Below are 57,671 nucleotides of genomic sequence, written 5' to 3'. Positions count from 1 at the left end.
CAAACGTTGAATTTTGAGGGTTTAAGCGTAACGACAGCAGCGCATTGTTGCGATAAGTGATACTCTAGACGGGTTAACTCTCAAGAGATTAAGTAAATGACCAAACTAACCGCAGATATCCAAGCAAACCTGATGCTTTTTGTCGAAGAAACCAAGCGTACTAACGTTGTTTGGGGTCTTCAGAATGAAGAAGAAGATTGGCTGGCAGTTGACTCTACCGAGTTCGAAAACAGTGAAGTTATGCCTTTTTGGTCTGCAAAAGAAGACGCTGAACGTCATAACGTGGAAGAGTGGGCAGAGTTCACGGTAACTGAAATCCCTCTTGATGTGTTTGTTGAAGATTGGCTGATCACCCTTGACGAAGACGGCGTGCTGGTTGGTACCAACTGGAATGCTGACTTGGAAGGCAAGGAAGTTGAGCCATCAGAACTGGCGAAGATGTACCTGTAATCTGGTTCAGTGAATTCTTTAAGCCGAGCTATTTAGTTCGGCTTTTTTGTTTGAACTGGCTTAACCAACTGTATGTTCAGCTTTACATGCATTAAATCGAACAGTGTTTTCTATTCAGGCTTTGTTCAGACTCTTGCTCTCATACTGTCGCACGTTTCTGGCGTTACACATTTAGCTTCCCCTTTTTGTCGCCAGCCCAAATTTTTCATCGACATAAAGAGCACACTATGAAAAACATGCGCGTTATCGCTGCGGCACTTCTCGCCCTTTCTACTCAAGCACACGCTGACAGTATCGATATCAAAGCCGGTGGCGGTTATATCGAAGGGTATAGAACCAACAGTGCAGACGATACGTTACTGAGTCTGCAGCTTAACTATTCACATTCGTTGTCTCAGCGCGTTGACCTTGAGGCCGGTATGATGGGAGCGGGTGCCTTCCCTGTTTTCTCTCAACTTTTCAGCGATAAGTCTGCCGATTTTGACAACTACTTTGTCGGCGTACGCGGCAACTATCCGGTCAATTCGTTTCTGAGCCTCTATGCGTCTGGCGGTGCGGGCTATGGCACTGTGTCTGAGTATGCTCGCGTAAAAGGTGAAGACGGCAGCTATCACGATGTGACAGCGCATAAATACTCAGGGCTGTCGCCATACATTTCAGCCGGCTTTGAAATGCGTCCGTTCAATGCGGTAGGCTTTACGGCTGACGTTCGTTACGACGACCTGCCTCACGGCTACTCAAGTACCAATGTGCTATTCGGAATGAAAATCTACGTTTAAACGACAGCGTATTGGGTAAAGCCAAAGCTTCTTAGACGTAGAAAAAGATTCGTAGAAGTACAAAAAGCTTCGTTGAGGCAGAAAAAAGGCGCACTGCAATGTGCGCCTTTTCGTTTATCTTCGTGCGTATTGATTACACGGCAACCGCGTCGTATAGCTTCACGCCGGTTAGTTCAGACACTTCGTCCAAGTACTGGCGCACGATGCCTGGGTAACGAAGACCTTTAATCACGGTGTAGTTACGCAGGAATGGGAACAGATTGATGTCGTCGTAGCTTAGGGTATTGCCACGCTGGGATGGCAGCACCAACCAGTCCAGCTTCAGAAGTTCAACGTTCAGCTTCGCGATATACTCTTCGCTGTTCGCGAAAGCCTCATCAAAGGTCATGTCGATCATGGCTGATTTTTTCTCGATGAACCACGCTCTTGCGTCATCACTTTGGAATTCAGGCAGTTCAATCATCATCCAACGCGGATAAATCAAACGAGAGCCATAGAAGCCCGCCACTTCCATCCATGCAGCAATACGCTGGCTGAACTCGCTGTCTTTCAGCACTGGTGCACCGTCGAATGCATCAAGGTAAGCCGCAATATCCAGACTTTCTGCCATGTACTCGCCATCTGGCTTTTGCAGAATAGGCACCAAGTTTGCGCCGACCTTCTCAATGCGTGCGTCGATATCATGGTTTTGCAGATAAACTCTTTCGACGTCCATCTTTTTCATGCCCGCGACCATCATGGCTTTTACACAGTATGGGCAGTGGTCAAATACAAACAATTTCATGAGACATCCTTATTGAAATAGGGCGAATACCCAGTCAACCTGAAGGTTAAGGCCTTAGATTGTTTGAGAATAACCCTCTCATCGGGCTACGAAAAAAGCCGATTTTAATCATAACCGCATCAAGGTAATACGGCGCAGGTAGCAAGATCAAGAAAAGCCCCGTTTTTTGGGGCTTTCCAGACATAAAACTTACATTGAACCGTGTCGCTTTGAGTACAAAGCACTCGGTTTGGGCTACTCCAATGGATCAGTTGGGATCCAGCAATCCTCGCTGCTGTCGTTTGCATCAGACAGCACCACCAGCAATCCCATATCGACCATCTCTTTTAAAGTGAGATCGTCCGCCAAATGCATTTTTTCGCCGTGTTCATTTTCGAGTTCCATAAACACTCCATCTTTGTCTGAGGTGGTTCAGTAAAGATAGCACCTCGACAAAAATGTGATGTGTGACCACTTCTGTTTACGCTTCCGCCTTCTTTGGCGTGCGGCTAAACAAGAACATGATGATGGGAACCAGACATACAAACGGCAACATAACGAGATTCAGGGTTTGCCAACCCAGCGTCACTTCTAAGTTACCCGCCATCAATGCCGTGATCGTCACACAGCCAAAGACTGAGAACTCGTTGATCGCCTGAGCCTTCGGTTTGTCTTGCTGTAAGTAGGTTTGTGTCAGCTCACTGGTGGCACCAATAAACATAAAGTTCCAACCCACGCCCAAGAGCACTAAGCAATTCTAAAGTGCCACTCTGAGACGCCATTAAGGTTGACCAAAATACAAGCGATAAACATCAACGCCCCCAGGAAGATGGTCTTGCGCGTGCCGATTTTTCCAATGATGGAACCGGTAAAAAATGAAGGCAGGAACATACCCAACACGTGCCATTCAATCACCACCGCAGCTTGTTCAAAGTGGAAGCCGTGTTTATGCATCGCAATTGGCGTGACCGTCATTAAAAGGTTCATCACGGCATACGCGACAACCGCAGAGAACACGGCAATGGCATAACCTGGCGCACGAATAATGTGACTGGCAGGGTTTTGCGCAGGTTGGCTACTGGCAGCTGGCGCAGGGGGCAAACCAATAAATTGCAGCACAACCAAGGACAGAATATAGAGTGCTGCAATACCGAGGAACGCGCCGCTGAAATTGGTGCCGGGCAACCAATGCTGACTGGCAATAGCGAGGTTTGGCCCTAGAATGGCCGCCAACACACCGCCAGCCATCGACAGGGAAATGGCTTTGTCTTTAGCATCTGGCGCGCTCACTTCAATAGCCGCGAAGCGGTACAAGGTGCCGAATCCAATACCGATACCGAGCAACAAGGTGCTAAAACAGAACAGCCAGAATTGAGATTGACCCAGCGCGTAAACACACAAAAATGCACCGAGGATCCCAATCACGTTGCCCAGCATAAAGCCGTTCTTTCTGCCGATTTTCGCCATGATGAGCGAGGCCGGAATGGTCGCCAACATGAGCCCTACAAACTGCGAGGAGACAGGTAATGTTACCCAAGTATCACTGGGAGAGAGTTGCTGGCCAATGAGCCCGTTGACCGATATTAAAACGATATTGCCGCTCATCAGCAGGGCTTGGCAAAGTGCCAAAAGCCATACGTTTTTATTCATCCTTGTCCTAGCCTTTTTGTTTCCTGATGCTCGAGTATCACGCAGTAACAAAATGACAACAAGGGCAGGATGTAAGACTTCACCCGCAAAGGTACAGATAGTCGTTACATAGTTTTGCTATCAAAGCGAGATAAAAACCTAGGGGGTCATCCCTTCCGTGGTAATTGGTGACACCCTAGGATTGCGCTTTCTGCTTAGGCCGCTTTTTTCTTTGGAAAGATTAACGCTTCGATTTCACGCCACAGTTTGTTGTAGAACATGGCAGCAGAGCTTGATTTACCAAAGTCTGTCAGTGGCGCGCGATTCACGCCCATGCGCTCTACATCTGTGGCAAACGGAATACTGGTACTCAACAATGCGGGGTAAAGGTTCGCGATGCGTTCCATGGTCTCTTTGTGCAGTGATTTGCTCTTTTGCACCATGCTGAAAAATGGCAGCAAGCGCGATTTGTCATAACCCTGGTCGTCAAAGAACTCGTAAAGTTGCTCGAGAGTCCGCTCAGTGAGCGTGGTTGGGATCACTGGCACCAAAATATTGTCAGCACACTCAAACACGTTCTCAGAAAGTAGCGACAAGGTTGGCGGGCAATCCAGCAATACGATGTCGTATTCCTTCTTCACGCCTTTCAGCACCTTGCGAAGACGTGACTGGCCTTTTTTCATTTCAGACAGGAATACATCGAAGCCGCGAAAATCCATGTTGGCAGGCAGTACATCGAGGTTTTCGTAATCACTGGCTTGGATGGATTTGTAGAACTTGTCGCCTCGGGTAAAGAAGCTGTCATTCGGAAGTTTCTTTGAGGGCTTAAGGCGATAATAGAACGAAGATGCGCCTTGCGGATCCAGGTCCACTAGCAGCACTTTGTAGCCAGATTTTGCCATTAAATGCGCGATGTTGACGGCACTCGCCGTCTTGCCAACGCCACCTTTATTGCTGTAACACGCCAATATTTTCATTGGGATTCTCCCTATTTTTTCCCGAATACGTGTTTAAAATTCGCCGCTGTTTCCGCAGCAACGAATACGTCGATTTGTAATAACGCCTCCGCTCTCGCGCGTGTCCTTTCCTGATCAAACAAGAGCATCATGCCACCAAATGTTTTAGCCAGTGTTGGTGTCATCTTGTTGCTGGCGTTCAGCTCCTGTTCTAACCCAGCCACAAAGTCTGCCTGAACGCAGTAATCATTGAACTCTCCGAGCACCCGCGTAAGGTCCACGAGCTGAGCGACAACGCTCACCGCCGTTTCGTTGATGTCATCATCAACAAAGAAATCACTCAGATATCGCAGCTTTTTGCATGCCAAGCGAAAGTCATGGACTTGTTCGTCGAGCGATGAATGGCTGAGCGAGGCACCAATAGCAGCCGTTTTAGCGTAATGTTTCAAAATCTCTTTATGCCCAAACGCGCGAACACGTTTCTCTGCCTTTGGCCCCTCGGCTAACGCTTTGCTTTGCAGCGAAGCCAACGTTTGGTGTGGTTTGTCCGAAGCAATAAGGGTTTGAAAGTCGTGTAATGCAGCCGCGCGTCGGCTTTCCAAAAGCTCAAACAATTCCGCAAGGCCATCATGAAACGTCACGGGCATCTTGGTGTAGAAATCTTGCTTGGACATCAAATACACGTCCAAATCGCGAAGCGCACCAGTATCAGCCATCAAACGCTTGGTTTGATGCTTTGCTTCCACCATCGCGTTTTTTTCAAACACGCCTTTGAACAAGCTCAACATAGAACGCGTTTTTCTAAGGTGCACGCGATACTGATGAAGGTAACGAATGTCGATATCTTGAAAAATACCTTCCAACTGGCTCGCGGCCGCTTGAAGGTGGCTGCTTACTCGCTTGTTCGCCCACGTGTGGATACTGACGTTATCTTTCGTGCCACCTTTGATAGCCTTTTGGGGTACGAGTGGATGTGATGCAAGCGCATGCTTCACTGTCCCTTGGGAAATACCCGTCACGTCGAGCCAATGCTGAAGAAGCTCTGCGGCGCGATCGAATCCGCGGAGAGGCTTGATGTGTGCCGTGACAAAGGGCGACAGCAGTGCGTCCGAAGTCATCACTAGCCAATGAAGCTGCACGGTAAGCTTCTGCTCGTCATCGCGAAAGCTAATGACCTCGTAATCTATTTCACCTTCAAACCATGCAATAAAGCGTCGCCTAACATCACTTTGACGTACGGCGTCAATCACCGACTCTGATAGTGCTTCAGCAGAAGAAAGCGAAAATGCCAATTCACTTGGCGTAAGGGGAAAGTCACGAGTGGAAGAAAACGATAACGAGTGACATGCATAGCCATTGTGGTCGATGGCTTTTGCCTGTCCGCCACGGCCAAGAAGCAACCAATACCCAGTTTTCTCTAACGCAAAGTTGGGCGTATCGACATATCGACTCGACGTGTTTAAGCGTGATTCCTTTTCTACTGAAAATGGCATCCCTGCAATGATTTTATTGAGGCGTCTTCAGCGCAATTCGCTTCCATATCCTGCCTTTACTCTGCGTTTTTACTCTTCTTGTTCGCTTTCTTTAAATACGCTTCGATGAGGTTTTCCATGATTGCCTGAACACTGGTTCCTTCTTCGATCGCTTTGATTTTGAGTGCCTTCAGGGTCTTCTCATCTAACCGCAATGACGTGTTTTTCTTTTTGCCCATCACACTTCCTTGCTGTCATGACGTCACATCAATCTATCGCAGTCACCGCTGAATAAATGTGACAGCAGAGCAATATGGGACGCAGGGTGCTTTTCTGAAATGTTGGAAATGTAAACTCAGTGTAACGATGCGATCGTACACCTCTCTATCTCCATCACGACAAATGGGAAAACCAAATAGCCGATCCAAGAATATGGCAACAACCAAAACCGAAGATCAACAGGGTTAGTTTCTGATGAAAACTATCCTCTTGATCGCTTTTGGTCGACAGTCGCTTATTGCAGAACTGGCGGGGGTCGAAGACAGGCCTTGGCCGCATAAAGCCGAACCGCTCAGACACTGCTTCAATAAAGAAGAAAATGAAACAGCTAACAAATTAATTCGACTCACTTCTCCTTATCACAAACAAACAGTGAAGCGAGTTGAGTTTTGTCACCGGATTGTTGTTTTCACCAAGATTGTCAATAAGATAGAACCAACTTAGTTGTCTCCGGAAACTTTTCCATTGTCTATCAAGCTCAGTCGCACTAACACCACCGCCGCAATTGTTAATGCCCTCTGGCAGTCGCCGGGCGTTTCGCGCATTGATATGGCGACAAAGTTGGGCCTTGATAAATCAACGGTTACGAAAGCAGTTAACCACTTGGTCAATATCGGCATGTTGTTCGAACAACCCCAACTGGTTGCGGGACGCGGTGGCAGACCCAAGATCTCCTTGGTGTTTAACCCTGAGTTTGGCGTTTTAGTGGGTGTCGAAGTGAATTCGGATGCACTCAAGGTGTCAGTGGTGAATCTCTTGGGGCAAGTCGTTTATCACGACATGCTGCCACTGAACCCGTCGGTGTCCATCGACAAAGCGCTGATTGAAGCACTCGTCCCAAGCATCAAAACCATTCAGTCGCTGTTTCCAAGGATCCTTGCCATTGGCATAGGTATGCCGGGCTTGATTGACCCAGAGCTTTGCCAACTGAAGATTTCACACGCGTTGAGCGTACGCTCTACCATCAATTTTGCACCGCTTTTCAAGCAGCACTTCCCCTACCCTGTGTTCATCGATAACGATGCTAACTGCGGCGCATGGGGAGAGCTGATGCAGCAACGCAGTTTGCCCTACGATCACTTCCTGTATGTGCTCCTCTCTACACACCATTCAAGAGAGCTTTATCACCGTTTGGGTATTGGTGTGGGTGTGGTGCTGAATCGCCAGCTTTTCTACGGCGAACAACACATGGCAGGGCAATTTAACAGCCAAGAGCTGATGCGAGGTGCAGAGCCTACGCCTAGTGTGATCATCGAAGAATTTTCTACCCTTGCCGTCAACATTTGCAGCTTGCTCAGTATCAAGCGCATCGTGATTGGCGGACAAGGCATGCAGTTTGGTCCTGAACTCGCGGCTGCACTGCGAAAAGAAAGTGAAAACCTCGCCGGCTCTATCATGGTGAGACCAATTATCGAGTTTTCTATTTTGGGTCCTCAAGCTGCGGCGATGGGAGCAGCCTGTATGGCTTGGCAAAAGCTGCTTACCCCAGATTTATTGCTCGCCGATAGCTTGGCGTTGCGCGAAAACGGCACCGTTTGTATTTAGCGCCGAAAAGGAGTTGTTTGGTATGATTTTCCCGGCACCTAAAAGATTTACCACTGGCTTTTCCGTTAAGACCGTTGATATTGGCGCGCTCATTTCTTATTGCCCTTCGCTGTTGGGTGCGCGCATTGACAGTGACAGCGTGATTTATCGTCACCAAAAAACCATTAACCCTCAGGGTTATCGTGTCAGCTTCAGCAACAATCGCGTGTTTGTTTACTATGCCGACGAACACGGCGTGCTTTATGCCCACAACGCGATTCAGCAGTTAATTGAAAACGGTACGCCGCTTAACAGTGACTTCGTGATCGAGGATTGGCCGGATTTTGAGAATCGTTCGATACTGCTCGACATCAGCCGTGATCGCGTGCCAACAATGGCATCATTAAAACAATTGATCGATTACTGGTCTCGCCTAAAATTCAACCAATTTCAGCTTTATACCGAACATACCTTTGCCTATCGCGATCATCAGACGGCCTGGAATAATTATTCCCCGATGACGGCTGAAGACATTCAAGAAATTGATGCGTACTGCAAAGAAAGAGGAATTGAGCTAATCCCCAATCAGGCCACCTTTGGTCACATGGAAAAATGGCTCAACCATGAGGAATACCACTATCTTGCCGAGCAAACGACCGGCTTTCATGATCAGCGCGGCGACTATCGAAAAGGGGCATTTGGTCTAAACCCTGTCAGCGACCAAACCATCGAGTTTGTTGATGGCTTGCTGACAGAGCTACTACCGAACTTTACCAGTAAAACGCTCAACCTTAATTTCGACGAAACCATGGATTTGGGCGTGGGCGCGAGCAAATCTGCATGTGAGATTTTTGGTCGTGGCAAAGTGTTTTTGGAATACTTAAACAAAGTCCTAGCGGTGGCCAATAAGCAAGGCATGAAATGCCAGATCTTCAGCGACATGCTGTTTCGTTTCCCGAACCTCATCAGCGAGCTACCCAAAGACCTTACGCTGCTGAATTGGGGCTACGAAGCCGATCACCCCTTCGATGCTGAGCACCGACAGCTTGTTGATTTTGGTCTGCCATTCCACGTCGCCGTATCAACTAATTGCTTTGCCTCTGTGGCTGGTCGCTGGCAAACCGCCACCACGCATATGCGCAGAGCGGCGAATTCCGCCAAACGCTATCACGCGCAAGGCTATATGGTGACCGAATGGGGCGACATGGGACACGGACAGCAGTTCTCTATGCCTATTCCCGCCTACGCGTTTGGTGCAGCGATGGCGTGGGGTGAAGCGCAGCAAAAGGACACGGATGTTTCAGCAGCATTGAATTGGTTTTTCCCAGGAGCTTCTGAGGTTGAATTGCAGGCACTTGTTGCGATTCAAAATATCTACACCTCACGGGGATCGAAACGCCAAATTGTGCGTTTTTTGGACCGTTCCTTTTTGACCAATCGTCACGCCGACACATCAAGCGTGCACAAGGTTTCGATACACACACATTGCCGTCAGCTTACCGCGCGTTAACCGCGCTCAAAGAACAACTTTCGACATTGCCTGCCAGCGACTTGGTGAACGATTTGCTGTGGACGATTGATGCGCTCACCCTTGCGTGCAACATTGCTCAAGGCTATGCCGAAGAAGGGCATCGAGAAGTAGAACGTTTCGCCGCAGATCGCAAAGCCGCGCTCACCCAATCCCTGATCCCGCTCATCACGCAGTACAAAGCACTATGGCAACAGCACTACCGCGACGGTGGCTGTCAGCAAAGCAGCCAACGCCTTGAGTACCTCTACGAACTTCTTCAGGTTCCTGAAGCAACAAAAGGACAGATAGCGTCATGAGCGATAACATGGAAACAGCGGTGCTAAAAGCGACCATTTCATCGCTGAAGCTGGAGAATAAAGTCGTTTATATCCATTGCGGCATGCGCTCTTTCTCGACACACAAACCTAACCCAGCATCACTGATTCAGTGTTTTCTTGAGGCAGGCTGTACTGTCGTGGTGCCGACGTTTAACTACGATACGCTTTGCCTTCCGCCTGAAGAAAACCGTTACCTGCAAAACGGTCATCGCGGGGAGTGGATGTTTGACAACATTCGCGCCTTTGACCCTGACGACAACGAGCTAGAGTCTTGCATGGGCAGCTTTGCTCGTGCCGTTTTGCATCACCCTGATCGTGTTCGTAGCAATCACCCAATCAGTAGCTTTGCCGCTGTCGGTCCCAAAGCGGCCACTGTGATAAAACGCCAAACTTACGAAAATGTTTACGGTCTCTACCAGGGCAAAGAAGCAAGAGACGCTGTGGTACTCGCGATTGGCGTATCACTCAACAGCATTACCCCAATCCATTATGCAGAGGAGCTTGCGGGCAGAACGTTATTTCGCCGTTGGGCGGCAACGAAAGAGACACCAACCGTTGAGGTTTGCGTCGGTGCTTGCTCCAACGGATTTGAAAACTTACATAGCATTCTTGAGCCATGCAGCGCGTATACCGAAGTGTTCGGCAGCCAATGGGTAGCTTACCCTTTGGAAAACCTTTTAGAAGAAAGCGCATTGGCCATTTTGGCAAAACCAGAAATCACACGTTGTGACGATAAAAACTGCGTTCGCTGTGAAGATATGGTCCTTGGCGGGTTGATTGCTTGTGACGTTCAAGAGAGCGTTTCAGTAGACCCAGAATTCTCAAGTGCGGCAGGCTAGAACCTTCTTTTATCCTCTCCTTTTCTGCCCTTCGCCCCGTTCGATCGACATCAAACGGGGCTTTTTTTCGTCACGAATTTTGTTCGGTTTATTTTTTGACGTATACCATTCCACTGCCTACCTTGTAATACACGTGTTACAAAAAGGAGAACATAAAATGAAAGGGTCACATAATAATATCAACTACTTAGTGAACGTCAGCAAGCGCGAAGATCTGGGCGGCTTCTCTGCCTCGTTTTCTTTCTCGAAATCCGATGTGGATGCCAGCGACCCAGCAAAAGCCTATGAACTGATGAACTCAGACAAGTCCCTTTCTATCTTCAAAAGTAAGGAAGATGCTGAGAGCGCAGCGGAGAATTGCGTTCGCATTTGTATCGACGATGGGTTTGTAAAATACGAATAAAAGAACACCAAACATGCTGAATATGCTCACGTTCAGTGTTTCGTTCGATATTAAGAAAAGGCAGCGTTAACGCTGCCTTTTTGATGGATAGCCAAACAACGCTAACATGTTTGCATTCAGGTTGATTGGGTAGATGAAAATCTGATTATCGATTCGGATGCCATTCTTCATAAGAAGGCATTTCAAGGTCGTCGCTCAGCCATGGCGTTTTATGAGACGTCCAAATTCTGAGTGCAGGCACCGCCAACGGATCTTCATCCAATGTTGCGACGCGCAGAATATGGAAAGGTGCTCCTTCGCGGATAGCCACAATCTGGCTACCACAGTTTGAGCAGAAATAACGTTTCTTCCCAGGAGACGATTCGTAATGCGAGAGTGTGTCTTCCCCTTTCACCCACTCGAAATCATCCGCTTGAACACCAGCACCAATTGCAAACGCACTGGAATGCGCTTTCTGGCACGTTTTGCATGAGCAATTCATGATGGGTGTACTTAGCTTTTTGACGTTGTATTCAATGGCCCCACACAAGCAACTTCCTTTCATAAATCATCCTTGTTTTTATGGTTAACCGCATCACTGTAACGCGATTTTTTTGTTAATAATCAGTTGCACCTATTTTCATTCAAAATTTTGAAATTTGCGCATAAAAAAAGCGGCTCTCTTGACGAGTGCCGCTTTTTATTTCGTTTTGCTGATTAAGCCGCTTCTGCAGTTTCCGCCGTTTGCGACTTATCGAAGAACAGTTTGAATGTCATGATGCCGATCACCAACGCCTTGATGATCATCATTTGCGGGTTGCCATAGTAAGCCGCCATACCGACAAAACCTGACAACAACATCAGTTTGCGATAGTTAGACAAGGTTGTCATGTACAGTGCCAGCAGAATAATACCCAGATCCGCAAATTGCAGTGCCACAGACAAGGTTGGCTCTGCAAGGAACGCCGTCACTGCCACATAAGCAATGTAAGAGATACCTGCTGCCATCACCGCACCCAAACCCACAATCACCGCTTTTGGCGCGTTAGTGAAGTCTTTTGCATAGCGGTAAGTGTTTAGCGAAGCCACAGAAAGGTTCAGGATCACTTTCGGCCACCAACCCATCAGGAAGGCCCAAATCGTATCGTTCGCCGCAGAGCCAAATGCTGCAAAGCGGGTGAATTTCATGGTGTTGAAGATAGTGATACCGATGTAAAAAGCAACGGATGTCCATCCAAGGATTTCTGTGATGAGGTCTAACGTCATTCAGGGTCTTCTCTATCAAAGGCGCAATTTGGCGCCAAAATGGGGTTTTCCTTAACGGGCCTTTTGCAGATGGCGAGATTGCTGGCTTGTTTCACATAAATGCGATCAATAACAAACCAGTGCCGGATAATACGGTTTTAGTAGCAGAAATATCAATAACAAAAGTGCGGAGAAATATGACAAAGAAACATGCCCCTAGTGGGGCATGATGTTATTGGCTGGCGCGTTTGTTGGTAAGGTACTGAATCCATGATTCAGTTTGTTCAGACGGTGCATACTCCTGAGCCCTTTTGGCATGTAGCAATGCTGTGTCGAAATCTTCTAACTTTTCGTAAGCTCTGACGCGAGCAAGTTCGACATCAACCTTTTTACTTGGGTCTTTGATTTGCTCAAGCGTTTTCAACGCATCGGCATAGTAGCCTTGTTGGATCTCAAGTTGAGCGACGACCCAGAGACGGGATGCATCCAGCGTCGACGCGCGTTTCCATGCTTTTATCGCTTTGTCCCACTCCCTCGCCTGTTGCCAGTACGACGCTTCCATCACCCATGATGTTTTATCAGACGAGGACTGATTAAGCGCACTTAAGATTGCAGCGGCTTTTTCAGGTACACCTGCGTTGGCATACAACTGCGCCATGAGGCGTTTCTCAGAGGCGTTTAGCGCAATGTTGCTGCGCTCGGCAAGTACAAGCGTACTCAGCATGCCCTCTTCGTTGTTTAGCTTTTGATGGCTGCTGACCATTTGCAGCCACCACGCTTTTTTGTTTGGTTCAAATGCAATGAGTTGCTTGAGAGTTGAAAGCGTGGATTTCCAACGCTTCAAACGCATCTCGGCCCCAAGCTTGAGCGACAATGAGCCAACGTTGGGCGACGCCAGTTTCAGGTGCGTGTTTATCGCATCTAACGCTTTATTGTTAATGTTCTGCTGGTAGTTAGCTTGCGCGATGCGTAGCCAGACTTGCGCGAGATCTTTCTGAGATAACGCCTTGTCCTTACTCAACGCGTAATACAGTGGCAACGCCTTACTATATTTCGCCTGCGTCATCAGTAAATCTGCCAACATACGTTTCGCCGCACGCTGCGCTTCCGGTTCAAGCGCATCTAGCTTTACTGCTTTGTCTAATGCGGCAATGGCTTTGGTCGGCTGGTTATCTTGCCAGTACATAACACCCAACATACGACTGATATAGGCCTTGTCGTAGTCCGTTGGCGTTCTTGCAGCCACCAAAACGCCTATCGCTTCCCGCCACGCTTCTTTGTCCTGATATTCAAACGCTTTCAGGGCACTGTTTGCAGTTGATTGGGATAGCTGAGCAGCATGCACCTGCCCTATAAAAAACAGGAGCGAAAGCGACAATACCAGTCGGGATAACAGCGGTTTCATCATCATTTGCTCAATGTAAACTCGTACTTAAAGGTTTGTCCTGGCTGCGCTTGAGCAACCCCATCGACAATCTTCGGCTGATAGCGAAAACGCTTAAGTGCGCGCAATGCATTACGCTCAAACATGCGCTTCGGCGACGCTTCGATCACCTTGATGTCTGTCGGGCGACCCTTGGTGTCGATGGTAAATTCCATCACCACGTACCCTTCAATACCACGTCGTAACGCTTTAGGTGGATAAACCGCTTCAACGCGCGAAATGGGCACGGCATTTTGATTGCCCGCAATCTCCACGGGACCAAGATCAACGGCTGGGCTTGGTTTAGAAACGGGGACATCAGCGATCTGAGGCGCAGCGATACTGATGCCACTCACGCTCAGGTCGAGCGAAATATCTGGAATCTCCATCTCTAGCGGCTCAGAGGCCGACTGCGTCACTTGCGGGGACACTGCCTTCATGGCCGCAGGCTCTTTCGGCGGCTCAGGCTTTGGCGGCGGCTTTCTGTCCTTGCGCTCGGTTTCCGTTTCAGGCTCAGAAAACACCAAGTTAAACGCTAACGTACTCTTATCGGTTTTATCCGACAGATCCGTTGGGCCAACCATGGTCGCCATCAGCAGGAATAACCCGACGACAAAAACGACGGCCACAGGGAGTGCTAACAGCCAACGCAGCATTATTTTTGCTCCGCTGCCAGCGCGATACTCTCAATACCTGCACTTTTCGCTGCATCAATCACAGCAACCACACTGCCGTTATACGCATGCTCATCAGCTTGAATCACCAAAGACGCGTCTGGTTGCTCTGATTTAAAACGTTCTAACGTCGCTTCAACACGCTCTTTATCAACCTTACGCTGATCGATGTAGATCTCGTTGGTCGCCGTGATTGCCACGTAAATGCTGACCGTTTTTTGTGGCGACGCGTTCGCTGCGGAAGGACGATTCACTTCGACCCCCGACTCGCGCACAAAAGAGCTGGTGACGATGAAGAAGATAAGCATGATAAACACGATATCCAGCATCGAGGTTAAATCGATCTGCGCATCTTCACGCACTTTCTGTTGGCGTTGAAATCTCATCCTCGAATCCTCATTGCTTTAGCCAAAGAGGCTTCACAGCGTTCACACGCCTTCGTCAATCGGGCATGGGCGAACAGCCCTGCCAAGGCAATCACCATGCCTGCAAGTGTTGGTAGTGTTGCCATTGAGATACCGGCAGCCATTGCGCGTGGCTCGTTAGAGCCTGCCGTTGCCATGACATCGAATACTGAAATCATGCCTGTTACGGTTCCCATTAATCCAAGCATCGGACAAATGGCGACTAAACCTTTAATGAAATTCAGATTGCTGAAAAGCTGCAAATGCGCTTCAAAAAGCCAGCCATCACGTAACGCCTTAGACGCCCATGATGCATGATCTTTTCTCGCATCCCAACGTGCAACCCAAGCTTGTTTTGCTCTCGGATAGGACACCAAAAGATACAAAACACGCTCGATGACCAGAATCCAACTGAGTGCAGCCACAACCAGTAACACCCAAAGAACAGGGCCACCTTGTGTCATGAATGCTTCTAGCGATGGCAACCAGAATAAAGGTTGGCTCGCTTCCAGATAGCTTATTTCTGTCATGCGACGCTCTTGGTGATCTTCACTGAGTCTGCTGCTTCAGACTGCTCTGCAACCAAACTGACACCGACTTTTTCTAACATGCCACGAAGGGTATCGGCCTGCGTGCTCAGGAGGTTATGCGCCAGCAGCAGCGGCATGGCAGTCACTAACCCCATAACGGTAGTAACCAGAGCCATGGAAATACCACCCGCCATGACAGTCGGATCGCCATTGCCGTATTGAGTGATCACTTGGAAGGTTTCAATCATGCCGGTTACCGTCCCCAAAAGCCCCAGCATAGGTGCAAGTGCTGCGAGCAGTTTCAGCATGGAGAGGCCTTTTTCAAAGCCTTGTTGTTCATCCAAAATCGTTTCCATCAGACGAAGCTCAAGGGTGTCCAAAGACCTGTCTGGCTCGGTGTGATAAACATTGAGAACGCGGCCGAGTGGGTTGTTGCCTGGCTGGTCAGGTTTTTTCATTTGGCTCGACATGGCGATACGAGTCTTAACCAACACAAGACCACGAACCAACGCGATGCCCAAACCAATCAGCAATATGGCCGTAATGATCTTGCCAACGATGCCGCCTTGTTCGAAGCGGTCATATAAGGTTGGGGTCAAAGATAACTGGTCAAGCAAGACACCGTAAGTAGGGTCAAGAATAACAAGTTCACCCGCTTTGGCGTTATCGATGGATGCACGGGTTAAGCCGCCTTCGGGCGTTTTTGCAAATTGGGTGGCTTGTTGCGTGGTCGAGTTCCAAGAGAGATAACCATTGTCGTCCACTAACGCGATGTTACCTAAACGCGTGGCGGGTGAATCACTCACTAAACCTTGGGTGTCACGTGTGTTGACCGTGATGTCAGCGATTTCTGCGCTTTTATTCAGTTCATCCACCGTGCCTTCCCAAAGCGCGGTGAGTGTTGCAAGCGAAGGCAGAGATTTGGCGTCCTCGACCTTTGATAAGGCATTATTTAACGCGTCATCACCAATAGATACCGGGCGATTTTCTCGGGAGAGATTAAGCTCACGCGCAGCTTGCCTGACAACGCCAAATACTTCACCCAAACTGCCCGTTTCCAAGCGCAGCGTTTCTTCCAATTCAGAAAGCGTTTGTTCGTTGTCCGTAAAGGTTTCGCTAAGCTCGGTCGTCTCGTTTTCCAGCTGTATTTGCTGCGCTTTGAGTGCAGCAAGTTTGGCTTCTAGCGATTGCTCTTTCGCATAAAACCCAGCTTCGCGCTCTGCATTGTGCTGCGCGGCAACCTTTTGTGCACTCTGCGTTTCTTTCACCAAATTGGCAGCAGATGCGCTTGGTGCAAGCACCATTGATGCAGCAAGCAAAGCCGCTAATTGAAGACGTTTCATTGGCTCGCCTCCACATTCAGCGTGGTAGAGAGAGGAAGTGTCAACAATTCTGGCGTCACTCGCTCTTTGGCTACAAGGAAGGCGCGTTCAAGCGTCGGATTTTGCTCAGGGTCTAGAGGCTCCCAGTTGTTGGTGTTTCGGTCAAAAAACCAGAATGTGTTGCCATCAAGGCTCCTTGCCACCAGCGACACACGCCCCAAATGAAGGATATCCACCACACGAGGGCCTTGTCCGAAATCTAGGGTGTCTTGGTAAAGGCCGAGGTTGGCACCGTAGTGGACCTCAATTTGGTAAGCTTCTAGAATTTGGCGAATTTTTTCCGCATCGCTCACATCGGCTCGACCCATCAAGGTTTGGAGTCCCGCGAGTCGCTCTTGGCGTGTCTTTTCTTTTAGCGGTAGGTCATTAGAGATCCAAGTATCCAGTCCATCCAACATTCGATACATCAACGGCACTAAACCTGCACGCGTTTGGCCTATCTCACTAAGTTGCATTTTGAGATTGTCAGCTTCTCGGTTTTGATCATCCACCAAACGTTGCAAGTGATCGCGGTAAACCGTCAGGTTGTCGACTTCCGCCTGTAACTGTGCAATTTCCGCCTTCATTTGCTGTGCCTGTGTGTCACTCTCATTGATTTTCTGCTGAGAAATTGCGCCAGCTTTTGTCGTACTGCTTTCAATAGCGGTAGCGTTATCAATGCTGGTGCCATGCACTGACAGGGGAAGGCCAATGAGCGCGACTGTGCCCATTATCGTGATGAAGTTTTTCAAGTTCCGAATCTCTGAAGCTATATCTGTATTTACAGTGTAAAAAATAGGCAGTTTATACATCAGCTACCCAAACCACTAAGTCAGTATCCAAGCAAAGTAAAGGTGCCTATGCAACACCCGTCAAATAGGCTATTCGCAAGGATATAATATCAAATCGAAGGGGATGACGTTCCTTACTTCACATCAAAGAGTTGCAGGAATTTAGAAGAAGCAAAATCAAAAGCCTAATAGCTGGCCATTTTGCTCGCCAAAGCAGTCTGCGCTTCTACCCATAACATTTCACGGGGAATCGCATCGCTAACCAGGCAATCTACACAGGTACCAACAACGGACGTTTCCTCTTTGTTGGCGATGTCGGGTAACAAAACCATCAGAGGTAAAACGGACAGGCTTTTCACTCTGTCTACATCACTCAAACAGGCTTGGGTATCTTCATAAGCGAGAACGAGAAGATCAAACTGAGTCTGGCGCATCGCTAACAAGGCTTGGTTAACATGCAACACTCTTGTGACTTTACACCCTTTGGCGGCAAACGCTTGTTTCACCCAACCACATGGTGCTTCCATTCGCTCTATGAGTAGTACTTCACACATAGTTTGAACACCTAATTGATATTGATTCTCATTCTACATAGCTTGAAGCACACTGTCTTTGTTCGCGGCATATTGCTGAGTTTTTTGTGATGAGGTTAGAAAAATTTCTTTTATTACTGATTAAATGCTCAAAAAACATGACAGATTTCTAGTTATTAATTAGTAATCGCTTTATTACTTGCATAATTTACGCCCAGAAGAGTAGACTCCTCTCCCTCCGAATAAAGACAGATTCTCAAGTTGTGGATGTTGAACGATATGTCGAAAAATAAAACGGTTGTTATCGCCTCGGCGGTGTTGTTCTTTGCAATGGTTGCGCTGACACTTTCTTCTATTACCTACTCAAGCAAAATTTACGCAATTCAAATCCAAAAGCAGCACGAAAAACTGCTGAAAGATCCTGAAGATGCAAAAGTATCTGACCTGATTGGCTTGGCAGATATCTGTGAAGACGTGCGCTTTACTGGCACCTTGTCTTTCCATATGAGTGATGAAGAAACGTTCAGCATTCAGCGTGCGTGTGAAGACATCAAAACACGCCTGCGCATGAACCAGTTTACCGAGCAAAGTTTATCGATGCGCTAATGGCGAATATCATCGCTATTGATACAGAAAAGGGAGCCTAAGGCTCCCTTTTATATTGATGCCTCTTGCACCTTGTGGCACAGTCGCCCTGAAATTCCTCATTGCTGAGCAGTATTATGAACGATCAACCTAACAACCCGCTTCATGGCGTCAAACTCGAACAAATCATCAACGAATTGGTTGATCATTACGGCTGGGAAACACTGGCAAGAGAAGTCGCCATCAACTGCTTTCGCAACGATCCTTCCGTGAAATCCAGCCTGAAGTTCCTGCGCAAAACACCTTGGGCGCGTGAAAAAGTAGAGCTGCTGTACATCGATACTTTCCACAGTGGCGCAGCACCGAAAGCCGCCGCAAACCCTTGGGATGCGGCGATGAAGAAACTTAACAACGATTAAGCATCAAAGCACGTCACGTTGAGAGCACTCATCGGATGAGATATATTGATTAAAACTCATCCGATGGAGTCGCCATGGAATCTGGCCAGGAGGCACTGACTTTACTCCTTCTCGCACCGCTATTTTTCATCTGTATGCTGGTTGAATACCGCATATTGAAAAAAGCGCGGCGACAGCGATTACTCGCTGAAAGAAATTGTCTGCAATTTCAGTTTGGCGGGATTTCATCAAGCAGCCGATCTTATCGCTACTTTGCTCTTAATGCCGTTTTTCCTTTGGCTCTATCAATTCCGCCTGCTCGACATTTCACTAACACCTTTGGCCTTTTTTGCTGTCTTTATCCTCCAAGACTTTTTCTACTATTGGTTCCACCGCGCATCGCACCATATCCACTGGCTGTGGGCATCTCACATCGCTCATCACAGCTCAGAACGGATGAATTTTACGACGGCGTTTCGCCAAAGTCTGACCTACCCCATCTCCGGTATGTGGCTGTTCTGGACACCGCTCATATTGATTGGGTTTCCTCCCGCCTTGGTCGTGTTAATTGTCGCGCTGAACCTTGGTTTTCAATTTTTTGTTCACACTCGTATCGTCAAAAAGCTGGGTTGGATTGAAAAAGTCTTCAATACCCCGTCACATCACCGGGTTCACCATGCGCGAAATCCAGAATACATAGACCGAAATTTTGCAGGTGTGCTGATCATTTGGGATAAATGCTTTGGCACGTTTGTGGAAGAGAAAGACGGGATAGCGATTGATTACGGAATTCCAAAACCTGTAAACAGTTGGAATCCCTTCGCAGCGACGTTTCATCAATGGCGTACCATGTTGGGGTTAGCGCTTTCCACCAAACCAACACCGATTCGCACACGACTTCGTTATCTTTTTGGCTCGCCCAAGTTTGCCGATGAGGCAGAAAAATCCTTAAAATCGCACTGAGGCTCCCATCAGGAAGCCTCAGTGATTATTAGTATTATCGGGACATATCGAGTTACTATCGGCGATCTTCGCGGTAACAAGTCACGTCAACTTCCACTTTCACATCCACCACCAAGTCTGCCACCAAGCAGATACGGGCTGGCGGGTGAGCACCAAAAAACTCTTTGAACACTTTGTTGAACGATTGGAAGTAACGAGAATCGGTCAGCACCACTTTCACGTGAACGACATCTTCCAGGCCGTAACCTGCTTCTTCCATGATATCGACACAGTTTTGGATCGCGAGGCGTGATTGGTCGACAATACCGCCTTCTACCACCTCACCATCCGTCATCGGTGTTTGCCCTGACACGTAAAGAAAACCGCCTGCCTCGACGGCACGCGCAAACGGTAAGTGTTGTCCACCGGTTCCTGTTCCGCCTTCTGTGCCGTATCGTTTAATGCTCATACCCCTTCTCCTTTGGTTGTTCGTTTAAGGAATCGCCCTTCACGACGTCCTGTATGTTGTCCTTGGTGCCACGCCAATGCGCCGTTCACCCAAACGCTTTCGATGCCCGTCGCTTTCTGTTTTGGTGCACTGAACGTGGCAGTGTCTTTGACCGTTTTAGGGTTAAACAGCACTAAATCGGCAAAGTGTCCTGCTTTTATAAATCCGCGATTCGCCAGTGCATAACGCGTCGCTGACATGCCCGTCATTTTGTGTACCGCCGTTTCTAAATCAAACAGCTCTTTCTCGCGACAATAATGTCCTAACACCCTTGGAAAGGCGCCCCACAAACGTGGATGAGGGTGCGGGTCATTCGGCAAGCCATCTGAACCAACCATGGACAATCTGTGGCTTAGCACAGCTTCCACATCGTCATCCGCCATACAGTGGTACACGGCACCTGCTGGTTGCAAACGGCTCGCGGCTTCGTGGAGCGACACGTTGAGCGTATTCGCAATGTCTTTGAGTGTTTTACCCGCCATATCAGGCAAGCCTTCCGACCACGTGATAAAGATGTCTATCTCATCAGTAACTTGATTCAAATCTAGGGTGGATGAGCTTGCGGTGTAGGGATAGCAATCGCAGGCTATATCTTGCTTTTTTACTGCGGTATCCAGATCAGCGAGCACGGAAGTCATTCGTCCCCAATTCCCTGCGCCCGCACATTTCAAATGCGAAATCACCAGAGGCACATCACCCGATTTGGCGGTTTCATAGGCTTCCTGCATGGCATGCAAGATGGCCTCAAATTCAGAGCGCAAATGCGTGGTGTAGATACCGTCATATGGGTGTAGTTCTGCCACCAGCGACATGAGTTCTTCTTTGGGCGCGTCAAACGCGGAAGCATACGCAAGGCCGCTGCTCAAACCGAGTGCCCCTTCTTCCAGTGCCTCAACCAATGTTTGTTTCATACTGCTGATTTCTTGCTCGAAGGCAGGGCGAAACAAATCATTCATTACATTGTTGCGAAGCGTCGTGTGACCAACGAGTGCCGCCACATTCACCGCTGGCTTCGCGCACTCCACGGCATCTACATAGGCGCGAAAAGTGGGATATTGGAAGTCTTGCCGACGACCAAGCAAGTTCATCGGATCAGGTGGTTCGCCATCCAATGTTGCTGGCGAGGCACTGATCCCACAATTACCTACGATCACTGTCGTGACGCCTTGGCTGATCTTTGGCTCGCACATTGGTTCACGAATCACGTTGGTATCATCATGGGTATGAACGTCGATAAAACCGGGAGCCAGCACCAAACCTGTGCCGTCGAATACCTGTCGTCCCGTTAAAGCAAGAGGCTTTTCTATCTCGGCAATCTTGTCATCGACAATGCCACATCGGCTAGAAAAGCAGGATTTCCCGAGCCATCGACGACGGAGACACTCTGAATGACGAAATCAAAGTCCATATTTCTTCTCGGCATATTGTCTGATTTTTATTCAACTCAGCAGGATGATAGAGATCGGAAACCTGACACGAATGGCTAGCGAGACCACATTCAACTACTTACACTCAAAAGTCATTTACTCAAATCATCACCAACATCGGATGTTAGGAGAATAAAGAATGGGTGAAGGGAAGCAACAAGCGGATGAAAGTTATCAGGTTTGGGTTCACGGAAATTGGCCGCTTGGTACCAAAGGTGTTTGGATTACACCGAAAGACGACGGTCAATACAGCCTGATTAATGAAGAGATCAGTCTGCCTGCCGCCGTTATCTACGAGAAAGCTCTGGATAACAACGCCGACTGGATGCAACGCTTTGCGACAGTGCATAACGTAGAGTTGTGCCCTCATGGTAAAACGTCCATGACACCCGCCTTGTTCCAGAAGCAATTGGCCGAAGGTGCTTGGGGAATTACGGTTGCGACACCGCCTCAAGCAGACGTTGCAGCAGAAGCGGGTGCTGAAAACATCATCATGGCGAATCAACTGGTGGGGCGCGCAAACATGGCGGCAGTTTCACACCTATTACGTCGAGCCTCGGTGAATTTCTATTGCAGCGTAGATTCTGCTTTGAACGCCAAACAACTTTCCGATTTCTTCGCGCCGCTCGGTCAGAAAATCAATGTACTGATAGAGCTTGGCGTCGAAGGTGGCCGCTGCGGAATTCGCGCCCTCCCCGATGCTCAAGAATTGGCAAGGTATATCCGTGGCTTACCCGGCATTGCGCTAGCAGGCGTTGAAGTTTACGAAGGCGTGATCCACGGAGAAAACGACGAGCAGCAGGTCAAAGACTTCATCCATCAATCCGCTGGCTTTTGCCGAACCTTAAAGGATATGGATCTTATCGAAAGCCAACGTGCCGTGCTCACTGGCGCGGGTTCCGCATGGTATGACGTTGTATCGGATATCTTTCAACAATACCAAGATCTGTTGGCGGTGATCCGCCCCGGCTGTTACCTCACCCACGACACGGGCATCTATCAAACCGCACAAGAAAAAGTCATGCACCGCTCAAAATCCGGTGCCAATGTCGCCAGCAGTTTAGGTGGCGATCTGATCAATGCGCTTGAAGTCTGGGCATATGTCGTCTCTTTGCCAGAAGAAGGTAAAGCGGTGATAGGTCTTGGCAAAAGGGACGCCTCTTACGATGCAGGACTGCCGATTGTGGAACGTGGATTTCGAAACGGAGAACCCATCTCGGTTAAAGGGTTAGCGGCAACTGCGATCATGGATCAGCACTTGTTCATGAATGTCCCTGACGATGTCGAACTCAAGGTCGGTGACGTGCTTGCTTTCTCCACCTCTCACCCTTGCCTGACCTTCGACAAGTGGCGTTATATCGCACTCGCAGACGACACTTTCATCGTCGAAAAATGGATGCCAACCCAATTTTAAACTTAGGTACATAAGTGCTTACTTTCATAGTAAGCACTTAATTTCTGGCATTTGCATCTAACCCTTCCCTTTCATCGTCACTCCCTAAATCGCTTACCAATATCAACGCAGAGAAAGCTGTCTACCTGTTCAAGCACCTAGGCTTTCTACGCACACGTTAAAAACACGCACTGTTGGCAAGGAGAAAGGGAATAGACATGAAAAATGATAATGAGCAAAAGGGAATTTACGAGATCTACCAATCGCAACCAGACACAGCGGATGAAAAGGTGTTTGGACGAAAAAGCCATTCTGACCGCCGAGGTTTCTTAAAAGGAGCAGGTCTTGCAACCATGGCAGCGGTGTTGGGTGGTGCGATTCCGTTTCATCGAAACATGCCCGCTGGCATGATCCCAGCAGCTTTTGCCGAAGGGTTAGATGATGTCGTGATTGCGGGTAAAGACGGCCTGATTGTCCTCAATGACAGACCTTTGAATGCAGAAACGCCGCCTCACCTTCTCAACGATGATATTACCCCTACAGATCGCCACTTTATCCGCAACAATGGCATTCCGCCTGTCAATGTTGACCCACAAAACTGGACGCTGGAAATTGGTGGCTTAGTTGATAACCCCATGACACTGTCCATTGAAGACCTCAAGAACAAGTTTGACGTTGTTGAGCAGCAGCTAGTCGTGGAATGTGGCGGCAACGGCCGCGCTTTCTTTGAACCCAAAGCCAAAGGCAACCAGTGGACCTATGGTGCTGTCGGCTGTTCAAACTGGACAGGTGTTCGTCTTGCCGATGTGCTCAAAGCGGCAGGCGTTAAAGAAAATGCCGTATATACCGCGCATTACAGTGCGGACATGCACCTTTCTGGCAAGGAAGGCAAACTGCCCATCTCCCGCGGTATTCCGATTGAAAAAGCCATGGGCGGCGAGAACCTCATCGCGTTTGAGCAAAACGGCAAGCCTATTCACCCAATGCACGGTGCGCCTTTGCGTCTTGTGGTTCCCGGCTGGCCGGGTTCATGCTCTCAAAAATGGCTGACGCGTATCGATGTTCGAGACCAAGTGCATGATGGCCCTAAGATGACGGGGACCTCTTATCGTGTGCCTAATCGTCCTGTCGCACCCGGCGAGAAAGTAGCGAAAGAAGATTTTGAAATCATCGAACGTATGCCCGTGAAGTCGCTCATCACGTCTCCCGCCACTAACACAGAAGTCGCAGGCAACAGCGTGACGGTGCGTGGTCACGCGTGGTCTGGCGACAGAACGGTGAAGACCGTTGAGGTTTCCTCCGACTTTGGTGCGACTTGGCAAAAAGCCAAGCTGGCTGAACCGGCCAATCCTGCCGCATGGCAGACCTTCACAGCGGATGTCGAATTTCCAAAACCTGGGTATTACGAGGTGTGGGCCAAAGCGACGGACGACCAAGGCGTGTCGCAACCTTTTGCGATTGCATGGAACCCTAAAGGCTATCTGAACAACACCTTCCATCGTGTTGCTGTCCTTGTGAAGGGGTAGCCACATGCAGGTGTCCAAACTACGTCTCGTCGTGGCGGGTGTCGCGGCGAGTATCTGCGCGTTTTCGATAAGCGCGAGTGAATCATTGGTTGAAACCGGTGAGCAACAAGCCGCCGTTTGCAAGGCCTGCCATCAGGTTACGCCAGATGGTATTGCGATTGTAGGACCGCCTTTGTGGGGAATTGCGGAGCGTAACATCGCCTCTTTCCCCGGCTTTGGTTACAGCGATGCACTAAAAGCGCAAAGCGGCAGTTGGGATGAGGCGTCGCTTGATGCCTTTCTCGCTTCGCCCAGCACCTTTGCTCCCGGCACAAACATGGTCTTTCCGGGCGTCGAAAACCCCGATGCGCGAAAAGCCATCATTGCTTGGCTGGCGACCAAAAACGACATTCCTGCCAACTGGTATGCTTCCGAATCGGCGGTTGAGGTAAAACCCCTTGGTGACGGAATTCTCGTGCCTGACGACAATATGGCACTGGTTGCCGCCTCTTGTTCGTCCTGCCATTCACTTCATTTGGTAGTGCAACAAGGCCTCAGCAAAGAGAGTTGGGATGAAACCCTAGAATGGATGGTGGACGAGCAAGGCATGGACCCACTCGAACCAGAAGATCATGAAAAAGTGCTGGTTTATTTAGCTACGCACTATGGTGATTAACCCACATTGAGAGGGGGAGTGACTGCACATTTCCGCATCACTTCCCTTTTCTCTTTGACCGTGTCTTGTAAGCTTTGCTCACCTGCCAACAATTCATACTCGACAATTCATGACAAGACTATCGGTCAAACAAGGTGCACTCGCGCTTTCCGTCGCTCTCGCTGTTGCGCCCGCTGTTTATGCGCAAGACATTGGCAGCACGCCGCTCATCGGTGCGGTGTATAACACCAGCCAACTCGCTTTCTCGAACCTTTTCCAGACAATGGAATTTAGTGCAGTGACTGCGCGAGATGCTGCCTTGTTTACGGTCGGTGGCGTAACCTTAGATGCATTGGTTCTCACCTTACCGCTCGAGGCCGATGTTAAAGCGCGTGTGATTGCACAGCTTTCAAACCCCGTGTACTCCATTCAGCTTGGTCATTTGCTTTACAGTTTCTATGACAAGTACACGGGTGAAATCGTTAACGAGGACATTTTTAAAGGCTATTTGCTCGATACCTTCTCCGAGTCTGAACTGAAAAACTGGCAACATACGCTCTTTTCATTGGAACAAAACAGCGATTCATTAAAGAAAAATAGCGAGACGGCCAGCGAAGACGCCGATACCGAAGCAGCGATCATCAACCGCCAATTCATCGCAATGCTTGTCACCCTTTATGACGCGTTGTTTGGCAAAGACAAGCTACTCTATGGCAACGAACTGCCCGACCAATATCAATACCTCACGGACAGCCCTGCGGACAAAGAAACCGTCGCGACGGTGCAAAACATCCTTATCCAGCTTCTCACCCAATACAGTGACAGCCTCGAAGAAGGCGACATCAAATACGCGATTTTACGGGTGATCGATGATGGCAAGCCGGAAAATCAGGATAAGGAGAACAACCAAGCGCAGGCCATTACTATAAGCCTAATCGATTTTGTTCGACTCAATGTGCTGAAAGGCTATCGACAATTTTTGCTCGATAAAGCCAAATCTGAAGCCGTTGGAAGTTGGCTCACAAAAACGTTGAAAGACGACCCAAGCCAAGTGCTCGAGTACCTTCGCTATCAAGACACTCGCCCCTTGGCAGTTCAAGTGGTGGTAGACGGCCTGCAACAAGGCTTGATGCAGGGTTTGGTGAGCAAGAAACCGTCTCCTTTCTTGCAACAGGTTAAAATCGACGAGCTGAGTGCAGAAAGCTTTGCCCCCTCGATCAACGAAACGACCACCACCAATGTCATGCCAGACAACCGCTTTTTGTACCAAGTCGCGGAGACGCCGTTTGATGACCCTCGCTATCTGCCCTTTTTCAGAAAGCTCTACGATACCGACCGCAACGGCGTTGTCGAATATGGCGTTTCTACCACGCCCACTATCAGCGTACGTAACCTTCCCATCGTAAAAACGGGCGCGAACGTGGCGGGTGAAGGCGGTACGGGCATTCCAAACTTCCATTTCGTCGACCGTAAGCAAGATCGTGCCTACTACTTCTTTGGAAACGATGCCTTGCAACTCGACCCATTGTTTGACGGCAATGGTGCCAAATCGCAGTTTGAACGCCTTGTTCCTATGGTCACGCTAAACTGCAACGCGCAATATGATTGGTACGCTCAGTCCAGTTATGATCCGCTGTTAAACCTTGGTCTTGGTGAAGCGATTCGCGATTTTGGTGAACAACGTTGCTTGAACGATCTCGACAGGCGCGGCAAAGAAGAGGCCGCCCTTCGAAAACAGCGCGAACAACTTGTTCAAGAGATCCAAAACTATCAAGACATTTCCGTCTGGTCTCCCGTTACCCGTTACACCAAGCGTTTAGCCATAGAAGATCAGCTAAAAGGGTATGCGGAGAAATCACAAAAAGGCTTGCCTGACTATGTGCTGGCTTACAATCCGTGGGCGGATCACTTTGCACATTTCACCGGTCCATTCGCCGATGAGATTCTTGCGCCAACCGGTGAGCTGAACCGTTTGGACTATTGGCTGGGACGCATGGAAAGCGTTTATCAAGATGCTGGCGTTTACGATCAGGTACTTTGGGGCATGGCAGGCGACCATGGTTTGACGCTATCCACTACATCGTCAGTCCCGAAAAAGAGGTGTTCGCTGGACTGAGCAAGGATTACGGCATCACGCCAATCGTGCGTAAAATTTCCTCGGATGAAGGGGAAGGCCCCAAAATCACCCATGCTTTCCGCTATCCGAGCAATCGCGGTATCGACATCATTGTCGCTTCCACCGCGGGCGGCAATTATATGATGGACTTGTTCAACTCGACGCGAGGATGGGCCACCCAGCCCCTATTCCATGAACTGACGTTCTGGAAGCCCTTGTCATCGAAAGCGGACGACCCTGCTATCGACATCGTGCATGAAACTGTAAATCGATTGGGTGACAGCCTGGACTATTTAGCCTTACGCGAGACAGATTGCAGCATTGAACAATGTACGCTGCGTTTGGTGGGTCAACGAGACGGAAAACGCGTGGATGAGTTTATTGAAAGAAAAGGCGAACACGCCCGTTATTTTGCCAAAGGAGGAGCACAACCTGTCCTTCTCGACCTTTACGAGCAAAATCCTTACGTCGCTCCTCAATCCGATTCACTGAAAGCAGAGAAGTTATCCTTGTTGGCTCGCTGTATGGACATTCCTGAAAGTGCCGCCTCTGACACTTGGTGTAACGAAGACCAATGGCGTCAGTTGACGCGGTTGACGCCAAGGCCTGACAGCGTCAATCAGTTAGCACACCTTTACGACGAAGACAGAGCGGGCACCATCAACCTCTTCCCTGCGCAAGGAATCGGGTACAACACCAAAGTACCTGGTCGTCACGCTGGTGAACACTTCCATGAGAAAGATGCGTTTATTGGATTTTGGGGAACGCCAGTCAATGCAACGAAACGGATTGATACAGCAGTTAACGGCTCGCTGTCACCCACAATCTATCAATATCTCACGGGTAACACTGTTGTTGTTGGCCTCGATGGGTGGGGATTCCCCTCTTTGCTGAACCAACTCACGGTTGAAAACCCGTAGCTGCTACATCTAACCTGATTGCGCACCGCACGCGCAATCAGGTTAATTTTTACTCACACCGTAAGCCACTTTGTAAATTCCGGCTTACAGACACTCTCACCTTGCAACCTAATTAACGTGTTACTATCTTGCGCATATCTCTATATTATGTGATATGCGTCCAATATTTTTGCAATTTGAAATGTAGTAAACCGCTATTTCAACCCTCGCTCAACTATTAGGACGTCGCCAGATTTCAGTGAATGAGACACAACGACTGTGTAATTCGTCTGAAACTGCAAGTAATACCCACAGATTGTTGCAGTAGTAAGAGCACCTCAGCTATGGAATATCACGCCCTAATCGTGACAGGCACACGCCCAGAAGTTATAAAAATGGCACCTGTCTACCACGCACTTAAAAATAACGACATTTCCGTACGTTGGTGCCACTCCGGTCAACACGACACGCTCGCAGACCAAGCCTTCAAGCACTTTGATATCACGCCTGATATCACGTTAAAGCGACCCGAGGCGGATGACCTCTCCTCCCTCTGCGCCGGCCTTCTCGCGCAGTTAAGCAAAGTCATCACACAAGACAAACCCAAATGTGTTCTCGTTCATGGAGACACAAGCTCAACCCTCGCCGCTGCCCAAGCCGCTTTTTACCAACAAATACCCGTCATTGCCCACGTCGAAGCCGGACTTCGCTCAGGCAATCTTTTCCACCCTTTCCCAGAAGAAGCGAACCGCAAGCAAGTCGCGACCATCGCCAGCCGTCATTATCCGCCTACGCCTCGCGCACTCTCGGCCTTGCTGTCAGAAGGCGTCAATCCCGACCAAATCCTCACTACGGGCAACACCGTCATTGATGCCCAGCACTACTTGATTCATCAAACAAAGTTGAACAATCAGAAGACAAAGAGCTAGTGCTGGTCACTGCTCACCGACGTGAGAATTGGCAAAACTTGGCTGTGATTTGTAACGCGGTCAATGCACTCGCTGAGCGACACCCTAATTTAACCTTCGTGTTTGCCACGCATCCCAATCCCGCCGTGTTGTCTCAGGTTAAGCAGCATCTCGCCTCTCGAGACAATATTGAGATCAGCGAACCGATGGGTTATCTCGAACTGCAGCAGACACTGGCAAATGCCGCATTGGTGCTGACCGACTCTGGCGGCATTCAAGAAGAGGCACCAACGTACCAAGTGCCTGTCGTGGTGCTAAGAGAAACAACGGAGCGTCCAGAGGCCTGCGACATTGGTATTGCGATTCTCGCAGGTGCCAACGACACAAACCGGATACTGGATGCCGCAGAAGAGTTGCTCGCCCGACAGTCTTCGTTTTTCACCAACCCATTTGGTGACGGTACGGCCGCAGAAGCCATCGCCCATGACATCAAGGAGCTTTTGAATGAGCTTCCTTGATGGCTTTTTGATTTATCTTTACGGCCTGAAATACATCACCTTGGTTTTGATGATCGGCCTGTTCATTTTCGGCTTGATGACTTGATGCTGGACGGCTATTACTGGTACGTCGTTTTTATCGCAAGCTCACCGTGTATCGTAAAAACGGACGCGTCGACCCTAACCAGCTTTTTGCCAAGAAAGAGCAGCCACTGGCGATCATGGTGCCGGCTTGGCAAGAGGTAGGGGTCATCGGAAAGATGGCCGAGTTAGCCGCGAAGACCCTCGACTACGAGAACTATCAGATTTTTGTTGGCACTTATCCCAACGATCCCCAGACACAAGCAGATGTGGATGCCGTTTGCGCGCAATACAGCAATGTTCACAAAGTGGTCTGTGCGCGTCCGGGGCCAACCAGTAAAGCCGATTGTCTCAATAACGTCGTGGCATCGATTGTCGCGTTTGAAGAGAAAGCGAAGATTACGTTCTCTGGCTTTATTCTTCATGATGCCGAAGACGTGCTTTCTCCGATGGAGCTGCGCCTTTTTAACTTTTTGCTGCCAAGCAAAGATTTGATCCAATTGCCCGTCTACCCCTATGCGCGCAAATGGTGTCAATTCACGCCAGCACACTATCTGGATGAATTTGCCGAAACACACGGCAAAGACGTTGTGGTTCGCGAAGCGCTCGCGGGACAAGTACCCAGTGCTGGGGTTGGCACCTGTTTCAGCCGAAAAGCCATCTTGAAGCTATTGAAAGAAGGTGACGGCTTGCCGTTCGATGTGCAATCCCTTACTGAAGACTACGATATTGGCTTTCGCCTCAAGCAGTGGGGACTCAACGAGATTTTCGTGCAGTTCCCTGCCATGCCAAAGGAAGCCATTTTAAAAGAGTCTGCGTTTGGCATCGGTGATCGCGCTTCGCGCTACATTTGTGTGCGCGAGTATTTCCCTGCAACCTTTTCAACCGCCGTGAGGCAAAAGAGCCGCTGGATCATCGGTATCGTGTTTCAGGGCATGAAAAACCACAGCTGGAGTAAAGACTGGAAGATAAATTACTTCCTGTGGCGTGACAGGCGTGGAGTCATCTCAAACACCATCGCATTTCTTGCGACGCTTATCTTCCTGCACCTTCTGATGATTGCTGGCTACCAGTTTTTCGTCAAAGACAGCTACCAGTTCCTGTCTATTTTTAACAACGATCCCGTTGTGAGATTCTTCATTTTTGCCAACGCGTTCTTTTTCCTCAACCGCATGACCCAGCGTTTTATCTTCGTGACACAGTACTACGGGCTGTTTCAGGGGCTGATGTCACTTCCCCGTGTTGTTTGGGGCAATGTCATCAATTTCGCTGCAAACATGCGCGCGGTAAAACAGGTGATTGCACAAGGCGACCCTCGCCGTGTGGCATGGGATAAAACCACCCATGACTTCCCTGTGATTGATGACAACCGTCGAACGCCATTGGGTCAGATCCTTATCGAGCAAGGTGCCATCAGCGAAACGCGTTTAGACGATGCATTGTTGCATCTGCCACCAAACATGCGCCTAGGTGCGTTTCTGGTGCGCGAAGGGTATGTTTCCAATGAGGCCGTCAGTCAGGCAATCGCACAACAAGCGGGTGCCAAGTTTGACACTTTTGATCCCTTTGCTGTTGACGCCGATTTGATCGCCAATTTTCCTTCAACGTTGGCATTGAAGTACATGGTATTTCCCCTCAGCAAAACCAAAGACAAGTTGGTTTTAGCTGCCGAATCTCAAGTATCACCCGTCGCCCTAGCCGCCATTCAACGCCAAACAGGCAAGTTCGTGTCTTATCGTATTGTCGAGCAGGGCTTAGTGACGCTGGGCATCCGCTATCACTACATGAATGATACCAATGCCGATTACCGACCAATGTTAGAACAAACAGAGAAGCAAGGTGTTACGAGTGAGCAGGTCAAACAACATTTGGATAAATACCTGGTCTCTCAACAGCCGCTTGGCATGTTGCTAGTAGCAGAAAAGCTGCTGGAGCCAGCCGTTCTCAATCAGGCTCTCATTAACTACGATTATTCTCCGGCCATGAAATTCGGTGAATTTCTCAAAGAACACGGCTATATCACCGAAGACCAACTGAATTGGGCATTGGCGCAGCAAGCGCAACAACAGCCTTTGGCTAACTTCCTTAACGTAGCGGTGAAAGCCTGATGAAGTATTCAAAAACAGCCATCGCCGCTCTGTTGGTGTCGGTCAATGCACACGCGACCAGCGAGATCATGCAGGGGCTCAGTGAGTTCGATGAATTTCGCACTTACCCCTACATCAACAAAGCGTATCAACTTGAGAGAGAGAAACAGTTCTCCGCAGCTGAAGATGAAGTTGAAAAAGCCCTGCATGTGGCGCCGGAGCATTTGCCTTTTCAACGCTTCCAATACAGCTTGTTGACCAAAGCGGGTGATTACAGCGAAGCCGCGCGTGTGTTGCAGAACATTCCCAAAGATGAAAGGGAAGGCATGTTGCTGTCGTTGCGTCAGCAACAAATCAGCAAGGCTGGCGTATTAACTCAAGCCGAGCTCACCCCTTTGCTGAAAGGTTTAACGCTGGAAGAACAACAAAAGCTGGTGCTTAGCTACCTGTATCACCTCGAAAAAATCGACGGGGAAGATGAAGCACTGGCTTGGGCAATGTCTTTGCCAACAAAGCTTAAATCCCTCGATGTGTTGACGTTTGAAGCTGAAACCGCATTTGAACTGAAGCGATATGATCATGTCACTGACACGCTCTCGAAAGTCGCGACACAGCAAGACTTGCCTGAGCACCAAACGGCATTGCTCGGCCTTAGCTATCTTGCAAAAGCCGATGTCGACAGCGCACTAGCCATCGCGAATGCGTCACCAAAAGCCAAAAGTAGCGAAGCGATTGTTCGCCAACACATCGAAAATCTGGTTAACGACAACAACGTTGCTGAAGCACGTGAACAGTATGCGTGGCTTGCCGAGCATCATCCTCTGTCAGATGCGGATTACAAAAAGAGCTTTGAGCTTGCCATCAAAGACAAAGACTTTGAGAAGGCACTGGATTACTCAGAGATGGCAGGTGTGGATTGTCTGTCGACGGCAGATTTATACCTGAAGCTAGACCAACGCGCGAAGGCAAAGAGCACGCTCGCAGGATGCAATGTCAGCGAGAATCCCAAGAATTGGCTGTTCCTTGCTGAGAAGATCAATATGGTCAGTGCCATTGAGTCACAGCGATTTAAGTCACCGGAGGCTGCATCACTTCGTCGTTCGATCCTTGCCAACCTCTACAACCGCAAGCATCAGTATCAAAAGCAGATTGCTTTGCTAAAGGGAACGCGCCAGCTTAAGGAAATTAAGCTTTTGGCCATTGCCTATCAGCGCACCAAAGCCTACCCGGAAGCAATTGATACCTGGTATCAGCTGTTTCTGAGAACAGGAGATACCGAGGCACTGAACACGGCGAGCACGCTTGCAATCGAGCACCTCGGTGCACAAAAAGCCATTCGTTTGGTGCGAGACTCTCTGCCAAAGCTTCGCAGCGAAAAAGAGCGTGAGATACAACTCGATCGTCTTCTAAACCTCTACTACCACCATCCTGAGTACTTTGTCGCGTCAGACATCACCATGTTCAAAGGCCACGATATCTCGTCGTTGGCATTGGCAGAGCTATGGGCAAAATACGACGCATGTGACGTTGTCACAAAAAATATCACTCATCCCACGACAAGCTTTGAATATCGAGTGTTGGGTTTCTGTATTTATGAGGACGAACCTGAACGGGGATTGGCGTATCTCAACAAAGCACACGCTCTAAAACCCAGTGAATTAGACACACTCTACTACGGCTACATATACAGTTATCTTGGCCAACAGGAAAAAGCCCTAAGTTACTGGCTGCTTATTCCAGAAAACCAACAGACGCCCAATATTAAATTGCAGATCGGACGCACCTACTATGCATTAGGTGGCTACGACAATGCCGAAAAGTATTGGAAAGCGGCAAAGCTTGAGGACAACTTGAACTGGTGGTTGCTCGGCATAGATACCGCTATTCGCTTGCACCATTTCGAAGCCGCTCGTCTGAGGTTGGATACGGCGAGTACGCTGTTTCATTCAGAGTATCTTGATGCTGAATACCCAATTCTTTATAAAACCTTGGGTGACACCAAAAGCCTGATCGCGTTTTATGAAAGCGAAATTCAGCAGCACCCAGAGATGGGTATTGTCAAAGCAGAGCTTGCCTACACACTCTTCGAACAAGACCCGAAGCGTGCGGTATCGCTGTTGGAGCAAGCCATGCCCGATTTGAATGCGGAGCAAAAAGTGCAAGCAGAACGTCAGTTGGCGTTGGGGTATTCGCGACTGGGTGAATCGTCAAAAGCCAAGGACATGTATGTGAAGGCGATTGACCATCTTGACGACAAAGATAGCCCTGAAACTCTGCATTACCTTCAAAGTGGTTTTAAGACAGCCGATCACGATTGGCAATTCAGCCTGAGTAGTACGTTAGGTAACGATACGCGAAATGCATCCAGTGCGCTGCGCCCAGAGAACCAAAGCTGGTTCCTGCTTGCAGAAGCATCCAAAGATATTCTCAGACACAGCAATGGAGAGAAGTCCCTGACCTTCAAGCTTGCTTGGCTATCTTCTGGTGAGAGCGACCCCTTCGATCAACGAGAATATGACATCGGTTTGTCTTGGCGGCCTTTCGAACAAACAGACTTTAATCTCGCGATGGGCTTTAGACAAACAGTAAAAGGCGGATTTGAAAGCGACGCCTACATCCGTGCATACGGCGATGTACTGGCTGGTTTCGACTACGGCAAAGGTTGGCGCGTCAACAGTGACTATTGGTGGTATCAAAGCCTCTATTTAGATGCCTTTAAATACCTTGATGAAAACCAAACCCTGCTATTTGGCCGCTACGAAGGCGGACCTGTGTTTCCTTGGATTGAGCAAAACCAACAACGCCTGCGCGCTTACGGTTTTGTTCAGCACGATCAAGACATGGATGACGACAACCCAGACGATACCCACCGCAAAGACTTGCGTGCCGGCCTGGGCGTGGGCTGGCTAAGTGCCTGGGATTACAATAAATACAGTGGCTATAACCATGACGTGGAGATTGATTTAGAGTGGCAGCACATTATCGACAGCGATTACTATCCAAACTCCAACAAAGACAATGCCTTTATGCTCCGCTTCTACTGGCACTACTAGCCTTAGTCAGGCGGCACATAGCGATGCCCTGTTTTATCAGCCACTGAACATGGACAAGGCGTTGAGTGAGGTTAAATGGAAAGCAAACACTCACTATCTTCATGAGCAAGGTGTGTCCTCTGCCGTTGTGCAGTGGACACAGTTCGGAGATGAAACCTTTGGCGGCGAGCACGGATGGCTTGCGTCTCGCTTAGATCTGTGGATGAAACAAAGCCCCGTATGGTTTGGCCTCTATTCCGACCCTGAATACTTTTCCGCCATTGATGTGCCTGCGGATGAGCAACGCCTCTACCTAGACGCTTTGCTTAGCAAAAACGAAGAGACCCTGTCAGCATGGACAACTTGGCTTGACACCAGACGCGAGCGAGTCGCTGGGCTTTACCTCCCGTTTGAGCTATCTGACTACTATTTCCAGACAACAGCCTCTCAACACCACCTGAATCACGCGCTGAGACGTTTTGCGGATAACACGACGCATCCGGTCGCGATCAGTGTGTTCATCAATGGTGTGATGCCACCAGAGACATTTGCAGCTTGGATTTCCTCCATTCAGCAAACAGGTGTAAAGGTTTGGCTTCAAAACGGCAGAGGCACAGGTGCGCTGCCCAAGGCAACGGTTCAACGTTACATCGAAGCATTGCCCTGTGATGTGGGCATTATCGATGAGATATTCCATCAAGAAAGTGCCTCTCCCTTTAAGGCGAGACCCATGACAGATGCAGAAAAACAGAAGGCGCAGATAGCAGCAGAAGCATGCCATCCGCACCTTACGTTTTCATTTAGATATTGGCGACCGATGCCGTTTCCGTTGCCAATTCCTTAACGCTTTTTCTAAAGCGGTGTACCGTTGACATCTGTCGCGATAAGCAACAGGTTGTCAACGTCATCGCTTTCATCAGCAATCCACGGTGACATACACGTGCGATCTTTCACACAAGGGTCAGTCAGGGCTTCTAGGAAAGCGACCAACTGCCAGCGTTCTTTCTCACTCAACCAAATATAAGGCAGCTTGGAGATCGCAAATGCCCTTTCAAGCTCTGTTTTCTCTACCGCAAGCTTGGTGTTTTCAACCGCGTGAGGATACGCATTCTCACAATCTGCCAGACCTTCAAATTGCGGTAGCGCACACCAACCGCCCTTCGCAAAGTAGGCTTTCACCGCTTCTGTCGGATTAACGTGATGGTCAACGACATCCTTAAGCGTTTGATACGCACCCGCATGGCCATAAGGCTTGGTTACTTCTACATTTAGCAATCCTGGCGTTCGGAAACGGTAACGCTCTTCGCTGTTGCCCGTTGCCATTTCTCTACCAAAGTCATCATCGTTAACCACACCCTTGCCTACACCGATTTGAGGAAAGCCAATCGCATGTGTTTCACCGTCGGTAAAGAAGGTGCCAGAGTGACAGTTTGCACACCCTGCCCCGCCCATTTCAGCACGGGTTAAAAAGAGTGTCGCGCCTGCAATCTCGTCCGCACTAAGCGCGTTGCGGTTGCCGTCAACATATTGCTGCCACGGCGAGTTCACAAACACCATTGAGCGTTCATATTCACCAATCGCCAGTGCAATATTTTCGTAAGTGATGAGGGTTTGTGCATCAGCAACCAGATTGAACGCTTTTTGAAATTCGGCCAGCCAGTTGTTTACCGCCAACTCGCCTTCACCAATGCCATAATCCCCTAAACGCGCCGCCAAATGCTGACGCACCGCTTCGTTTCGGCTTCCCGCCTCAAATGTGGTGTCACGCATTTCAGCCTGCGAAGTCACAGGAAAACGTGCTTGGGCTGTTGCGAGATTTGGCCCAGCCAGCGGATCGGCAACACCTAACCCGCTATCGGGTGTACTGATCGAGGAAGCAGCACCGTTTTGTCCGGGCTCTTGACCCATGCTTTCCAAACGAGAATCCCAGAAAAGCGTGGTGTCCCAAAGTCCCAAGTTAAACACTGTCGGACTGTTACGCGGGACATCGGGCAAACCGTCCTCGTCGACACGCCCAACACCCAATACTTCTGGGCGTTTCGCATTAACCCCGACAGGCAGACTCAGCTCGTCAGAGCCACCGAGCATAGGGTGGTGGCAACTCACACACGCCACATCTTTATCACCACTCAAGCCCTTAGTGAAAAACAGCTTCTTCCCTAATTGAGCCAGAGGGTCATTGATAGATGGAAGATCTCTCCCTTCCGCAGGGTTACCTCTCAACCCTTGTTCATCAATCAGTTTGTCCAGCGCGATATGGTCAGCAACGTCAATTGTTGAATGGTCAGTTTGGCTCCATGCCAATGTCGCGCTCGTACTAACACCGACGGTGATCAGCACCGTTGAGGCAAATTTTAATACTCGCATTGTCTTCCTTTACGTTGATATTGTTTAACCCGGCCACGGAATGACCAGAAAGCAAGACAATTAAATCAATATTGGAAGGAGCCCAAAAACTTGCACACGAGATCACGCGACTGACCTCATGCGCAAGCGCTGATGTTGCATGATTGTTAAATCCGTTATTTTAACTCCCCCGAAAACCGCTTCGAGCGTTTCGGGTTTCGTCGTTATAAGTTGACCCCATTTACATCCGTTGCGATCAAAACCTGATCATCGGGATTGTCAGCCACTGCATCGGCTATCCAAGGAAGCATACAATTTCTGTCCGTCACGCAAGGATCCGTCAAGGCATTCAAAAACGCTTCAAGCTGGTCTCTTTCTCTGCCATTCAAACCGACGTTTTCAAACAAGGAAGTGCCATCATCTTGTTCATCATCCAGTTTGTTCAAGGCGCGGAACGAGTTTTGGCGAGCATCGGGATACAAACTTGTACACCCAGACACGTTTTCGAACTGGTCGAGATCGCATAACTCGTCATCATCGAAAAAGTCATCCACCGTATTTCTCGGGTTGTTGTAGTGACGAAGTACGTCGTCCAAGGTGGCATAGGCACCTGCATGACCATAAGGTGCTGTTACGGCAATATTGAGTAGCGAGGGTGTGCGGAAGCGATAGCGATCATCTGTATCTCCCGTGATGAGCTCTCTGCCAAAATCATCATCATCGCCAACATCTTTTCCCGGCCCAATTTGTGGGAAGCCCACCGTGTGTTGCTGACCGTCACTGAACAGGCTACCGCTGTGACAATTTACACAACCACCGCCATCTTCAGCTGCCGAGGTGAAAAAGAGGATCGCCCCCTCAATTGCATCATCACTCAGCGCAGAGGTGTTACCATCCAGATAGTTTTGCCAAGGTGAGTTAACGAATACCATCGAACGCTGATATTCCGCCAACGCAAGCGCGATATTATCGAAGGTGATCAAGGTTGCTGCGTCAGCACTGCTGCTAAAGGCGGTTTGGAACGCTGTTAACCATTCGTTGGTCGCTAGCTCACCAGCACCTTCACCGAAATCACCGATACGGGCTGCTAAATGGTCTCGGATGGATTCATTGGTTTCGCCCGATTCGAAGGTGGTGTCTTTCATTTCCTCTTCTGAGGTTACAGGGAAGCGCGCCTGAGCGGTAACAAGGTTACCTCCAGCATTGGTATCGGCCACACCAAAGCCTGAATCCGGGGTACTGATGCCTGATGCGGCACCATTCTGCCCCGACTCTTTGCCCAAGCTTTCAACACGTGAATCCCAGAACAAACTGGTATCCCATAAAGCCACATTGAACACGGTTGGCGAGTTTCTCGGAACATCAGGCAAGTCATCACTATCAACGCGTCCTGCCCCCATCACCTCAGGCTGAACAGCATTGACACCCACTGGCAGACTTAACGCATCAGCACCACCGAGCATGGGGTGATGGCAGCTTGCACAAGCAACATCCAAATCGCCACTCAGGCTTTTGCTGAAAAAGAGCTTTTTGCCCAATTGTGGCAAGGGGTCGTTAATGTTCGGAATGGTTCGCCCTGACGTCGGGCTAATCGCAAGGTTGAGGTTACTGATAATCGCATCCAGTTGTGATTGCGAGGCGGTTTGCATCTGCACCGAATCATTGCCGTCGCCATCACCTCCTCCACCACCACAGCCTTGCAAGCTCAGCAGAATGACAACTGACATCCAAATCGTGTTCTTATTGTTTTTTAGTGAACTCAACATGCGCTTTCCCTAAATGTTGCTGTTTTCTTTAGCCTAAGCGGGAAAAGTGCAAGTCTTGCGTAAGAAATGTGGATCAATTGTGCAACTTATGAAACCAAGGTTCGCAACAACAGCACTCTACATATACTCTCTGTATACCCAAATAACCCGAAGATGCAGCATTCAGCGAGTTTAACGGGTGTTGTGATCGCGACGTCCCTTTGCAGGTGTAGTCACCTCCATCAAAAAGGGACAACAAAGAGCACGACGACCGTCAACTCGCCCACAGGGAAGGCTTCAATGAGCCCACTTCTTCGTTAAATTCCACGGAAATAGAATGACTATTCCACGCGAAATTTGCCTCGAATTAAGCACATTGATGACCTCTGAATTCGAGCATCTTCATGTTGTTTGGGTATAAGTCAACGACTTGGAGTTCACATGTCACTGTTTATCCGTTTATGGTTGAGCTTTATCGCTACCTTGGGGGCTATTTTGTTGCTCCTTTACGTTGCGATTCAATGGAGTTTTGATAACGGACTTATTCGCTACATCAACCAGCGGGAAGCGGCGACGTTTGAAACCCTCTCACAGAACCTTGTGGCTTTTCACACCCTGAATAACGGCTTGGAACTTCTAGAACAAACGCCGTTTTATTGGCGCAAGATATTGATGCTTTCAGAAGAGGGGGATCTTCTCGACGACGAACGCATGAACGATTGGATGATCGAAAGGCTATTCGAGCCGGAAAGACGTCCGCCACCACCAAGGCACAGGCCACCACCCAAGAGTGATACCGTCGGAGAAAGAATGCGAGAGCGCGCCGACAAGCAACGTCCGCCAGGTAGACCTCCGCACCCAAGAGACCACTTACCTGTCAGTTTGCTGAGCATTGATAACGTGTCGATCTTCGGCCCCTTCAAGCCAGATTTTAATGTCATTCCTGTCGAGGCTGATGGAACGGTGATAGCGAATCTTGCTTGGCCTTCCTCTCGTATTCCAGAAAGCTCGTATGACGTGGCGTTTGCAGAAAGCCAAAAGCACGGATTTCTCGCCTTGGCATCCATGGCACTGATTCTCGGCTCTATTCTCGCTCTGTTCTTTTCACGTCAATTCACTAAACCTTTGGGTCAGATTGCCCGCACCACCGAAAAACTGACGCAAGGCAACTATGACGCCAAGACTCACCTTGCAGGCAGTGACGAAATTGCCAACCTCGGGAATAACATCAACAAACTGGCGGCGACGTTAAAGCAAGCTGAGAGTGCCCGCAGAGACTGGTTGGCGAGCACTGCCCATGAATTAAGGACGCCGCTTTCCATCATCAAAGGGGAATTTGAGGCCATCATTGATGGTATAAGACCGGCGGACAAAACCACGCTCGCGTCGATAGAAGAAGAGGTCGCGCATCTCCAAACCTTGATTGAAGACTTGTATGAGCTAACGAACGCCGACATTGGTGCGATTCGCTACAACTTAGCCCCTCTGGATTTGTCCGCATCTGTCCAACAGATTTGCGACAAGCAATCTCCCTTGCTGCTTACCAAAGGGTTAACCCTGACATCTCATATCCCTTCGAGCGACATCATGGTCAATGCCGATGAAATGCGGATTCAGCAGCTTCTTGAAAACCTTTTTAGCAACAGTGACAAGTACACAGACAAACCCGGAAGCATTGCTGTATCGCTTACTACAGAGGCAGATTCCGCCATATTGACAGTGGAAGACAGTGCGCCAGGTGTTCCCGATGACGCGCTGCCACGCTTGTTTGAGAAACTCTTTCGCGTCGAGTCTTCACGCAATCGCTTAACAGGTGGCTCGGGATTAGGGCTCGCGGTCGCGAAGAAGATTGTCGAGGCGCACGATGGCACCATTGTCGCCAACCATTCCAGCTTAAAAGGACTAAAGCTGGTCATTACCATTCCATTGTTAAACGACTAATGTGGAGGAAGGATGCCACACATACTCATCGTCGAAGACGAACCTAAAATCTCCCAACTTTTGGCAGATTATTTAAAACAAGATAATCATGAGGTCAGCCAGTTGTATGACGGCGAACATGTCACTGAATGGGTGCTGGGAAACGCCCCAGATTTGATTCTCCTCGACCTGATGTTGCCCGTGAAAGATGGCCTAACTATTTGCCGCGAAATCAGGCAAAGCAGTGATGTCCCCATCATTATGATCACCGCTAAAATCGAAGAAATTGACCGTTTGCTTGGTTTGGAATTGGGTGCAGATGATTACATCTGTAAGCCTTTCTCGCCGCGCGAAGTTGTTGCCCGCGTCAAAACGGTGCTTCGCCGTATTATGCCTGCTAACGCACAGGAACAGGCTTCCTCAATACCTGTGCTGGAGCTGGATGAACAGCGCTACCTCGCCAAGTTCCATCAAGCCGATATCGAACTGACCGCCATCGAATTCAACCTTCTGAACCTGTTAGCCAGCGAGCCCGGTCGCGTGTTCTCCAGACAGCAGCTAATGGACAACATTTATCAGGATCATCGCGTCGTCAGTGAGCGAACCGTGGACAGCCATATCAAGAAACTCAGGAAGAAACTCTGCGCTGCGAATGCCGATGAGGATGTGGTGCATTCGGTTTATAGCGTGGGATATAAATTAGTTTTGTAAGAAAGTTGTACAAACTCTGTCTCCTCTATCGGCGACTTACGTGACAACTGTCGGTTTTTGCTAGTCTATATGTGTTGGCATGCCGTTCAACCGCAGTGATAACCCCGTTGTTTCGTTATCGCAGGTGCGTTGAGCCTGACCTTTGGGTTTCACGCAAAACATATTAAAACGAGGAATCGACAATGAGTGTCAACTTTCGGCTAGTAACGTTCGCAGCGGCTCTTTTCTCTCTATCTGCATTCGCGCATGAGGGCATGATACAGGTGCAAAGCCAGTACAGTGTTCCCATCACGGCAGATCGCTTAGTCGCTGCTGCGAAAGCAAAAGGTCTCACTGTGATGGCGCGAGTCAATCATGGTGAAGGTGCGAAGAAAGCTGGGCTAGATCTTCGACCAACGGAACTGGTGATATTTGGTAACCCGAAAGTCGGGACTCCCATGATGGTGTGCAATCAAACGGCCGGTATCGATTTACCGCAAAAGGCACTGATTTGGGAAGACAAGGACGGTAGCGTTTGGTTGGGATACAACAATCCAAACTACCTTGTTGAAAGGCACCACTTAGAAGACTGTGGCCTGTCGGTAAACAAAGTGGAAAAAGCACTGGTGTCGCTGGCAAAACTCGCCACCCAGCCCTCTCCGAATTAACCCTGTCTATCGTTCACAAAGAAAAAGCCCCGAAGCTTTCGCTTCGGGGCTTTTTTGAACTTCAGAGTTCACGTTAAGAATTACTTCTTAGCGTTTTTCTCTTTTTGCTCAGCGATTACTTTATCAGCAACGTTCGCTGGACATGGTGCGTAGTGTGAGAACTCCATAGAGAACTGACCACGACCAGAAGTCATAGTACGCAGGGTACCGATGTAACCGAACATCTCTGACAGAGGTACGTCACCCTTGATACGAACACCAGTAGTACCAGCTTGCTGGTCTTTGATCATACCACGACGACGGTTCAGGTCACCGATTACGTCACCAACGTGGTCTTCTGGAGTGAACACGTCAACGTTCATGATTGGCTCAAGAAGCTGAGGACCCGCTTTAGGCATAGACTGACGGAATGCGCCTTTCGCTGCGATTTCAAACGCGATTGCAGATGAGTCAACTGCGTGGAAGCCACCGTCGAACAGCTCAACTTCAACGTCCAGTACTGGGAAGCCAGCCATTGGACCAGTTTCCATCATACCTGCGAAGCCTTTCTCGATTGCTGGCCAGAATTCCTTAGGAACGTTACCACCAACAACGGTTGACTTGAAGGTAAAGCCTGAGCCTTGCTCGCCTGGCTTGATGCGGTAATCGATCTTACCGAACTGACCAGAACCACCTGATTGTTTCTTGTGCGTGTAGCTATCTTCAACTGGTTGAGTGATAGTTTCACGGTAAGCAACCTGTGGTTTACCAACGATCAGGTCAACACCGTAAGTACGCTTCAGGATGTCAACTTTGATGTCTAGGTGCAGCTCACCCATACCTTTCAGGATGGTTTCGCCAGTTTCTTCGTCAGTTTCAACTTGGAACGTTGGATCTTCTGCAACCATTTTACCGATCGCGATACCCATCTTCTCAGAACCGCCTTTGTCTTTAGGAGACACAGCGATAGAGATTACTGGGTTAGGGAAGATCATTGGCTCAAGCGTACACTCGTGCTTAACATCACACAGAGTGTGACCAGTTTGAACGTTCTTCATACCTACAACAGCGATGATGTCACCCGCTTGTGCAGATTGAAGTTCGTTACGCTCGTTCGCTTGCATCTCAACCATACGGCCGATACGCTCAGTCTTACCAGTTGCGCTGTTCAGGATGGTGTCACCCTTCTTCATCACACCTGAGTAGATACGGATGAAGGTCAGAGCACCGAAACGGTCGTCCATGATTTTGAACGCCAGTGCGCGCAGTGGCTCGTCTGCAGAAACAGTTGCTACTTCGCCAGTTGGTTCACCAGTTTCTGGATCAGTCAGAGGCTGTGGATCAACTTCTGTTGGAGACGGCAGGTAATCAACAACTGCGTCTAGTACCAGCTGCATACCTTTGTTTTTGAATGCAGAACCACAGAAAGTTGGGAAGAATGAACAGTCGCGAGTACCTTTACGTAGGCAGCGCTTGATGTCTTCGATAGAAGCTCTTCGCCGTCCATGTAAGCCATCATCAGATCATCGTCTTGCTCAACAGCAGTTTCGATCATCATTTCACGGTATTCTTCCAGTTGATCAAGCATGTCTTCTGGAACTTCTTTGATTTCGTAGTTTTCTGGCAGACCTGAATCATCCCAAACGTAAGCTTGACGGTTCAGAATGTCTACAACACCAACGAAGTCATCTTCACGGCCGATTGGCAGAGTCATAACTACTGGGTTTGCGCCCAGAACGTTTTTAACTTGCTCAACAACGTTGAAGAAGTCTGCACCCATACGGTCCAGTTTGTTTACGAAGATGATACGCGCAACTTCTGAGTCGTTCGCATAACGCCAGTTAGTTTCTGACTGAGGCTCAACACCACCAGAACCACAGAAAACACCGATACCACCATCAAGTACTTTCAGTGAACGGTATACTTCAACGGTGAAGTCAACGTGTCCCGGAGTATCGATAACGTTAAAACGGTGGCCTTTCCAGAAACAGCTTACTGCTGCTGACTGGATAGTAATACCACGCTCAGCTTCCTGTTCCATAAAGTCGGTAGTAGATTCACCATCGTGAACCTCACCAGTCTTGTGGATTTGACCGGTCAGCTTCAGGATACGCTCGGTAGTAGTGGTTTTACCCGCATCAACGTGCGCGAAAATACCAATGTTTCTGTATTTACTTAGATCTGTCATTGTTCGTCTCTATAAACAATTACTGGCTTATATCAGGGCGGGGAGTATAGCAGGCGTTGTCGCGTAAAGAAACATGTAGAACACAGGGAGATAAGATAAGTTTACTCCAATGTTTTTTTTGACACATTTCTGCGCAAATTGACGCCTTTCTCTCCGCTCGTTCGTTCGTCTTTTGCCATCCGGCATGCCAAAGTGTGTCAAAAGCCACCAAGAAATAGAGCTTCGAGAGGCTTTGGATCTAAAGGGTAGACCGGATTGTGGCGTAAAGTTTGGCTTTATTTGTGGAGATTGTCTGTTGCTTTTTCAACCAACCACTTAGCGGCGACATGACTATAGTGCTTTTTGCTCACAATTCCGAGAACAATGCCTCAGCAACAAAACATTATTCCTTTATAGTGCGCGGATTTTTTTAATATTGCGCTTTGCTCGCAATTTTCCGGAGCCTTTTTCATGCCTTCCGCGCGCATACCTTCCCTCGAACTGGGGCGCCTCATTGCTATTGTGGCCGTCATTGTCATCCACGCAGGGCCTTTACGCGGTGACGCTTACAGTGCCAATGTGAACCTGCTGTCAGATGTTATCAACCAAATCTGTCGCTTCGCCGTCCCCTTTTTCTTTTTGCTGACCGGCTACTTTGCGCAGCCAAAGTTAGTCTCTTCACCCATTGAAACGCTAAAAAGCTATGCAAAGCCTCTTTTCACCATTTGGCTTGCGTGGAGCGTTATCTATTTATTGATGCCATTTCGATTTGATGTCGTGATTTCTCAAGGCTTTATGGCTGAACGCACCGGATATTGGAACTACTTGCTGCAAACGCCGCTTAATACACTTTTTGAAGGCGGTCTGGTGCACCTTTGGTACATTCCTGGATTACTTTCTGCTCTTACCATTCTCGCACTCCTAATCGCGCGCAAGCAGGAGAGCCTTATCGTTCCTCTCGCCTTGGGCTTGTATGCTTGGGGATTGGGTGCTGGCAGCTACGAGCCAATCATGGAGGTACTGCCCCAATTTTCTCTCGAAACGGCCCGTTCTTTAGCTTGCTAATGGTGGTAGCCGGTTTTGAACTTCGAAGACGCGACATTCGCTTTAGCGACCGCTCCGCGGCTTTGATGCTATTGGGTGGCTTGGCGTTGTATCTCTCAGAAGGGCTGTTTCTGCGAAGATATGATACTTGGATGGCGACCCACGATTTTCTGATTGGTACGCCTATCCTTGCGATAGGTCTGTTTAGTCTTCTGTTAAATCACCCGAATTGGGGAGACAAACCAATGACATTTGCACTTAGCAAACGCGTTCTGGGTGTATACGTTTGTCACTTTATTCCCTTGGTTGCCTTGTTTAACGTGTTTGGCGCGTTCGGCATTGAGGGGCCGCTTAAGGATGGACTTATTGCCCCACTGACGATTGTGCTGTCGTTTGGTTTGGTGTTCTTATTGGAAAAAATCCCCTTCACCCGCTTTTTGGTGAAGATGAAATAAGGTCCAACTAACTGCTAGATAAAAACAGCCCGGCAAATGCCGGGCTATTTTTTAATGATGGTCGTCTAACACAGTGTCTTTAACGAGTGCATCGAGTTTTTTCAGAAAACTGTCTCTGAGATGGGTTTGATCGTATTTCAGATCATACGTGTTGTGAAAACCGATGTGCAGTTCCACTCCATTCCCTTTCAGATAGACGTTGTATCCGTCGTAGTCTGTCGCCGCTTCAACACCTTCATATATCTTGCCAAATTCCGTTTCTTCGCCTTTTTCCATGACCACTTCGAAGGCCGCCAACAGCTTGGCTGGATTTAGTTCGTTTTTCATCGCATCCCTCGCCATACACACATGTGCATCATTCTGTAAAAGTATGATTTTCAATACAGCTTCACGCCACAAGGGCGTTTCTAAAGGTTGATACGTAATGAAATGACGTACGGTTATTTTAAGGCGCGTGAAGCATAAATCGGCGTTCCATTTCTGCTTCCTGACTCTCCATCAGTTTCTGGGCTACTTCCATGTGTTCTTGCATGATGCTCTCGCATCAGCGGAACGCCCCTCACGCAGTGCTTCAATCAGATCTTTTTGGTGGCGAAAACCTTGTTCCCAAAGCTCGTGATTATGTGGTTCGTACAAGCGGCGGTACACCGTCAGATCCGTCAGCATACGCACCATAAAGCGGATGATGAAACCGAGCAGCTCATTTCCTGCTAGCTCAGCGAGAATAATGTGGAACTGGAGAGAGTCGATATGCTGCTTTCGCTCATCTTCCGCATCTCTTGCAGGTTGCGAATATTTTTCTAAGTTCGCCTCTAATTCCGCAAGGTTTTGCTCCGACACATTTCCGGCCAAAGACGCGGCCAGCTCGGGCTCAAGTAATCTACGAAGTTGATAGACATCTTTTGTCGAAAGCTTATTAAAGAAGAAATAGTTGCTAAGCAAGCTACTGGCCATTGGCTCAGACACTGCATTGATGAATGCGCCGCCTTTTGGGCCAGTGCGAGTGACAATTAACCCCTGCGCTTCCAGCACCCTCGTCGTTTCGCGAATCGTGCCTTTCGACATGCCGAACAGCGCCATCAGCTCTGGTTCAGGCGGCAATTTGTCACCCGGTTGGAGACCTTGCTCGACAATCCAGCTTTTAATGGCTTCCGCTACTTTATACGGGCGGCGCATTTTTGCGGAAGGCGAAGCGTTACTCGAGCGGGAAGAAGCAGGCGACAAATTCATTCTCCTTTATTTTTGTCAGCGGAGGCGGCGCAACAAGACACTCAGATTGCGCTTTGGGGCACCGTCCCGCGAACGCACACCCTTTAGGTGGGTTTAGTGGGTCTGGTAACTCGGCATGTTGTGTGGGTACTTGAAGCGGCCTTCCTACAACCGGCGCACTGTTCGCTAATAGCTGAGTGTACGGATGTTTTGGCGAATTGAAAATCCTTTCAGCGGGAGCCAGTTCAACCAATGCGCCAAAGTACATGACCGCCACTCTGTCACTCACCGCTTCCACCACTGCAAGGTCATGGCTGATAAACAGGTAAGTCAGCGACAACGACTGTTTCAGCTCTGCTAGCAAGTTTAAAACCTGTGCCTGCACAGACACATCAAGTGCCGAAACAGGCTCATCCAGCACCAGAATTCTTGCATTCGCTGCAAGGGCTCTGGCGATACCAATACGTTGCGCCTGACCGCCTGAAAACTCATGAGGATAGCGAGTCAGAAATTCTTCTCGAAGACCGACTTGTCCAAAGATTTCACGGATGCGCGATTCTCGCTCGCTTTTATCCATGCCATGCAGGTAAAGCAATGGCACTTCCATTAGCTGTCCGATGGTTTTCCGAGGGTTTAGGCTGCTGATGGGGTCTTGGAATACATACTGGATCCGCTTGCCATTTTCTTCCGGCGAATACGGCGACAACGCCTCCCCTTCAACCAACACTTGCCCTTCCGTTGGTTCTGTTAATCCCACCAACATTCGGGCAAGCGTGGATTTTCCACACCCTGACTCACCCACAATACCTAACGTCTCCCCTTGCGCCACATCCAAACTAATGGTTCTCACGGCTTTTACACTTGGATGCGTGGATGCAAACAGGGGCTTTTTAAAGAAGAAGGTTTTCTTCAATCCTTGTATTTGCAACGCGGCTGTCATACCAACTTCTCCTCTGGATAGTGACACAACACCATGCGCCCCGAGACTTCGGTTCTTGCCACTTCACCTTGCTGACAAGATGCTCCCGCCTTGCTGCATCGAGCTGCAAACGCACACCCGTCAGGCAGCTTGTCCACGACAGGCGGTAATCCGGGAATGGCTTCGAGCTTTCCTTTACCTCTCCCCAATTCCGGGACACAAGCAATCAACTTCTTGGTATAAGGATGCGCAGGTGAATCGAGGACAGATTCTGTCGGCCCTGTTTCTACAATTTTCCCTGCATACATTACCGCTACGCGGTCACAAAGCTGCGCCACCACACCAAAGTCATGAGTGATAAACAATACTGATACGTTTCTGGTGCGGCGAAGCTCGTCCAGCAGTGCGAGGATCTGCCCTTGTACCGTCACGTCCAATGCCGTGGTGGGTTCATCGGCAATGATAAGCGACGGGTTGTTAACCAGTGCCATGCTATCGCGACGCGTTGACGCATACCGCCGGAAAGCTCGTGAGGAAATGCCTTCATTCGTTCTTCCGCGTTAGGAATATGAACAGCATCCAGCAAGGAAATCGCCCTTTCTCTCGCCTCATGCAATGGCATATTGTCGTGCACCAATATGGCTTCCAACATTTGCTCGCCTACGCGATAAAGAGGGTGAAGCGTCGCCAATGGATCTTGAAAGATATACGCCACATCCTTACCGCGTAATTTTCGCAGTGTCTCGTAATCCGCCCCGATTAATGAGGCATCGTTGAAGCGAATATCCCCCCCGCAAATCACACCCGGAGGAGACGCCACCAAGCCCATCACAGATAGTGCTGTCACCGATTTGCCCGACCCACTTTCGCCAATCAACCCCAAGCATTCGCCGGGTGCAATATCAAACGACACTTGGTTGACCGCTTTATACGTCCGGCGATTGATATGAAATTGTGTCTCCAATTGGTCAACCTTCAACACAGCATTATTGTTCTCATCGGCCTCAACAGCGTTGAACGTACCACTGACTTTTGTAGAAGGTTGCGGACGAGTCAGTGCGCCGGATTTAAGCCTTGGATCCAAGCATCGCGTACACCATCACCGAGTAGGTTAATGCTCATAACAATGAAGAAGATCATCACACCCGGCACCATACTGGCGTGAGGGTCAGTGATTAGCGAGTTACGCGCTTCACCCAGCATAGAACCGAGATCTGCCTGTGGCGGCTGAGAGCCTAAGCCTAAAAATGACAATCCGGCCGTTTCGAGGATCATCCAGCCAATGGTGGTCGACATGGCAATCACAATGACGGGAATGACGTTAGGTACAATTTCAGACCAGATAATACGAAGGTCAGACATTCCGCAAAGCTTGGCAGCTTCGACAAACTCGCGTTGCGCCAGTGATACCGTCACACCTCGGATGTTTCGTGCAAAGAAGGGGATATTCACCGCGGCCACCGCAATCAATGCATTGAGCAAACCCGGCCCTAATGCCGCAACTATCGCAAGTGCCAGTAAGATATACGGGAAAGCCATCAGCACATCGATGCAGCGCATAAAGACATTATCAACCCGCCCTCCAAAGTAGCCCGCAATGATGCCAATCGCAGAACCAATCAGAGCGGCAATCAAAGCAGCGGCGAAGCCCACGGCGAGGCTTAACTGTGTCCCCCAAAGCAGCCTTGACAGCAAGTCCCTGCCAAGGTGGTCAGTGCCCAGTAAATGTCCGTCACTAAATGGACGCAAAAAGCGGTTCGCAGTATCGGTCACCGCAGGGTCTTGCAACCCAAGCAACGGCGTCACCAAGACTAAAAACACGATAATACTCAGAACGATTCCACCAAACGCCGCCAGTCGGTTTCGAACCAGAAGTTTCAAAAATGCGGTCATGCTTTGATCCTCGGGTCGAGCCAACTTTGCAGCATGTCGACAGCAATGTTGAACAGTACATAACACGCAGCAACAAACACGACGCCACCTTGTACCAGCAAAATGTCCCGTTTGAGGATGGCCTCAACCAACATTTTGCCTACGCCCGGCCACTGGAATACCATCTCGATATACACCGCACCAGAGAGCACAAATCCCGCCTGAATACCAAGCACCGGAATGATGCTCACCATGGCGGCTTTTAAGGCATGCTTCCAAATCACCTGACGCTCATGAACACCTTTTGCGCGAGCCGTACGGATGTAATCTTGGCGAAGCACTTCCAGCATGGCCGAGCGAGACAGTCGAGCTATCACCCCCGTTGCGACAGATGCCAACGCCACCGCGGGCATGACCAAGTGCCTGAGGAGGTCTGGCAAATCACCGCCGCCGTATATTGCAAACATGCCGGATACAGGCAGCCAACGCAGGTTGATAGCAAACAACAGGATCATCATCATGCCGAGGAAAAAGGAGGGGATGGAAATCCCGAGCAGTACCACCAGCGTGATCCCTTTGTCCGCCAGCGAAAACTGACGAGCCGCAGACACCACGCCCGCAATAATGCCCAGCACCGCACAGAGCACGAAGGAAACACCCGCGAGAATCAAGGTCGCATTGAAACGCTCCAGGATTTCATCAATCACAGGACGGTTTAACGAATACGAGCGACCAAAATCGCCCTGAAGCATATTGGATAGCCAAATAAAGTATTGGCTGACTAGAGGCTGATCAAGGCCGAGATCTTTATTGATTTTGGCGACATTATCCGGGGTGGCATACGCCCCTAAAATGGCCGTCGCAGGGTCTCCTGGGATCATCGACATGATAATAAAGACGATAACCGTTATCCCAAGAAGGACAGGGATCGCGGACAGCAATCGTCGAAGAAAGTAATTACCCACGCGCAGTGCTCCTTTCTGCGATGAATACCAATTGGATTGATTGGTTGATGATTCTGATTGGTATCAATATTGGGGCGGGTTTCCCCGCCCTACTCGCACTCAATTTCTATGCGGTTACTTCTGAACATCTTTAAGAATGAGGAAGAACGATGGCTGCAACTTGAAATCTTGCACTTGATTGTTGGTGACAGCATTTTGCTTCCAGTTCGCCACAAATACCCAAGGTGCATCTTCCTGAACGATCGTCTGCATTTCACGATATAACTTCGCGCGTTCATTCTGGTCAGTCGACTCACGCGCCGCTTCCAGCAGTTTGTCTACCTCAGTGTTAGAGTAGTAACCCGAGTTGAAGCCGCCTTTGTCAGGCCACGCATCTGTGCGCAACGCCAAATACGGCAACGTATCAGGGTCATTGGTCATCCACGCCATTTCTGCCATGTCGGCTTTGCCTTCCAGCCCCGGATTCACTTTGCCAAGGAAGGTATTCCACTCATACGTTTCGATCGCTGCGTCCAAGCCTACCGCTTTCAAATCCGCTTGGATTGCTGTACCCATAGGGACTGGGTCGAGCATGCCAGAGCCTCCTTCGGTGACGTAAAACGTCAGCTTTGCTCCCTCCTGGCCTGCTTCTTTGATCAATGCTTTGGCTTTTTCTGGGTCATAAGGGTAAGGCTGCAAGCTGTCGTTATATGCCCACGCAAAAGCAGGTGGTGTTGGACCCGCAGCAACCTCTGCTGTGCCTTCCAATACGCCATCTACCAGTGCTTTTTTGTTAATGGCATAGTTCACAGCTTGACGCATACGCTTGTCCGCAAACGGGCCTTCTTTGGCATTCAAAATCAAAAACCATACGTGTGGCCCTGCTTGCTCCACCACTTGATAGCGGTCATTTTGGAATTCAGACAATGCGTTTGGCGGCACTTCAACCATCATGTCGATGCTGCCTGCCAGCATTTCCGCAACGCGGGTATTGGCATCGGTGATGGGACGGAATACCACCGCTTCGAGTTTGGCCTTGTCGCCCCAATAATCGTCATTACGCACCACGACGACTTTGCTGTTTGACGCCCATTCAGCAAAACGGAATGGTCCGGTGCCAGAAGGCTGGCGACCGAAACCTTTACCGTGTTTCTTCACTGCATCAGGAGAAACAATTAACCCCGTTGGATAGGCCAGATTAGAGAGAAATGGCGCATAAGGCGCGTTGAGCGTAAATCTCACGGTTTGTGGTTCAACGGCTTCTACGTTGTCTATCGACGAGAAGAAAAATGACAGCGGGAAAGGACCTGTGTTGTGATAAGGGTGTGTCTCGTCAAGCATACGGTCAAAGTTAAACTTCACCGCTTCTGCCGTGAGTGGCGTTCCATCGTGGAACATCACTCCATCGCGAAGTTTAAAGGTGTAGGTTTTACCGTCTTCACTGACCGCCCAGCTCTCTGCCAACGCAGGCTCAACTTCCAAGGTGCCGTCTTTGTAGCGCACCAAACCTTCATAAAGGTTCATCAGGATCCGAAAGTCATTCACGGCTGTCACGGCATGCGGGTCAAGTGACTTAGGTTCTGCAACCTGCCCGACGATCAATACGTTCGGAGGTGTCTGCGCGGATACAGATAATGGGACTATCGCACACAACGCCAGAAGCGCGGTTTTAGCTGCACTCCGCAGCGTTTTCATGAAAGCACGTCTCATTTGTTTCATGGGGAAACTCCTTCCCAGTTTGTGGATGTGAAGTTAACACTTGGTTAACTTTTATTCACATTTATCACTATAAATTACTTGCCGCAAGTATTTATCATGATAAATTGATATGAGTAAGTGTCGTCATCACACTTAGATCACTGGCTCAGGAGCGAGACCTATGACTTATTCAATATTGGCACGAGATCCGAAATCTGGCGCAATCGGGGCTGCCGCAGCGACAGGCGCACTCTGTGTGGGCGGCTGGGTGATCAGAGGAGATTTGCGAGCTGGAATGTCCGCATCTCAAGGAGCAAAGCCAAGCACAATGTGGGGAGCGGATGTACTGTCACAGATGGCAGCAGGCTCAAGTGCTCCCTCGGCAGTCCATGCTGTTACCAGCGTCGATAGTGGCGCCGCTTTCCGACAACTTGCTGCGTTGGATCTGCAAGGCAAAGGTGCCGTGCACACAGGTTCTGAAAATGGGTTGGCACGTGGCAGTGTGATAAACGATGACGTGGTGGTGTGTGGCAATTTACTTTCAGACACCGATGTACTGGATACCATGATGAACGCCTTCAAAGCCAGCGAGAAACCGTTTGAAGAGCGATTGATTGCTGCACTTTTTGCCGCAGAACAATTAGGCGGCGATCACCGCGGGCTGCAATCGGCCGCGCTTCTCGTTTACAAGCCCGACGCCCCACCCACAACGTTACGTATTGATTATCACGACTCACCATTGAACGCCCTGCAGTCCTTGTATGAGAAACATTGCGACCCCGACTACCAGGCATGGAGAGACACCTTACCCACATCCGAACATCCGGAGCGTTAACCGATGACCCACCTTTTAGGCCAAACCGCACAGAACTATTTGAAACAACTTGCCGAATGCTCTGAAACGGAGACCGGCGTCACTCGCTTTCCTTTTACTCCAGAACACCGACGTGCCAATGCCCTGCTAACCGCTTGGATGGAAGAAGCCGGACTTCACGTTCATATGGATGATGCGGGCACCCTGATAGGACGCTACGAAGCAGGAGAAAACACGCGAACCTTGTTGATGGGCAGCCATCAAGACAGTGTAAAGCAAGGTGGTGCCTACGATGGCATTATGGGCATTGTCTTACCTATCCTCGCGTTACAAGCACTAAACCGACAAGGGAAAATACTGCCTTACTCCGTCGAGGTACTTGCATTCGGTGATGAAGAAGGGGTCCGTTTTCCTACAGCACTCGTCGGCCCAAGGGCATTGGCTGGCACCTTGGATGAAAGCGTAATTGACCGAAAAGACAAGCACGGCCAATCGCTGCGAGCAGCACTTTCAGACTTCGGGCTAGAACCGGAAAAAATCGGCCAGCTAAAACGCAACTCTGAAGACATTATCGGTTTTGTTGAAACACACATTGAACAAGGCCCTGTTCTCGAACATGAAGGATTGCCGCTTGGTGTGGTGTCTGCCATTTGTGGTATCGAGCGTCATCAACTCACCTTCACCGGACAAGCAGCCCATGCAGGCACAGTGCCTATACACCTTCGAAAAGATGCACTTACTGCGGCGGCAGCAGTCACCTTGGAAGCAGAAAAGCTTGCTATTAAACTTCCAGATCTGCTTGCTACTGTGGGGCAACTTGATGTGACGCCAAACGTACCTAATGCCGTACCGGGAAGTGTTTCCATGACCCTTGAGCTTCGCTCTCCCGTCGATGAAGTGCGAGAAAAAGCAGGCGATATGCTGCAAGCGTATGCCAAGGAGACTGCGCAACTTAGAGGCCTAGCTTGCGAAATCAATCGCACCTACGGTCAAAGTGCAACCGTGTGCGACGGGAATCTTCAGCTTGCGATAGCCTCGGCGATTGGCGGACTTGAGGTACCTGTGTTTACCTTGCCCTCTGGTGCCACACATGACGCCTCAGCCATGGCTGACCTCACGCCCGTTGCCATGCTGTTTGTCCGGTGTAAAAAAGGCATTAGCCATAATCCCGCAGAATTCGCGAGTGATGAGGACATGGGATTGGCGATAGAAGCCTTAATGCGATTGCTTAGCGACCTTCAACCTTAATCTTTAAGTGCTGAGAGTTGCTCAATCACACAGTCTATGAAAAGGCGGGTTTTCTGCGGCAAGTAGTCTCTTGCCGTGTAGACAGCAAATACCGAGAATCCCATAACAGGAAGTGCGGGTAATAACTCAACCACACTTCCGTCCCTCAAATCATCTTGGTAAAGCCATCTTGGCCCCCAGTGGATCCCTGCACCACCTTTCACCAACGGACGTATTGCCCGCAAGCTATTCGCTGCCACATTGCTATGGATGCCCTGATGTGAAAACAGACGACCATCTTCAAACGCAATATCCACTCTGGCCTGAGACAACGAATACAACACAAACTGATGGGATATCAGATCGTCAATATGCTTAGGCATCCCCTTCTGCTTTATATATGCTGGACTCGCCACCAGCACACGAGGAATGACGCCGACTTGCCGGGCATAAAGTGATGAATCAGCCAACGGCCCGAAACGAAACGCCACATCCAGATTTTTCTCTAGTAGATTATCCACGTCACTGCCCAGCAACAGCTCCACTGATAAATCCGGAGCCTGCGTTTGGATCTGCTGAATAGCGGGCACCAGAAACCGCTCTCCAAAGTCGACCGTCGCGCTCACCCGCAACCTTCCCCGTACCGAAGCAGCACCGCCAGTGATCTCCTCCTCCAATGCAGTTTGTTCACTGATGAGTTTGCGCAGCCCTTCGTAATAGGTCTGCCCCATTTCCGTTGGTACGCTTCGCGCGGTAGAACGTTGCAGCAGTTTGACGTGCAGCCTTGCCTCCAACGCCGCTACCTTTCGGCTTAGTGACGAGGGCTCGGTACCCAACAACTCGGCGGCTTTCTTAAAGCTGCCCGCTTCAACCACTTGGAGAAATGCTTGTTCTGGAGAAATCATACTTATTGCATTTTTGACAATCGTTAAATGCAAAATAGCACCTTTCTTGCTCGCTTTCGCTGCTGCTAGTGTTATTTGAAAGGCCGAAGTAAAAGGAGTTAACCATGAACATGCGGAGTAAAAGCGTCACACTGCTATTTGCGTTTTTCGCACTTTTCACTGCGACATCCACACAGGCAGAGCAGCCACAAGAGCAAATAGTAGAGATCGCTGATAACGTTTATAGCTTCACAACCAATGGCGAATATATCTCTATGTTTGTCGTGACAGAAGACGGCGTTATCGCGTTCGAAACCGTCAATACACCTCATGCAAAGGCTATGGTAGAGGCAATCCAAGCAGTCACTGACAAGCCCATTAAATGGGCACTACACAGCCACAATCATTGGGATCACTCAAGTGGTGGGCAAGTGTTCGTCGACAATGGAGCGAAAACGCTGGCGCATACAGATGCCGCCGCATGGATGAAAGCCAATCCCTACCCAGACATGGTCATGCCGACAGATACTTGGTCAGGCACGCGAAAAGATCTCCAGCTTGGTAACACCAAGGTTGAACTCTACTACCTTGGCTTAAATCACGGCATGGGTATGACGGTTTTCATTCTGCCCGAAGAACGCATCGCGTATGTGGCTGACCTTGTTACCCCAAACCGCGTAATTTTTGCCGTCGTCCCTGATTTCAATCCTCGGGAATGGGAGCGCACATTGGGCGAAATGCTAGAGCTGGACTTTGACCGTGCCATCTTCTCCCACAATATAGCAGCCAATCCACTGCAAGGAGGGGACAAAGCTGAAATCCAAGCGCAGTTAGCATTCATTCAAGATCTCCGCGCTGGCTTTTATGCAGAATTGCAAAAAGGCACCAATCCCATGCAAATACCGAAAACACTCAAGCTACCAAAATATGAGAATTGGGTCGGCTATGACCAATGGTTGGAAATGAATGTGTGGCGCATTCTGTCTGACGAATTTATGGGTCCTTACCCTTGGCACCAAGAGGCAAAGGCCACTCAGTGATCCTTTAGGACACAGCATGTGATACTTCTCGGCATGTCATTGAAGGTGAAAGTGTTGAAGCCATAATGGCGCACTCTTGCAACCAAGGGTGAACAATGATGAAACTCAAGATGATGCTGCTAAGTGGTGCAGTGATGATAGGCCTTTCCGGGTGTGTAATACCAACAGACAGAACGTACTACAAACCCGAGCCAGGCTTCGGCGAAGCGGTTTCATCGCAAAGCTGCGGATATCAACGCACAAAACTGGATGCTCTGCAGCGGTCTTTTGATGACTATCGCGTAAAAGTGAAAGCCGAGAAAGATGGCAGAAATGGTGTCACGATAAGTGTCTCAGCAACCATTGATAATCCGAAGTTGGATATCAATGATGTCGCTTTTGACTTGACCAAGGTGCAGGTTAACCAACCCGCTGGTCGCGATGATCTCGCCGTCCAATACGCGTTTCAACAGCAAACGGGCGAATCGATTTGGTTATCTCGAACATTCTTGTTACCCGACGCGCCGTTAGAACAAGTGATAGAGCTAACGTTGAAGCCAGGAGCCATCATCATGGGTGATACGCTGTCTGAAGAAATGGTTTTTCGATTCTCCCTGACCACCACCTTTGATGTCTTATATTTTTCGATAAACTGCTGACATCTTATAAAAAAAGCGGCTTCAATAGCCGCTTTTTTATTTGCTTAGAAGCTCGAACCCGGTTGGCTCAAAAACTCGATTTCCTCAGGCGTGCTTTCTCTGCTAGAATGGTATTGCGGTGAGGATAACGCCCAAAACGGTCAACAATTTCTTTGTGCTTAATCTCGTACTCGTAATTGTTTTCCAAACCCGGTTGATTGAAGAGCTTCACTGCTTCTTCGTGAATCACTTTGGACTCACTGTGCATATAAGGCATGTACAAGAAGCAACGTTGCATGGGTGTAAGCTCACGATCGATTCCCAGACTCACCGCTTCCTGTGCTAGTGCTAGTGCTAACGGATCTTGCGAAAAAGCTTTTGGCGTATCTCGATAGACATTTCGCGAAAACTGATCCAACACGATGATCTCTGCCAGTCGCCCTTCTGGTGCTTCACGCCACTCAAAACACTCGGACATGGAAGCCTGCTCTAGTAAGGTTTGAAAACGTGTTCGAATG

At 49.3% G+C, this 57,671-nt stretch carries 50 protein-coding genes and 8 pseudogenes (2 of these 58 only partly in view); 28 read left to right on the top strand and 30 right to left on the bottom strand.

The genetic code is table 11. The features are described 5' to 3' along the window. The 3 genes from ATN88_RS09935 to ATN88_RS09925 form a co-directional block, all read left to right on the top strand. Nucleotides 1-17 carry the 3' end of an aminotransferase-like domain-containing protein gene (locus tag ATN88_RS09935; RefSeq protein ID WP_067414891.1) on the top strand. It extends 1,321 nt beyond the left edge of the window, so the window shows 17 of its 1,338 coding nt (coding positions 1,322-1,338); its start codon lies off the left edge, out of view; its stop codon occupies nucleotides 15-17. Nucleotides 18-96: 79 nt separating this feature from the next. Then, entirely contained in the window at nucleotides 97-450 is a 354-nt protein-coding gene (locus tag ATN88_RS09930; protein ID WP_067414889.1) for a DUF2750 domain-containing protein, read from the top strand. Between the two features lie 227 nt (nucleotides 451-677). Beyond that, nucleotides 678-1,229: an outer membrane beta-barrel protein gene (locus ATN88_RS09925; protein WP_067414886.1), complete on the top strand. Its 552-nt coding sequence runs from the start codon at nucleotides 678-680 to the stop codon at nucleotides 1,227-1,229. A gap of 133 nt (nucleotides 1,230-1,362) precedes the next feature. Here the strand turns inward: ATN88_RS09925 and grxB are convergent, their stop codons facing one another. From grxB to ATN88_RS09900, 6 genes and pseudogenes are all read right to left on the bottom strand, one after another. Further along, complete coding sequence (gene grxB, locus ATN88_RS09920) at nucleotides 1,363-2,013, bottom strand: glutaredoxin 2 (protein ID WP_067414883.1); 651 nt, start codon at nucleotides 2,011-2,013, stop codon at nucleotides 1,363-1,365. 234 nt (nucleotides 2,014-2,247) lie between these two features. Further along, entirely contained in the window at nucleotides 2,248-2,397 is a 150-nt protein-coding gene (locus ATN88_RS26115; RefSeq protein WP_198158362.1) for a hypothetical protein, read from the bottom strand. 76 nt (nucleotides 2,398-2,473) lie between these two features. Then, nucleotides 2,474-3,642, bottom strand: a pseudogene (locus ATN88_RS09915) (MFS transporter). A gap of 194 nt (nucleotides 3,643-3,836) precedes the next feature. After that, nucleotides 3,837-4,598 (bottom strand): ParA family protein, encoded by a 762-nt coding sequence (locus ATN88_RS09910; RefSeq protein ID WP_067414881.1) that lies wholly within the window; start codon nucleotides 4,596-4,598, stop codon nucleotides 3,837-3,839. 11 nt (nucleotides 4,599-4,609) lie between these two features. Continuing rightward, entirely contained in the window at nucleotides 4,610-6,070 is a 1,461-nt protein-coding gene (locus tag ATN88_RS09905) for a CHAD domain-containing protein (RefSeq protein ID WP_067414878.1), read from the bottom strand. Between the two features lie 56 nt (nucleotides 6,071-6,126). Then, nucleotides 6,127-6,288: a ribbon-helix-helix protein, CopG family gene (locus tag ATN88_RS09900; RefSeq protein WP_067414874.1), complete on the bottom strand. Its 162-nt coding sequence runs from the start codon at nucleotides 6,286-6,288 to the stop codon at nucleotides 6,127-6,129. Between the two features lie 235 nt (nucleotides 6,289-6,523). On the opposite strand from ATN88_RS09900, the gene ATN88_RS09895 reads away from it, so the two are divergent. The 6 genes from ATN88_RS09895 to ATN88_RS09875 all read left to right on the top strand — a co-directional run bounded on the left by ATN88_RS09895 (nucleotide 6,524) and on the right by ATN88_RS09875 (nucleotide 10,942). Beyond that, nucleotides 6,524-6,772 (top strand): hypothetical protein, encoded by a 249-nt coding sequence (locus tag ATN88_RS09895; RefSeq protein ID WP_067414871.1) that lies wholly within the window; start codon nucleotides 6,524-6,526, stop codon nucleotides 6,770-6,772. Nucleotides 6,773-6,793: 21 nt separating this feature from the next. Continuing rightward, nucleotides 6,794-7,873 (top strand): ROK family transcriptional regulator, encoded by a 1,080-nt coding sequence (locus ATN88_RS09890; RefSeq protein ID WP_067414937.1) that lies wholly within the window; start codon nucleotides 6,794-6,796, stop codon nucleotides 7,871-7,873. A gap of 22 nt (nucleotides 7,874-7,895) precedes the next feature. Next, nucleotides 7,896-9,362: a beta-N-acetylhexosaminidase gene (locus ATN88_RS09885; RefSeq protein WP_232313055.1), complete on the top strand. Its 1,467-nt coding sequence runs from the start codon at nucleotides 7,896-7,898 to the stop codon at nucleotides 9,360-9,362. After that, nucleotides 9,338-9,679 carry a hypothetical protein gene (locus ATN88_RS27145; RefSeq protein ID WP_232313053.1) on the top strand — a complete coding sequence of 114 codons (342 nt, stop codon included), beginning with the start codon at nucleotides 9,338-9,340 and terminating at the stop codon, nucleotides 9,677-9,679. The genes ATN88_RS09885 and ATN88_RS27145 overlap by 25 nt, the downstream gene beginning before the upstream one ends. Then, the gene (locus ATN88_RS09880) at nucleotides 9,676-10,539 is read left to right on the top strand and encodes an AAC(3) family N-acetyltransferase (protein WP_067414868.1); all 864 of its coding nucleotides are present in this window, start codon (nucleotides 9,676-9,678) and stop codon (nucleotides 10,537-10,539) included. Before ATN88_RS27145 ends, ATN88_RS09880 begins: the two co-directional genes overlap by 4 nt. Nucleotides 10,540-10,696: 157 nt before the next feature. After that, entirely contained in the window at nucleotides 10,697-10,942 is a 246-nt protein-coding gene (locus ATN88_RS09875; protein ID WP_067414865.1) for a hypothetical protein, read from the top strand. Nucleotides 10,943-11,087: 145 nt separating this feature from the next. Here ATN88_RS09875 and ATN88_RS09870 read toward each other — a convergent pair whose 3' ends face one another. From ATN88_RS09870 to ATN88_RS09830, 9 genes are all read right to left on the bottom strand, one after another. Next, nucleotides 11,088-11,486, bottom strand: a complete 399-nt coding sequence (locus ATN88_RS09870) for a GFA family protein (RefSeq protein WP_067414862.1) — start codon at nucleotides 11,484-11,486, stop codon at nucleotides 11,088-11,090. 152 nt (nucleotides 11,487-11,638) lie between these two features. Further along, nucleotides 11,639-12,187 carry a hypothetical protein gene (locus ATN88_RS09865; RefSeq protein ID WP_067414859.1) on the bottom strand — a complete coding sequence of 183 codons (549 nt, stop codon included), beginning with the start codon at nucleotides 12,185-12,187 and terminating at the stop codon, nucleotides 11,639-11,641. A gap of 211 nt (nucleotides 12,188-12,398) precedes the next feature. Further along, on the bottom strand, nucleotides 12,399-13,571 hold the full coding sequence (locus tag ATN88_RS09860; protein ID WP_067414934.1) for a tetratricopeptide repeat protein: 1,173 nt from the start codon (nucleotides 13,569-13,571) through the stop codon (nucleotides 12,399-12,401). A 2-nt stretch (nucleotides 13,572-13,573) separates the two neighbouring features. Continuing rightward, complete coding sequence (locus ATN88_RS09855) at nucleotides 13,574-14,245, bottom strand: energy transducer TonB (protein WP_067414855.1); 672 nt, start codon at nucleotides 14,243-14,245, stop codon at nucleotides 13,574-13,576. Then, nucleotides 14,245-14,649, bottom strand: coding sequence for an ExbD/TolR family protein (locus ATN88_RS09850; protein WP_067414852.1), 405 nt, complete (start codon nucleotides 14,647-14,649; stop codon nucleotides 14,245-14,247). Before ATN88_RS09850 ends, ATN88_RS09855 begins: the two co-directional genes overlap by 1 nt. After that, entirely contained in the window at nucleotides 14,646-15,197 is a 552-nt protein-coding gene (locus ATN88_RS09845; protein ID WP_067414849.1) for a MotA/TolQ/ExbB proton channel family protein, read from the bottom strand. Before ATN88_RS09845 ends, ATN88_RS09850 begins: the two co-directional genes overlap by 4 nt. Then, entirely contained in the window at nucleotides 15,194-16,540 is a 1,347-nt protein-coding gene (locus ATN88_RS09840) for a MotA/TolQ/ExbB proton channel family protein (RefSeq protein WP_067414846.1), read from the bottom strand. Before ATN88_RS09840 ends, ATN88_RS09845 begins: the two co-directional genes overlap by 4 nt. Next, complete coding sequence (locus tag ATN88_RS09835; protein WP_232313051.1) at nucleotides 16,537-17,310, bottom strand: DUF3450 domain-containing protein; 774 nt, start codon at nucleotides 17,308-17,310, stop codon at nucleotides 16,537-16,539. Before ATN88_RS09835 ends, ATN88_RS09840 begins: the two co-directional genes overlap by 4 nt. Before the next feature lie 224 nt (nucleotides 17,311-17,534). Then, nucleotides 17,535-17,903: a DNA-binding response regulator gene (locus ATN88_RS09830; protein WP_157490693.1), complete on the bottom strand. Its 369-nt coding sequence runs from the start codon at nucleotides 17,901-17,903 to the stop codon at nucleotides 17,535-17,537. A 258-nt stretch (nucleotides 17,904-18,161) separates the two neighbouring features. Between ATN88_RS09830 and ATN88_RS09825 the strand changes: the two genes are divergently transcribed. The 3 genes and pseudogenes from ATN88_RS09825 (at nucleotide 18,162) to ATN88_RS09815 (ending at nucleotide 19,828) form a co-directional block, all read left to right on the top strand. Further along, on the top strand, nucleotides 18,162-18,488 hold the full coding sequence (locus ATN88_RS09825; RefSeq protein ID WP_198158361.1) for a hypothetical protein: 327 nt from the start codon (nucleotides 18,162-18,164) through the stop codon (nucleotides 18,486-18,488). Nucleotides 18,489-18,604: 116 nt separating this feature from the next. Further along, nucleotides 18,605-18,886, top strand: a complete 282-nt coding sequence (locus tag ATN88_RS09820; protein WP_067414840.1) for a VF530 family protein — start codon at nucleotides 18,605-18,607, stop codon at nucleotides 18,884-18,886. 74 nt (nucleotides 18,887-18,960) lie between these two features. Continuing rightward, nucleotides 18,961-19,828: pseudogene (locus ATN88_RS09815) on the top strand (sterol desaturase family protein). A gap of 55 nt (nucleotides 19,829-19,883) precedes the next feature. Here ATN88_RS09815 and ATN88_RS09810 read toward each other — a convergent pair. Together ATN88_RS09810 and ATN88_RS09805 are read right to left on the bottom strand one after the other, a co-directional pair. Then, complete coding sequence (locus tag ATN88_RS09810) at nucleotides 19,884-20,276, bottom strand: RidA family protein (RefSeq protein ID WP_067414837.1); 393 nt, start codon at nucleotides 20,274-20,276, stop codon at nucleotides 19,884-19,886. Beyond that, nucleotides 20,273-21,723 (bottom strand): annotated as a pseudogene (locus ATN88_RS09805) (N-acyl-D-amino-acid deacylase family protein). Before ATN88_RS09805 ends, ATN88_RS09810 begins: the two are co-directional and overlap by 4 nt. Nucleotides 21,724-21,881: 158 nt before the next feature. Here ATN88_RS09805 and ATN88_RS09800 point away from each other — a divergent pair. From ATN88_RS09800 to ATN88_RS09765, 8 genes and pseudogenes are all read left to right on the top strand, one after another. Further along, nucleotides 21,882-23,156 (top strand): amino acid deaminase, encoded by a 1,275-nt coding sequence (locus tag ATN88_RS09800; protein ID WP_067414834.1) that lies wholly within the window; start codon nucleotides 21,882-21,884, stop codon nucleotides 23,154-23,156. 197 nt (nucleotides 23,157-23,353) lie between these two features. Continuing rightward, the gene (locus tag ATN88_RS09795; RefSeq protein WP_157490692.1) at nucleotides 23,354-24,661 is read left to right on the top strand and encodes a molybdopterin-dependent oxidoreductase; all 1,308 of its coding nucleotides are present in this window, start codon (nucleotides 23,354-23,356) and stop codon (nucleotides 24,659-24,661) included. A gap of 4 nt (nucleotides 24,662-24,665) precedes the next feature. Beyond that, nucleotides 24,666-25,316, top strand: a complete 651-nt coding sequence (locus ATN88_RS09790) for a c-type cytochrome (protein WP_067414829.1) — start codon at nucleotides 24,666-24,668, stop codon at nucleotides 25,314-25,316. Between the two features lie 262 nt (nucleotides 25,317-25,578). After that, nucleotides 25,579-28,331: pseudogene (locus ATN88_RS09785) on the top strand (alkaline phosphatase family protein). 242 nt (nucleotides 28,332-28,573) lie between these two features. Beyond that, a pseudogene (wecB, locus tag ATN88_RS09780) lies at nucleotides 28,574-29,736 on the top strand (non-hydrolyzing UDP-N-acetylglucosamine 2-epimerase). 131 nt (nucleotides 29,737-29,867) lie between these two features. After that, nucleotides 29,868-31,904 (top strand): glycosyl transferase family protein, encoded by a 2,037-nt coding sequence (locus tag ATN88_RS09775; protein WP_232313049.1) that lies wholly within the window; start codon nucleotides 29,868-29,870, stop codon nucleotides 31,902-31,904. Further along, nucleotides 31,904-34,936, top strand: coding sequence for an NfrA family protein (locus ATN88_RS09770; RefSeq protein ID WP_067414826.1), 3,033 nt, complete (start codon nucleotides 31,904-31,906; stop codon nucleotides 34,934-34,936). Before ATN88_RS09775 ends, ATN88_RS09770 begins: the two co-directional genes overlap by 1 nt. Continuing rightward, nucleotides 34,902-35,759 carry a DUF4434 domain-containing protein gene (locus ATN88_RS09765; RefSeq protein WP_157490691.1) on the top strand — a complete coding sequence of 286 codons (858 nt, stop codon included), beginning with the start codon at nucleotides 34,902-34,904 and terminating at the stop codon, nucleotides 35,757-35,759. The genes ATN88_RS09770 and ATN88_RS09765 overlap by 35 nt, the downstream gene beginning before the upstream one ends. An 8-nt stretch (nucleotides 35,760-35,767) precedes the next feature. Here ATN88_RS09765 and ATN88_RS09760 read toward each other — a convergent pair whose 3' ends face one another. Further along, on the bottom strand, nucleotides 35,768-37,282 hold the full coding sequence (locus ATN88_RS09760) for a cytochrome-c peroxidase (RefSeq protein ID WP_067414819.1): 1,515 nt from the start codon (nucleotides 37,280-37,282) through the stop codon (nucleotides 35,768-35,770). A gap of 203 nt (nucleotides 37,283-37,485) precedes the next feature. After that, on the bottom strand, nucleotides 37,486-39,027 hold the full coding sequence (locus ATN88_RS09755; RefSeq protein ID WP_067414816.1) for a cytochrome-c peroxidase: 1,542 nt from the start codon (nucleotides 39,025-39,027) through the stop codon (nucleotides 37,486-37,488). A gap of 420 nt (nucleotides 39,028-39,447) precedes the next feature. Here ATN88_RS09755 and ATN88_RS09750 point away from each other — a divergent pair, with 420 nt between their 5' ends. The 3 genes from ATN88_RS09750 (at nucleotide 39,448) to ATN88_RS09740 (ending at nucleotide 42,284) form a co-directional block, all read left to right on the top strand. Beyond that, a complete protein-coding gene (locus ATN88_RS09750; protein WP_067414812.1) occupies nucleotides 39,448-40,947 on the top strand; it encodes an ATP-binding protein in 1,500 nt (499 codons plus the stop codon). Between the two features lie 12 nt (nucleotides 40,948-40,959). Beyond that, complete coding sequence (locus ATN88_RS09745) at nucleotides 40,960-41,637, top strand: response regulator (RefSeq protein WP_067414809.1); 678 nt, start codon at nucleotides 40,960-40,962, stop codon at nucleotides 41,635-41,637. Between the two features lie 182 nt (nucleotides 41,638-41,819). Further along, complete coding sequence (locus ATN88_RS09740; protein WP_067414806.1) at nucleotides 41,820-42,284, top strand: DUF302 domain-containing protein; 465 nt, start codon at nucleotides 41,820-41,822, stop codon at nucleotides 42,282-42,284. A gap of 80 nt (nucleotides 42,285-42,364) precedes the next feature. Here ATN88_RS09740 and fusA read toward each other — a convergent pair. After that, a pseudogene (fusA, locus tag ATN88_RS09735) lies at nucleotides 42,365-44,451 on the bottom strand (elongation factor G). 450 nt (nucleotides 44,452-44,901) lie between these two features. Here fusA and ATN88_RS28875 point away from each other — a divergent pair. Continuing rightward, nucleotides 44,902-45,929: pseudogene (locus ATN88_RS28875) on the top strand (acyltransferase). A 51-nt stretch (nucleotides 45,930-45,980) separates the two neighbouring features. Here the strand turns inward: ATN88_RS28875 and ATN88_RS09725 are convergent. The 8 genes from ATN88_RS09725 to ATN88_RS09700 all read right to left on the bottom strand — a co-directional run bounded on the left by ATN88_RS09725 (nucleotide 45,981) and on the right by ATN88_RS09700 (nucleotide 52,592). After that, the gene (locus ATN88_RS09725) at nucleotides 45,981-46,256 is read right to left on the bottom strand and encodes a DUF3081 family protein (protein ID WP_067414804.1); all 276 of its coding nucleotides are present in this window, start codon (nucleotides 46,254-46,256) and stop codon (nucleotides 45,981-45,983) included. A gap of 183 nt (nucleotides 46,257-46,439) precedes the next feature. Then, nucleotides 46,440-47,153 (bottom strand): FadR/GntR family transcriptional regulator, encoded by a 714-nt coding sequence (locus ATN88_RS09720; RefSeq protein WP_332308884.1) that lies wholly within the window; start codon nucleotides 47,151-47,153, stop codon nucleotides 46,440-46,442. Next, complete coding sequence (locus ATN88_RS09715) at nucleotides 47,125-48,078, bottom strand: ABC transporter ATP-binding protein (protein WP_067414802.1); 954 nt, start codon at nucleotides 48,076-48,078, stop codon at nucleotides 47,125-47,127. Before ATN88_RS09715 ends, ATN88_RS09720 begins: the two co-directional genes overlap by 29 nt. After that, on the bottom strand, nucleotides 48,075-48,548 hold the full coding sequence (locus ATN88_RS26110; RefSeq protein WP_198158360.1) for an ABC transporter ATP-binding protein: 474 nt from the start codon (nucleotides 48,546-48,548) through the stop codon (nucleotides 48,075-48,077). The genes ATN88_RS09715 and ATN88_RS26110 overlap by 4 nt, the downstream gene beginning before the upstream one ends. Continuing rightward, nucleotides 48,485-49,141 carry an ATP-binding cassette domain-containing protein gene (locus tag ATN88_RS26105; RefSeq protein WP_198158359.1) on the bottom strand — a complete coding sequence of 219 codons (657 nt, stop codon included), beginning with the start codon at nucleotides 49,139-49,141 and terminating at the stop codon, nucleotides 48,485-48,487. Before ATN88_RS26105 ends, ATN88_RS26110 begins: the two co-directional genes overlap by 64 nt. Further along, nucleotides 49,111-49,950 (bottom strand): ABC transporter permease, encoded by an 840-nt coding sequence (locus tag ATN88_RS26100; RefSeq protein ID WP_198158358.1) that lies wholly within the window; start codon nucleotides 49,948-49,950, stop codon nucleotides 49,111-49,113. Before ATN88_RS26100 ends, ATN88_RS26105 begins: the two co-directional genes overlap by 31 nt. Further along, on the bottom strand, nucleotides 49,947-50,894 hold the full coding sequence (locus ATN88_RS09705) for an ABC transporter permease (protein ID WP_067414799.1): 948 nt from the start codon (nucleotides 50,892-50,894) through the stop codon (nucleotides 49,947-49,949). Before ATN88_RS09705 ends, ATN88_RS26100 begins: the two co-directional genes overlap by 4 nt. A gap of 114 nt (nucleotides 50,895-51,008) precedes the next feature. Next, the gene (locus ATN88_RS09700; protein WP_067414797.1) at nucleotides 51,009-52,592 is read right to left on the bottom strand and encodes an ABC transporter substrate-binding protein; all 1,584 of its coding nucleotides are present in this window, start codon (nucleotides 52,590-52,592) and stop codon (nucleotides 51,009-51,011) included. 160 nt (nucleotides 52,593-52,752) lie between these two features. Between ATN88_RS09700 and ATN88_RS09695 the strand changes: the two genes are divergently transcribed. Continuing rightward, nucleotides 52,753-53,406: a DUF1028 domain-containing protein gene (locus ATN88_RS09695; RefSeq protein WP_067414794.1), complete on the top strand. Its 654-nt coding sequence runs from the start codon at nucleotides 52,753-52,755 to the stop codon at nucleotides 53,404-53,406. A 3-nt stretch (nucleotides 53,407-53,409) separates the two neighbouring features. Further along, nucleotides 53,410-54,633 (top strand): allantoate amidohydrolase, encoded by a 1,224-nt coding sequence (locus ATN88_RS09690; protein WP_067414791.1) that lies wholly within the window; start codon nucleotides 53,410-53,412, stop codon nucleotides 54,631-54,633. Here ATN88_RS09690 and ATN88_RS09685 read toward each other — a convergent pair. After that, on the bottom strand, nucleotides 54,630-55,517 hold the full coding sequence (locus ATN88_RS09685; RefSeq protein ID WP_067414787.1) for a LysR family transcriptional regulator: 888 nt from the start codon (nucleotides 55,515-55,517) through the stop codon (nucleotides 54,630-54,632). The genes ATN88_RS09690 and ATN88_RS09685 overlap by 4 nt on opposite strands. A gap of 104 nt (nucleotides 55,518-55,621) precedes the next feature. Between ATN88_RS09685 and ATN88_RS09680 the strand changes: the two genes are divergently transcribed. Both ATN88_RS09680 and ATN88_RS09675 read left to right on the top strand, forming a co-directional pair. After that, complete coding sequence (locus tag ATN88_RS09680) at nucleotides 55,622-56,536, top strand: MBL fold metallo-hydrolase (RefSeq protein ID WP_232313047.1); 915 nt, start codon at nucleotides 55,622-55,624, stop codon at nucleotides 56,534-56,536. 98 nt (nucleotides 56,537-56,634) lie between these two features. Next, entirely contained in the window at nucleotides 56,635-57,174 is a 540-nt protein-coding gene (locus ATN88_RS09675) for a hypothetical protein (RefSeq protein ID WP_067414921.1), read from the top strand. 44 nt (nucleotides 57,175-57,218) lie between these two features. Here ATN88_RS09675 and ATN88_RS09670 read toward each other — a convergent pair. Next, nucleotides 57,219-57,671: pseudogene (locus ATN88_RS09670) on the bottom strand (DUF924 family protein); it runs 83 nt beyond the window's last position.

This window comes from Enterovibrio coralii (assembly GCF_001559595.1).
In the GTDB taxonomy this organism is placed as follows: domain Bacteria; phylum Pseudomonadota; class Gammaproteobacteria; order Enterobacterales; family Vibrionaceae; genus Enterovibrio; species Enterovibrio coralii.
Note: the sequence above shows the minus strand (reverse complement) of the source record. Positions and strands in the feature narration are given on the sequence as shown.

Coding starts and splice junctions, on each gene's coding strand:
- ATN88_RS09750 (WP_067414812.1), top strand. CDS start 39,448: ATGTCACTGTTTATCCGTTTATGGTTGAGCTTTATCGCTACCTTGGGG.
- ATN88_RS09895 (WP_067414871.1), top strand. CDS start 6,524: ATGAAAACTATCCTCTTGATCGCTTTTGGTCGACAGTCGCTTATTGCA.
- ATN88_RS09850 (WP_067414852.1), bottom strand. CDS start 14,649: ATGAGATTTCAACGCCAACAGAAAGTGCGTGAAGATGCGCAGATCGAT.
- ATN88_RS09795 (WP_157490692.1), top strand. CDS start 23,354: ATGAAAAATGATAATGAGCAAAAGGGAATTTACGAGATCTACCAATCG.
- ATN88_RS09745 (WP_067414809.1), top strand. CDS start 40,960: ATGCCACACATACTCATCGTCGAAGACGAACCTAAAATCTCCCAACTT.
- ATN88_RS09675 (WP_067414921.1), top strand. CDS start 56,635: ATGAAACTCAAGATGATGCTGCTAAGTGGTGCAGTGATGATAGGCCTT.
- ATN88_RS09830 (WP_157490693.1), bottom strand. CDS start 17,903: ATGTGTGAAGTACTACTCATAGAGCGAATGGAAGCACCATGTGGTTGG.
- ATN88_RS09685 (WP_067414787.1), bottom strand. CDS start 55,517: ATGATTTCTCCAGAACAAGCATTTCTCCAAGTGGTTGAAGCGGGCAGC.
- ATN88_RS09880 (WP_067414868.1), top strand. CDS start 9,676: ATGAGCGATAACATGGAAACAGCGGTGCTAAAAGCGACCATTTCATCG.
- ATN88_RS26115 (WP_198158362.1), bottom strand. CDS start 2,397: ATGGAACTCGAAAATGAACACGGCGAAAAAATGCATTTGGCGGACGAT.
- ATN88_RS09810 (WP_067414837.1), bottom strand. CDS start 20,276: ATGAGCATTAAACGATACGGCACAGAAGGCGGAACAGGAACCGGTGGA.
- ATN88_RS09910 (WP_067414881.1), bottom strand. CDS start 4,598: ATGAAAATATTGGCGTGTTACAGCAATAAAGGTGGCGTTGGCAAGACG.
- ATN88_RS09790 (WP_067414829.1), top strand. CDS start 24,666: ATGCAGGTGTCCAAACTACGTCTCGTCGTGGCGGGTGTCGCGGCGAGT.
- ATN88_RS09870 (WP_067414862.1), bottom strand. CDS start 11,486: ATGAAAGGAAGTTGCTTGTGTGGGGCCATTGAATACAACGTCAAAAAG.
- ATN88_RS09840 (WP_067414846.1), bottom strand. CDS start 16,540: ATGAAACGTCTTCAATTAGCGGCTTTGCTTGCTGCATCAATGGTGCTT.
- ATN88_RS09695 (WP_067414794.1), top strand. CDS start 52,753: ATGACTTATTCAATATTGGCACGAGATCCGAAATCTGGCGCAATCGGG.
- ATN88_RS09770 (WP_067414826.1), top strand. CDS start 31,904: ATGAAGTATTCAAAAACAGCCATCGCCGCTCTGTTGGTGTCGGTCAAT.
- ATN88_RS09875 (WP_067414865.1), top strand. CDS start 10,697: ATGAAAGGGTCACATAATAATATCAACTACTTAGTGAACGTCAGCAAG.
- ATN88_RS09845 (WP_067414849.1), bottom strand. CDS start 15,197: ATGACAGAAATAAGCTATCTGGAAGCGAGCCAACCTTTATTCTGGTTG.
- ATN88_RS09860 (WP_067414934.1), bottom strand. CDS start 13,571: ATGAAACCGCTGTTATCCCGACTGGTATTGTCGCTTTCGCTCCTGTTT.
- ATN88_RS26100 (WP_198158358.1), bottom strand. CDS start 49,950: ATGACCGCATTTTTGAAACTTCTGGTTCGAAACCGACTGGCGGCGTTT.
- ATN88_RS09925 (WP_067414886.1), top strand. CDS start 678: ATGAAAAACATGCGCGTTATCGCTGCGGCACTTCTCGCCCTTTCTACT.
- ATN88_RS09740 (WP_067414806.1), top strand. CDS start 41,820: ATGAGTGTCAACTTTCGGCTAGTAACGTTCGCAGCGGCTCTTTTCTCT.
- ATN88_RS09900 (WP_067414874.1), bottom strand. CDS start 6,288: ATGGGCAAAAAGAAAAACACGTCATTGCGGTTAGATGAGAAGACCCTG.
- ATN88_RS09725 (WP_067414804.1), bottom strand. CDS start 46,256: ATGAAAAACGAACTAAATCCAGCCAAGCTGTTGGCGGCCTTCGAAGTG.
- ATN88_RS09885 (WP_232313055.1), top strand. CDS start 7,896: ATGATTTTCCCGGCACCTAAAAGATTTACCACTGGCTTTTCCGTTAAG.
- ATN88_RS09755 (WP_067414816.1), bottom strand. CDS start 39,027: ATGTTGAGTTCACTAAAAAACAATAAGAACACGATTTGGATGTCAGTT.
- ATN88_RS09800 (WP_067414834.1), top strand. CDS start 21,882: ATGGGTGAAGGGAAGCAACAAGCGGATGAAAGTTATCAGGTTTGGGTT.
- ATN88_RS09930 (WP_067414889.1), top strand. CDS start 97: ATGACCAAACTAACCGCAGATATCCAAGCAAACCTGATGCTTTTTGTC.
- ATN88_RS09715 (WP_067414802.1), bottom strand. CDS start 48,078: ATGACAGCCGCGTTGCAAATACAAGGATTGAAGAAAACCTTCTTCTTT.
- ATN88_RS09765 (WP_157490691.1), top strand. CDS start 34,902: ATGCCTTTATGCTCCGCTTCTACTGGCACTACTAGCCTTAGTCAGGCG.
- ATN88_RS09905 (WP_067414878.1), bottom strand. CDS start 6,070: ATGCCATTTTCAGTAGAAAAGGAATCACGCTTAAACACGTCGAGTCGA.
- ATN88_RS09700 (WP_067414797.1), bottom strand. CDS start 52,592: ATGAAACAAATGAGACGTGCTTTCATGAAAACGCTGCGGAGTGCAGCT.
- ATN88_RS09690 (WP_067414791.1), top strand. CDS start 53,410: ATGACCCACCTTTTAGGCCAAACCGCACAGAACTATTTGAAACAACTT.
- grxB (WP_067414883.1), bottom strand. CDS start 2,013: ATGAAATTGTTTGTATTTGACCACTGCCCATACTGTGTAAAAGCCATG.
- ATN88_RS09865 (WP_067414859.1), bottom strand. CDS start 12,187: ATGACGTTAGACCTCATCACAGAAATCCTTGGATGGACATCCGTTGCT.
- ATN88_RS09825 (WP_198158361.1), top strand. CDS start 18,162: ATGTCGAAAAATAAAACGGTTGTTATCGCCTCGGCGGTGTTGTTCTTT.
- ATN88_RS09760 (WP_067414819.1), bottom strand. CDS start 37,282: ATGCGAGTATTAAAATTTGCCTCAACGGTGCTGATCACCGTCGGTGTT.
- ATN88_RS09680 (WP_232313047.1), top strand. CDS start 55,622: ATGAACATGCGGAGTAAAAGCGTCACACTGCTATTTGCGTTTTTCGCA.
- ATN88_RS26110 (WP_198158360.1), bottom strand. CDS start 48,548: ATGGCACTGGTTAACAACCCGTCGCTTATCATTGCCGATGAACCCACC.
- ATN88_RS09855 (WP_067414855.1), bottom strand. CDS start 14,245: ATGCTGCGTTGGCTGTTAGCACTCCCTGTGGCCGTCGTTTTTGTCGTC.
- ATN88_RS09820 (WP_067414840.1), top strand. CDS start 18,605: ATGAACGATCAACCTAACAACCCGCTTCATGGCGTCAAACTCGAACAA.